The sequence below is a fragment of the Streptomyces sp. NPDC048288 genome, assembly GCF_043201555.1.
Lineage (GTDB): Bacteria > Actinomycetota > Actinomycetes > Streptomycetales > Streptomycetaceae > Streptomyces.
Genome location: NZ_JBICZD010000024.1, coordinates 1 through 56,897, shown reverse-complemented (window position 1 = coordinate 56,897; position 56,897 = coordinate 1). Strand labels below are relative to the sequence as shown.

General features: G+C 71.9%; 50 protein-coding genes and 2 pseudogenes (1 of these 52 running past the window's edge). 26 read left to right on the top strand and 26 right to left on the bottom strand.

All coding sequences use genetic code 11. The annotated features are described in order from the left end of the window. Positions 1-234: the 5' end (the start) of a TetR family transcriptional regulator gene (locus ACGFZS_RS47640; RefSeq protein WP_393539050.1), read on the bottom strand. Its footprint begins 414 nt before the window's first position; 234 of the gene's 648 nt are visible here — the first part of the coding sequence; the start codon lies at positions 232-234; its stop codon lies off the left edge, out of view. A gap of 155 nt (positions 235-389) precedes the next feature. Here ACGFZS_RS47640 and ACGFZS_RS47635 point away from each other — a divergent pair, with 155 nt between their 5' ends. Together ACGFZS_RS47635 and ACGFZS_RS47630 are read left to right on the top strand one after the other, a co-directional pair. Continuing rightward, positions 390-1,118: a VOC family protein gene (locus ACGFZS_RS47635; protein ID WP_393800473.1), complete on the top strand. Its 729-nt coding sequence runs from the start codon at positions 390-392 to the stop codon at positions 1,116-1,118. 223 nt (positions 1,119-1,341) lie between these two features. Next, positions 1,342-3,696: a serine/threonine-protein kinase gene (locus tag ACGFZS_RS47630; protein WP_365688572.1), complete on the top strand. Its 2,355-nt coding sequence runs from the start codon at positions 1,342-1,344 to the stop codon at positions 3,694-3,696. A 181-nt stretch (positions 3,697-3,877) separates the two neighbouring features. Here the strand turns inward: ACGFZS_RS47630 and ACGFZS_RS47625 are convergent, their stop codons facing one another. Genes ACGFZS_RS47625 through ACGFZS_RS47615 form a run of 3 tightly spaced genes read right to left on the bottom strand, consistent with a single transcriptional unit; the run spans position 3,878 to position 6,235 of the window. Then, entirely contained in the window at positions 3,878-4,651 is a 774-nt protein-coding gene (locus ACGFZS_RS47625; RefSeq protein ID WP_393800472.1) for an enoyl-CoA hydratase/isomerase family protein, read from the bottom strand. Then, positions 4,648-5,061, bottom strand: coding sequence for a Zn-ribbon domain-containing OB-fold protein (locus tag ACGFZS_RS47620; RefSeq protein ID WP_393663166.1), 414 nt, complete (start codon positions 5,059-5,061; stop codon positions 4,648-4,650). The genes ACGFZS_RS47625 and ACGFZS_RS47620 overlap by 4 nt, the downstream gene beginning before the upstream one ends. A 1-nt stretch (position 5,062) precedes the next feature. Beyond that, on the bottom strand, positions 5,063-6,235 hold the full coding sequence (locus ACGFZS_RS47615; RefSeq protein WP_393800471.1) for a lipid-transfer protein: 1,173 nt from the start codon (positions 6,233-6,235) through the stop codon (positions 5,063-5,065). A gap of 96 nt (positions 6,236-6,331) precedes the next feature. Here ACGFZS_RS47615 and ACGFZS_RS47610 point away from each other — a divergent pair, with 96 nt between their 5' ends. Beyond that, positions 6,332-7,924 (top strand): FadD3 family acyl-CoA ligase, encoded by a 1,593-nt coding sequence (locus ACGFZS_RS47610; protein WP_393800470.1) that lies wholly within the window; start codon positions 6,332-6,334, stop codon positions 7,922-7,924. On the opposite strand, the gene ACGFZS_RS47605 is transcribed toward ACGFZS_RS47610, so the two are convergent. From ACGFZS_RS47605 to ACGFZS_RS47585, 5 genes are all read right to left on the bottom strand, one after another. Further along, positions 7,921-9,255, bottom strand: coding sequence for an O-antigen ligase family protein (locus ACGFZS_RS47605; RefSeq protein ID WP_393800469.1), 1,335 nt, complete (start codon positions 9,253-9,255; stop codon positions 7,921-7,923). The genes ACGFZS_RS47610 and ACGFZS_RS47605 overlap by 4 nt on opposite strands. 205 nt (positions 9,256-9,460) lie before the next feature. Beyond that, positions 9,461-9,718, bottom strand: a complete 258-nt coding sequence (locus ACGFZS_RS47600) for a hypothetical protein (RefSeq protein WP_393800468.1) — start codon at positions 9,716-9,718, stop codon at positions 9,461-9,463. A gap of 182 nt (positions 9,719-9,900) precedes the next feature. Continuing rightward, positions 9,901-10,155 carry a hypothetical protein gene (locus tag ACGFZS_RS47595; protein ID WP_393800467.1) on the bottom strand — a complete coding sequence of 85 codons (255 nt, stop codon included), beginning with the start codon at positions 10,153-10,155 and terminating at the stop codon, positions 9,901-9,903. A gap of 214 nt (positions 10,156-10,369) precedes the next feature. Beyond that, a complete protein-coding gene (locus ACGFZS_RS47590; RefSeq protein ID WP_393800466.1) occupies positions 10,370-13,327 on the bottom strand; it encodes a BTAD domain-containing putative transcriptional regulator in 2,958 nt (985 codons plus the stop codon). A 113-nt stretch (positions 13,328-13,440) separates the two neighbouring features. After that, on the bottom strand, positions 13,441-14,718 hold the full coding sequence (locus tag ACGFZS_RS47585) for a wax ester/triacylglycerol synthase domain-containing protein (protein ID WP_393800465.1): 1,278 nt from the start codon (positions 14,716-14,718) through the stop codon (positions 13,441-13,443). Between the two features lie 353 nt (positions 14,719-15,071). Here ACGFZS_RS47585 and ACGFZS_RS47580 point away from each other — a divergent pair, with 353 nt between their 5' ends. The 9 genes from ACGFZS_RS47580 (at position 15,072) to ACGFZS_RS47540 (ending at position 25,005) form a co-directional block, all read left to right on the top strand. Further along, positions 15,072-16,286: a macrolide family glycosyltransferase gene (locus ACGFZS_RS47580; RefSeq protein ID WP_393800464.1), complete on the top strand. Its 1,215-nt coding sequence runs from the start codon at positions 15,072-15,074 to the stop codon at positions 16,284-16,286. Further along, the gene (locus ACGFZS_RS47575; protein ID WP_359207080.1) at positions 16,283-16,759 is read left to right on the top strand and encodes a thioesterase family protein; all 477 of its coding nucleotides are present in this window, start codon (positions 16,283-16,285) and stop codon (positions 16,757-16,759) included. The genes ACGFZS_RS47580 and ACGFZS_RS47575 overlap by 4 nt, the downstream gene beginning before the upstream one ends. A 46-nt stretch (positions 16,760-16,805) precedes the next feature. Further along, positions 16,806-18,050 carry an amidohydrolase family protein gene (locus ACGFZS_RS47570; RefSeq protein WP_393800463.1) on the top strand — a complete coding sequence of 415 codons (1,245 nt, stop codon included), beginning with the start codon at positions 16,806-16,808 and terminating at the stop codon, positions 18,048-18,050. Further along, positions 18,032-18,970, top strand: coding sequence for an LLM class F420-dependent oxidoreductase (locus ACGFZS_RS47565; RefSeq protein WP_393800462.1), 939 nt, complete (start codon positions 18,032-18,034; stop codon positions 18,968-18,970). The genes ACGFZS_RS47570 and ACGFZS_RS47565 overlap by 19 nt, the downstream gene beginning before the upstream one ends. A gap of 12 nt (positions 18,971-18,982) precedes the next feature. Further along, complete coding sequence (locus ACGFZS_RS47560) at positions 18,983-19,753, top strand: SDR family NAD(P)-dependent oxidoreductase (RefSeq protein WP_393800461.1); 771 nt, start codon at positions 18,983-18,985, stop codon at positions 19,751-19,753. 98 nt (positions 19,754-19,851) lie between these two features. After that, positions 19,852-20,970, top strand: coding sequence for an LLM class flavin-dependent oxidoreductase (locus ACGFZS_RS47555; protein ID WP_355708767.1), 1,119 nt, complete (start codon positions 19,852-19,854; stop codon positions 20,968-20,970). A 94-nt stretch (positions 20,971-21,064) separates the two neighbouring features. Next, positions 21,065-22,795: an amidohydrolase family protein gene (locus ACGFZS_RS47550; protein WP_393800460.1), complete on the top strand. Its 1,731-nt coding sequence runs from the start codon at positions 21,065-21,067 to the stop codon at positions 22,793-22,795. After that, positions 22,792-24,252 carry an aldehyde dehydrogenase family protein gene (locus ACGFZS_RS47545; protein ID WP_393800459.1) on the top strand — a complete coding sequence of 487 codons (1,461 nt, stop codon included), beginning with the start codon at positions 22,792-22,794 and terminating at the stop codon, positions 24,250-24,252. Before ACGFZS_RS47550 ends, ACGFZS_RS47545 begins: the two co-directional genes overlap by 4 nt. A gap of 198 nt (positions 24,253-24,450) precedes the next feature. Further along, the gene (locus ACGFZS_RS47540) at positions 24,451-25,005 is read left to right on the top strand and encodes a DUF3455 domain-containing protein (RefSeq protein WP_393800458.1); all 555 of its coding nucleotides are present in this window, start codon (positions 24,451-24,453) and stop codon (positions 25,003-25,005) included. Position 25,006: 1 nt separating this feature from the next. Here the strand turns inward: ACGFZS_RS47540 and ACGFZS_RS47535 are convergent, their stop codons facing one another. The 3 genes from ACGFZS_RS47535 to ACGFZS_RS47525 are packed head-to-tail and all read right to left on the bottom strand — an operon-like array spanning position 25,007 to position 26,798. Continuing rightward, positions 25,007-25,393, bottom strand: coding sequence for a nitroreductase/quinone reductase family protein (locus tag ACGFZS_RS47535; protein ID WP_393800457.1), 387 nt, complete (start codon positions 25,391-25,393; stop codon positions 25,007-25,009). Between the two features lie 40 nt (positions 25,394-25,433). Then, on the bottom strand, positions 25,434-26,015 hold the full coding sequence (locus ACGFZS_RS47530; protein WP_393800456.1) for a hypothetical protein: 582 nt from the start codon (positions 26,013-26,015) through the stop codon (positions 25,434-25,436). Between the two features lie 6 nt (positions 26,016-26,021). Next, a complete protein-coding gene (locus tag ACGFZS_RS47525) occupies positions 26,022-26,798 on the bottom strand; it encodes a hypothetical protein (protein ID WP_393663139.1) in 777 nt (258 codons plus the stop codon). A gap of 424 nt (positions 26,799-27,222) precedes the next feature. Here ACGFZS_RS47525 and ACGFZS_RS47520 point away from each other — a divergent pair, with 424 nt between their 5' ends. After that, positions 27,223-27,498, top strand: coding sequence for a hypothetical protein (locus tag ACGFZS_RS47520; protein ID WP_393800455.1), 276 nt, complete (start codon positions 27,223-27,225; stop codon positions 27,496-27,498). A gap of 239 nt (positions 27,499-27,737) precedes the next feature. Here the strand turns inward: ACGFZS_RS47520 and ACGFZS_RS47515 are convergent. The 3 genes and pseudogenes from ACGFZS_RS47515 to ACGFZS_RS47505 all read right to left on the bottom strand — a co-directional run. Continuing rightward, positions 27,738-28,115: pseudogene (locus tag ACGFZS_RS47515) on the bottom strand (DNA polymerase III); the annotation flags it as partial. After that, positions 28,088-29,716 carry an IS200/IS605 family accessory protein TnpB-related protein gene (locus tag ACGFZS_RS47510; protein ID WP_393800454.1) on the bottom strand — a complete coding sequence of 543 codons (1,629 nt, stop codon included), beginning with the start codon at positions 29,714-29,716 and terminating at the stop codon, positions 28,088-28,090. The pseudogene ACGFZS_RS47515 and the gene ACGFZS_RS47510, both read right to left, overlap by 28 nt. A 185-nt stretch (positions 29,717-29,901) precedes the next feature. Further along, positions 29,902-30,144 (bottom strand): annotated as a pseudogene (locus ACGFZS_RS47505) (exonuclease domain-containing protein); the annotation flags it as partial. A gap of 284 nt (positions 30,145-30,428) precedes the next feature. Here ACGFZS_RS47505 and thrS point away from each other — a divergent pair. Together thrS and ACGFZS_RS47495 are read left to right on the top strand one after the other, a co-directional pair. Beyond that, on the top strand, positions 30,429-31,658 hold the full coding sequence (gene thrS / locus ACGFZS_RS47500; RefSeq protein WP_393800500.1) for a threonine--tRNA ligase: 1,230 nt from the start codon (positions 30,429-30,431) through the stop codon (positions 31,656-31,658). 43 nt (positions 31,659-31,701) lie between these two features. Continuing rightward, positions 31,702-32,310 (top strand): hypothetical protein, encoded by a 609-nt coding sequence (locus ACGFZS_RS47495; RefSeq protein ID WP_393800453.1) that lies wholly within the window; start codon positions 31,702-31,704, stop codon positions 32,308-32,310. A gap of 116 nt (positions 32,311-32,426) precedes the next feature. Here the strand turns inward: ACGFZS_RS47495 and ACGFZS_RS47490 are convergent, their stop codons facing one another. Then, complete coding sequence (locus ACGFZS_RS47490) at positions 32,427-33,944, bottom strand: CehA/McbA family metallohydrolase (RefSeq protein ID WP_393800452.1); 1,518 nt, start codon at positions 33,942-33,944, stop codon at positions 32,427-32,429. Between the two features lie 154 nt (positions 33,945-34,098). Here ACGFZS_RS47490 and ACGFZS_RS47485 point away from each other — a divergent pair, with 154 nt between their 5' ends. Together ACGFZS_RS47485 and ACGFZS_RS47480 are read left to right on the top strand one after the other, a co-directional pair. Beyond that, entirely contained in the window at positions 34,099-34,944 is an 846-nt protein-coding gene (locus ACGFZS_RS47485; RefSeq protein WP_393663131.1) for an LLM class F420-dependent oxidoreductase, read from the top strand. A 305-nt stretch (positions 34,945-35,249) separates the two neighbouring features. Continuing rightward, positions 35,250-35,912: a hypothetical protein gene (locus ACGFZS_RS47480; RefSeq protein ID WP_393800451.1), complete on the top strand. Its 663-nt coding sequence runs from the start codon at positions 35,250-35,252 to the stop codon at positions 35,910-35,912. On the opposite strand, the gene ACGFZS_RS47475 is transcribed toward ACGFZS_RS47480, so the two are convergent. Then, entirely contained in the window at positions 35,913-39,152 is a 3,240-nt protein-coding gene (locus ACGFZS_RS47475; protein WP_393800450.1) for a CHAT domain-containing protein, read from the bottom strand. It lies immediately after the preceding gene. 296 nt (positions 39,153-39,448) lie between these two features. Here ACGFZS_RS47475 and ACGFZS_RS47470 point away from each other — a divergent pair, with 296 nt between their 5' ends. The 3 genes from ACGFZS_RS47470 (at position 39,449) to ACGFZS_RS47460 (ending at position 43,291) form a co-directional block, all read left to right on the top strand. Then, positions 39,449-42,052 carry a bifunctional FO biosynthesis protein CofGH gene (locus ACGFZS_RS47470; protein WP_393800449.1) on the top strand — a complete coding sequence of 868 codons (2,604 nt, stop codon included), beginning with the start codon at positions 39,449-39,451 and terminating at the stop codon, positions 42,050-42,052. 96 nt (positions 42,053-42,148) lie between these two features. Beyond that, positions 42,149-42,730, top strand: a complete 582-nt coding sequence (locus tag ACGFZS_RS47465) for a hypothetical protein (protein WP_393800448.1) — start codon at positions 42,149-42,151, stop codon at positions 42,728-42,730. A 105-nt stretch (positions 42,731-42,835) separates the two neighbouring features. Then, positions 42,836-43,291 (top strand): hypothetical protein, encoded by a 456-nt coding sequence (locus ACGFZS_RS47460; protein WP_393800447.1) that lies wholly within the window; start codon positions 42,836-42,838, stop codon positions 43,289-43,291. Between the two features lie 7 nt (positions 43,292-43,298). Here the strand turns inward: ACGFZS_RS47460 and ACGFZS_RS47455 are convergent, their stop codons facing one another. Then, positions 43,299-43,808, bottom strand: a complete 510-nt coding sequence (locus tag ACGFZS_RS47455) for a DUF2165 domain-containing protein (protein ID WP_393800446.1) — start codon at positions 43,806-43,808, stop codon at positions 43,299-43,301. 138 nt (positions 43,809-43,946) lie between these two features. On the opposite strand from ACGFZS_RS47455, the gene ACGFZS_RS47450 reads away from it, so the two are divergent. Continuing rightward, positions 43,947-45,350: an aminotransferase class V-fold PLP-dependent enzyme gene (locus tag ACGFZS_RS47450; protein WP_393800445.1), complete on the top strand. Its 1,404-nt coding sequence runs from the start codon at positions 43,947-43,949 to the stop codon at positions 45,348-45,350. 31 nt (positions 45,351-45,381) lie between these two features. Here ACGFZS_RS47450 and ACGFZS_RS47445 read toward each other — a convergent pair whose 3' ends face one another. From ACGFZS_RS47445 to ACGFZS_RS47435, 3 genes are all read right to left on the bottom strand, one after another. Further along, complete coding sequence (locus ACGFZS_RS47445) at positions 45,382-47,088, bottom strand: ATP-binding cassette domain-containing protein (RefSeq protein WP_393800444.1); 1,707 nt, start codon at positions 47,086-47,088, stop codon at positions 45,382-45,384. A gap of 93 nt (positions 47,089-47,181) precedes the next feature. Beyond that, a complete protein-coding gene (locus ACGFZS_RS47440) occupies positions 47,182-47,535 on the bottom strand; it encodes a hypothetical protein (RefSeq protein WP_393663119.1) in 354 nt (117 codons plus the stop codon). Beyond that, a complete protein-coding gene (locus ACGFZS_RS47435; protein ID WP_393663117.1) occupies positions 47,532-47,993 on the bottom strand; it encodes a prevent-host-death family protein in 462 nt (153 codons plus the stop codon). The genes ACGFZS_RS47440 and ACGFZS_RS47435 overlap by 4 nt, the downstream gene beginning before the upstream one ends. A gap of 109 nt (positions 47,994-48,102) precedes the next feature. Here ACGFZS_RS47435 and ACGFZS_RS47430 point away from each other — a divergent pair, with 109 nt between their 5' ends. Next, complete coding sequence (locus ACGFZS_RS47430) at positions 48,103-50,499, top strand: tetratricopeptide repeat protein (protein ID WP_393800443.1); 2,397 nt, start codon at positions 48,103-48,105, stop codon at positions 50,497-50,499. Between the two features lies 1 nt (position 50,500). On the opposite strand, the gene ACGFZS_RS47425 is transcribed toward ACGFZS_RS47430, so the two are convergent. The 3 genes from ACGFZS_RS47425 to ACGFZS_RS47415 form a co-directional block, all read right to left on the bottom strand. Continuing rightward, the gene (locus tag ACGFZS_RS47425) at positions 50,501-50,848 is read right to left on the bottom strand and encodes a nuclear transport factor 2 family protein (protein ID WP_393800499.1); all 348 of its coding nucleotides are present in this window, start codon (positions 50,846-50,848) and stop codon (positions 50,501-50,503) included. Between the two features lie 61 nt (positions 50,849-50,909). After that, the gene (locus ACGFZS_RS47420; protein WP_393800442.1) at positions 50,910-51,092 is read right to left on the bottom strand and encodes a DUF397 domain-containing protein; all 183 of its coding nucleotides are present in this window, start codon (positions 51,090-51,092) and stop codon (positions 50,910-50,912) included. Next, positions 51,089-51,901, bottom strand: a complete 813-nt coding sequence (locus ACGFZS_RS47415) for a helix-turn-helix transcriptional regulator (RefSeq protein WP_393800441.1) — start codon at positions 51,899-51,901, stop codon at positions 51,089-51,091. Before ACGFZS_RS47415 ends, ACGFZS_RS47420 begins: the two co-directional genes overlap by 4 nt. Positions 51,902-51,993: 92 nt before the next feature. On the opposite strand from ACGFZS_RS47415, the gene ACGFZS_RS47410 reads away from it, so the two are divergent. The 3 genes from ACGFZS_RS47410 to ACGFZS_RS47400 all read left to right on the top strand — a co-directional run bounded on the left by ACGFZS_RS47410 (position 51,994) and on the right by ACGFZS_RS47400 (position 53,868). Next, positions 51,994-52,410 carry an ATP-binding protein gene (locus ACGFZS_RS47410; protein ID WP_393800440.1) on the top strand — a complete coding sequence of 139 codons (417 nt, stop codon included), beginning with the start codon at positions 51,994-51,996 and terminating at the stop codon, positions 52,408-52,410. Between the two features lie 225 nt (positions 52,411-52,635). Next, positions 52,636-53,412, top strand: coding sequence for a helix-turn-helix domain-containing protein (locus tag ACGFZS_RS47405; protein ID WP_393800439.1), 777 nt, complete (start codon positions 52,636-52,638; stop codon positions 53,410-53,412). Between the two features lie 108 nt (positions 53,413-53,520). After that, positions 53,521-53,868, top strand: coding sequence for a DUF6247 family protein (locus tag ACGFZS_RS47400; RefSeq protein WP_393800438.1), 348 nt, complete (start codon positions 53,521-53,523; stop codon positions 53,866-53,868). Between the two features lie 93 nt (positions 53,869-53,961). On the opposite strand, the gene ACGFZS_RS47395 is transcribed toward ACGFZS_RS47400, so the two are convergent. Then, positions 53,962-54,465, bottom strand: a complete 504-nt coding sequence (locus ACGFZS_RS47395) for an NUDIX domain-containing protein (RefSeq protein ID WP_393800437.1) — start codon at positions 54,463-54,465, stop codon at positions 53,962-53,964. A 202-nt stretch (positions 54,466-54,667) separates the two neighbouring features. Here ACGFZS_RS47395 and ACGFZS_RS47390 point away from each other — a divergent pair, with 202 nt between their 5' ends. After that, positions 54,668-55,780, top strand: a complete 1,113-nt coding sequence (locus tag ACGFZS_RS47390) for an ADP-ribosylglycohydrolase family protein (protein ID WP_393800436.1) — start codon at positions 54,668-54,670, stop codon at positions 55,778-55,780. Positions 55,781-55,807: 27 nt separating this feature from the next. Here the strand turns inward: ACGFZS_RS47390 and ACGFZS_RS47385 are convergent, their stop codons facing one another. Beyond that, positions 55,808-56,599 (bottom strand): hypothetical protein, encoded by a 792-nt coding sequence (locus ACGFZS_RS47385; protein ID WP_393800435.1) that lies wholly within the window; start codon positions 56,597-56,599, stop codon positions 55,808-55,810. Positions 56,600-56,897: the final 298 nt, after the last annotated feature.

Sequence of the window (56,897 nt, the reverse complement as noted above, 5' to 3'; positions counted from 1 at the left end):
GCCCTCGGTGGCCATGTGCTCGGCGATCTCCAGGACGGCGCCCTCGACGTCCGGGAAGTACTGGTAGAAGGTCGCGGGCGAAGTACCCGCCTTCCGGGCGACATCGATGACCTTGACGTCCCGGTAAGGGGAGGAGCTGAGCATCTCGCTGAGGCAGTCGAGCAGCTTCTGCCGGGTCGCCTGCCCACGCCGGCCGGCCACGCGGCCGTCGACGGTACGCACTTGTCCTGTCATGCCGTCAGCTTACCGAGGGGTGATCGGAGCGCGATTCGGCCGACTGCAAATGGGGTGCACGGATGTGCGAGGCGCCTGCCCGGAGGGGAAAGCGCCGGTCACTCCCGGAGCGCGGACGGTCTGCGCGGTGCGGGCCGGGCGGTTACTTTGACGACATGGCCGAAAACAGGGCATCCGGATACACCGAGGGCGTCCCGTGCTGGGTGGACGTGCAGCTGCCCGACGTCGAGGCGGGCAAGCGGTTCTACGGCGGGCTCTTCGGGTGGACCTTCGAGGACGCCGGCGGCGGCCCCGGCTCCGTGTGGGCCCGGCTCGGCGGCGCGGCGGTGGCCAGGCTGGCGCGGAAGCGGGACGGCCGGATGCCCACCGTCTGGACGGTGTACTTCGCGACCCCGGACGCCCGGGAGCTCACCCGGCGCGTCCTCGCGGCCGGCGGGCAGGTGGTCAGCGAGCCCGCGCCGGTCCGCGACCTCGGCACCGCCGCGCTCGTCGCCGACCCCCAGGGCGCCGTCTTCGGCCTCTGGCAGGCCGCGGGCCACCCCGGCTTCGGCGTCCGGCACGCCCCCGGCGGCTTCGCCTGGGCGCAGCTGTACACCACGGACATCGACGCGGCCAACACCTTCTACGGGCACCTCTTCACCGAGGCCCTCTTCGGCGCGGACGCCGACCCGGACTTCGGCCGGGCCCCCGTCTCCGACGTCTTCCACCCCGGGATGCCGCCGCAGTTCGTCGTCCACTTCCGTACCGGGGACGTGACGGCCGCGGTCGGCGCCGTACAGGAGCTCGGCGGCCGGGTCCAGGCGGCGCCTTTCGAGACGTCGTACGGAAAAGTGGCCGTCGTCACCGACAATCAAGGGGCGTCCTTCGCGCTGCTGCAACGCTAGAAGCCAGGGAACAACGGCTCAGAAGCCACGAAACCACGGCTGTCGGCGAGTAAATGTCTCGCTTTGTCATAAGACACCCCGATTGATCTCCGGGTTCGCAACCTGTGCCCGGGCCAGGAAGAATCGGGGTGCGTGCCGCCACGGCGGTGCCGGTGGTGAGACGCTGCACGGGGTCGCGTACATATGTGGGTGGACGGGGCCCGTACGGGGAGGTGGCAGGCAAGTGGTGGATCAGCTGACGCAGCACGATCCGCGGCGGATCGGGCCGTTCGAGGTGCTGGGACGGCTGGGGGCCGGCGGCATGGGGCTGGTCTATCTCGCGCGCTCGGCGTCCGGCCGGCGCGTGGCGATCAAGACGGTCCGGACCGAGCTCGCCGAGGACCAGCTGTTCCGGGTCCGCTTCACGCGCGAGGTGGAGGCGGCCCGGGCGGTCTCCGGCTTCTACACGGCCGCCGTCGTCGACGCCGACCCGCGTGCCGCCGTGCCGTGGCTCGCGACCGCGTACGTGCCCGCGCCGTCCCTCGAAGAGATAGTGAACGACTGCGGGCCGATGCCGGCCCAGGCGGTGCGCTGGCTCGCGGCGGGCGTCGCCGAGGCGCTCCAGTCGATCCACGGCGCCGGACTGGTCCACCGGGACCTCAAGCCCTCCAACGTCCTCGTCGTCGAGGACGGCCCCCGGGTCATCGACTTCGGTATCGCGTCTGGCGTGTCGAACACGCGTTTGACGATGACGAACGTCGCCGTCGGTACGCCCGCCTACATGTCGCCGGAGCAGGCCAAGGACTCCCGGTCGGTGACCGGCGCGAGCGACGTGTTCTCGCTCGGCTCCATGCTCGTCTTCGCCGCCACCGGCCACCCGCCGTTCCACGGCGCCAACCCGGTCGAGACCGTCTTCATGCTGCTCCGCGAGGGACCCGACCTCGAAGGGCTCCCGGACGAACTGCGTCCGCTCATCGAGTCCTGTATGCAGATGGAGGCCACCGCCCGCCCCAACCCGGCCGACCTCCAGGCCCAGCTGGCCCCGCACCTGTTCGGTTCCGGCTCCGACGACAGCGGTACGGCCTCGGCCTGGCTGCCCGAGAAGGCGGTCGGGCTGATCGAGTCCCGCCGCGGCGGCCGGCCGGCCGTGAAACCCTCCGCGCACCCCTCCGGCGGGCGCGGCGGCGGCCGTCCCGCCGTCCCCCCGCCGCCCTCCTACGACCCCGTCGTCCCGGCCCCGGTCCCCGTCGGCGCGCCCGGCCCCGCCCCCGACACCGGCCCGGTCCGCCTGGCCGGCGCCCAGGTGCCCATCGGGCCCGGCCCGCGCGTCTCCGACACCCGCGCCGCCGCCGTCAAGGCGCCGCCGCCCGAGGCCGGCCTGGTGGCCAGCTGGTCCCGCCCGCACCCCGGCGTCAACGGCGTCGACCCCGCCGTACCGCCGGTGCCCGCCCTGCCGCCGGAGACGGCGTCCGGCTGGCGCCCCTGGCGGTTCCGGATGTCCAACGACGTCTGGGGCACCCCGTCCGTCGACGGCGACCTCGTCTACGTCACCTCCTTCGAGGTGCACGCCCTCGACGTGGCCACCGGCCGGCGCCGCTTCAAGACCCGGGACGTCGCCTGGTCCATGGCGGTCGCCGACGGCCGCATCCACGCCTCCGACGGCCCCACCCTGTTCGCCCTGGAGGCCCGTGAGGGCGGCGACCTGTGGCGGCTGTCCACCGACGCCTGGGTGTACTCCCTCAAGGCCGGCCGCGGCACGCTCGTCACCGGTACCCGGGGCGGCGGGGTCCAGGCCTGGGAGGCATCCAACGGGCAGAGACTCTGGGAGCTGTCCGGCGCCCAGACCGACTTCGAGTCCCCCGAGTCCGGGCCGTCCCTGCACGACGGCACGGTCTTCGTCTGGCAGGACGCGCGGCTGCGCGCGCTGGACGCCCGGACCGGCGACGAACGCTGGTCCTACCCCATCGGCGACGCGGCCTCCTGCGGCGGCGTCCCGGTCCGCCTCACCCACGCGGACGACGGCTTCGTGTACGCCTCCGCGGGCACCCGGGTCATCGCCCTCGACACCGCGACGGGGCGCGTGCGCTGGCACTTCGAGGCACCGGCGGTGTTCCTCTCCCCGCCGGCCTTCGTGCCGGGACCCGCGGTCACCGGCGGCGGCATCTACCTCGCCGACTACCTCGGCACGGTCTACGCCCTCGACGCCACCGACGGCCGCGACCGCTGGCGCATCGCGACCGAGGCCCGCGCGTCGATCGAGCCGGTGCTGGTGGCCGCGGGCCATGTCCACGTCGGCAGCGGCAAGGGGCTGTACACCCTCGACGCGGTCACCGGGACGCCCAAGTGGCGCTTCCAGGCGGGCGGCGACGTGGTGGGGGCGCCGGCCGTGGCCGAGGGCCGCATCCACTTCGGCTCCACCGACCATCTGCTGTACACGCTGAAGGCCGACGACGGCCGGCTGCGGTGGAAGCTGGCCACTGGCGGGGAGATCACCGGGTCACCGGTGGTACGGGACGGCGTCGTGTACGCCTGCAGCAAGGACCGCTGCGTGTACGCGCTGGACGCGGAGAAGGGAACGGGGACGGCCCGCACGACGTGAGTGCAGCGCCCCGTAAGGGGCGCGGGGAACTGCGCGACCAGCCCCCACCGGGCCGCGGACAACCGGGACGGCCGTCGTAGCACTCGCACGGAAGGGCTGTGCACGGCGGCCGTCGTTCGGGGTGGGAGTCGGCTCCCGCAGCGAACGTTACGCCCGAGTGGTGCGCGCCGCCACGCGTGGCTCAGCGGACGCGGGGGGCGGTGCGGGTGCGGTTGCCGAAGAGTTCCGCCTGGCGGTCGTCGGGCAGGTTGCCCAGGGCGATCAGGTGCGGTGCCTGTGCCCAGCCCCGCTCCCGCGTCGCCTCCTTCGCCGCCCACAGGGCCCGTACGCTGCCCTGCACCCCCTCCGCCGGATACCCGGCGATGACGGTCGCGCAGCGCACGGCGGCCTCCAACGCCCGCCCGGGCCCGGTCACTTCGGACACCAGCCCCACCTCGTACGCCCGCCGGGCGGAGACCCGCTCGGCGTTGCCCATGAGCACCATCCGGGCCACCTCGCCGTACGGCATCCGCTGGGCCAGCAGCACCGACTCGTAGGCGCTGACCATGCCGTACGAGGTGTGCGGGTCGAAGAAGGTCGCGTCCTCCTCGGCGATGACGAAGTCCGCCTCGCCGAGGAGGTAGAAGGCGCCGCCGCAGGCCATCCCGGCCACCGCGGCGATCACCGGCTTCCACAGGTCGTTCGCCTTGGGTCCCACGGCGATCAGCGGATCGTCCTGGCTGTACGGCGAGGAGGGCTGCGGCACCACGGCGTCCCGGTCCAGGCCGGTGCTGAAGGCGCGGCTGCCGGCTCCGGTGAGGACGACGGCCCGCACGGTGTCGTCGAAGCGCAACGCCCGCCAGAGGGAGGTCAGTTCGGCCGCCGTCGCCAGGTCGATCGCGTTGAGCCGCTCGGGCCGGTCGAGGGTGACGACGGCGACCCCGGTCTCCTTGTCCACGTCCAGGCGCGGACTCACGGCCGCTCCAGGACCCACTGCACAAGACCGTCCGAGAAGACGGCCTGCACCCGCGCCCCGATCCGGATCCGCTCGGGCCCGGTCGAGTCGAGCGGCGCCCCGGCCGCGGCGACGACATTGCCCACAAGCCGCACCCGGGGCGCGTCGTCGAGTTCCACGACGACGACGTTGTACGGCGCCTGGGCGGCGTAGTCGGGCAGCAGCGGCGGGTGCGGGACGACGTACGACCAGATCCGGCCGCGCCCGTTCGTCGGCCGCCACTCGCTCGCGAAGGACTGGCAGTGCGGGCAGCAGGGGCGGGGCGGGAAGCGGGGTTCACGGCAGTCGGCGCAGGCCTGGACGCGGAGTTCGCCGAGCGCCGCGTACTCCCAGAAGGGGGCGCCGTCGGTGTCGATGGCCGGTCGCAGCATCTCAGCTCCGGTTGGTGAGGAGGAGGGCGGAGGTCGGGACGCCCTCGCCGGCGGTGACCAGGCAGCTGGCGGCACCGGGAACCTGGGCGGTACTGGTGCCGCGCAGCTGCTTGACGCCCTCGGTGATGAGGTTGAAGCCGTGCACGTAGGCCTCGCTGAGCCCGCCGCCCCCGGTGTTGATCGGCAGCCGCCCACCGGTCTCCAGCGCCCCCTGCTCGGTGAACGCCCCGCCCTCGCCCCGGCCGCAGAAGCCGTACCCCTCCAGGGAGAGCGGGACCAGGGCGGTGAAGGCGTCGTAGATCTGGGCGACGTCGATGTCCTCCGGGGTGAGGTCGGCGTGCTTCCACAGGTGCCGGGCGGCGGTCCAGGCGGGGCCGGTGAGGGGGTCGTCGTTCCAGTAGTTGACCATGCCGTGGTGCTGGGCGGGCAGGCCCTGGGCGGCGGAGTGGACGTAGACGGGGGTCCGCCGGCAGTCGCGGGCGCGCTCGCTGCTGACGATCACGCAGGCCAGCGCGCCGTCCGTCTCCAGGCAGTTGTCGAAGAGGCAGAGGGGTTCGCTGATCCAGCGCGCGTTCATGTACATCTCGCGGGTGAGGGGGCGGTCGTACATGACGGCGGCCGGGTTCTGGTTGGCGCGGTTGCGGCAGGCGAGGGCGACGTTGAAGAGGTGGTCGCGGGTGGCGCCGTACTCGTGCATGTAGCGGCGGGTGAGCATGGCGATCTCGTCGGCGGGGCGGAGGAGGCCGTAGGGGCGGGTCCACTGGGCGGGGGTGGGCAGTTGGACGGCGGTGTTGGTCCAGGGGCGGGGGCCGCTGCCGCGCTTCCGGGACCGCCACGCGATGCCCACGGTCGCCTGCCCGCTCGCTATCGCGCCGGCGAGGTGCGCGACCGTGGCACAGGAGCCGCCCCCGCCGTACCCCACCTTGCTGAAGAAGGTGAGGTCCCCGAGGCCGACCGCCTTCGCCAGCTCCACCTCGTCCGTCTCCTCCATGGTGAAGGAGGCGAGCGCGTCGACCTCGCCGGGGGCGATCCCGGCGTCGTCGAGGGCGGCGAGGACGGCCCGGCAGGCCAGGGTCTTCTCGTCCTCGTCGAGCCGTTTCGCGAAGCGGGTCTGTCCGATCCCGACGATGGCGGTGGCGTCCTTGATGCCCTTGAAGCCCTTCGGACCGGCCATGCGCCCGCACCTCCACGGCTCTCGCGGCTTGCTGACAGGTCGTCAGGCTACAGCTAATCTGACGGACAGTCAGCTATGCGTGAGGGGAGGCCGGTTGTGCGCGGTGACATGGAGTGGGGGACCGTTCCGGGACTGGTGCGGTCGGCGGCGGCGCGGTACGCGGACGCCGAGGCGGTGGTGGACGGCCGTACCCGGATCACATACGCCGAACTGGGCGCCCGGGTGGAACGGGCCGCGGCCGCCTGCCTGGCCGCGGGCGTGGAGACGGGCGACCGGGTGGGGATCTGGGCGCCCAACTCCCTGGACTGGATCGTCGCGGCGCTGGGCGCGGTCTCCGCGGGCGGGGTGCTGGTCCCGCTGAACACCCGCTTCAAGGGGGCGGAGGCGGCGGACGTGCTGCGCCGGAGCGGGGCCCGGCTGCTGTTCGTCACGGGCACCTTCCTGGGGACCTCGTACGTGGCGTCGCTGCGCAGGGCGGCGGGGGAGGGGACCGGGGACGGCGACGGGGACGGCCCGGGGCCGCTGCCCGGGCTGCCCGCGCTGCGGGACGTGGTGGTGCTCTCGGAGGACGCACCGGTCGACTTCCGCACCTGGAAGGACTTCCTGGCGGCCGGGGAAGGGGTCGGGGCACGGGAGGTCGCCGCCCGCGCGGCCGGGCTGGACGGCGACTGCCTCTCCGACATCGTCTTCACCTCGGGCACCACCGGCCGCCCCAAGGGCGCGGTGATCACGCACGCCCAGACCCTGCGCGCCTACGAGGTCTGGGCCGACCTCGCGGGCCTGCGCGGCGACGACCGCTATCTGATCGTCAACCCCTTCTTCCACACCTTCGGCTACAAGGCCGGGGTGATCGCCTGCCTGATGCGGGGCGCGACGATGATCCCGCAGCCGGTGTTCAACGTGGCGACGGTGCTGGCCAACGTGGCGGCGGAGCGGGTGTCGGTGCTCCCCGGCCCCCCGACCCTCCACCAGTCCCTCCTGGACCACCCGGCGCGCGACGCCCACGACCTGTCCGCGCTGCGCCTGGTGGTGACGGGAGCCGCCGTCGTACCCCTGCGGCTCGTGGAACGCCTGCGCGGCGAACTCGGCGTCGAGACGGTCCTCACCGCCTACGGCCTCTCGGAGGCGAGCGGGATCGTGACCATGTGCCGCCGGGGCGACGACCCGACGGTGATCGCGTCGACGTCGGGGCGGGCGATACCCGGGACCGAGGTGCGCGTGGACGAGAGCGGGGAGGTGCTGGTCCGGGGCTTCAACGTGATGCGCGGCTACTACGAGGACCCGGCGGCGACGGCCGGCGCCGTGACCCCGGACGGCTGGCTGCGCACCGGCGACGTCGGCGTCCTGGACCAGGCCGGGAACCTCCGGATCACCGACCGGCTGAAGGACATGTTCATCGTCGGCGGCTTCAACGCCTACCCGGCGGAGATCGAGCAACTGCTCGGCCTGCACCCGGAGGTGGCCGACGTCGCGGTGATCGGCGTCCCGGACGCCCGGCTGGGCGAGGTCGGCAAGGCGTACGTGGTGCGCCGGCCGGCCTCGGTCCTCACGGGGGACGACCTGATCGCCTGGGCCCGCCGCGAGATGGCCAACTACAAGGTGCCGCGCACGGTGGAGTTCGTGGCGGAGCTGCCGCGCAACGCGAGCGGGAAGGTGGTGAAGGGGGAGCTGCGCGGGCGGACGGGCTAGGACAGGCCCCGGGCCGGTCCCGTGCGCGCGGCCACCGGGCGCCGGCCGGGGCGGGGCTGCCGGGGCACGGTGAGGACGATGGTGTCGTCGTCCAGGACCACGGGCGCGGCGGGACGCCGACGCCACCCCGCCGGGGCCTCGGCCATCACCACACCCAGCACCAGCCAGAACAGCATGCTGATCCGGTCCAGGTTGGCCGGGTCGTCCAGCATGCCGGCGAGGAAGAACCCGGTCAGCGAGGCCAGTCCGAACGTACCGAGCACGGACTTCTCGCGCGCGGCCCGGCCCGCGCTCGCCCAGGCGACGACGGTCACCGCGACGACGGCCAGCAGCCCGAGAGGCCCGGTCTCCACCAGCCAGTTGAGCCACAGGTTGTGCGCGTGCACGAACACCCGCTCGCCGGGCGCCGCGGCGGAGATGGCGTCACCGGACCGCCCGAGCCCCACCCCCAGCGGATTCTGCCGGGCCACCCGCAGCGCGGCCCGCCAGGCCTGCCCCCGCACCCCCAGCGAGTCCCCGGCCCGGGACACTCCCCAGATCACCCCGGCGGCGGCGAGCAGACCCAGCCCGCCCACCACCGCGAGCACCCGCCGCTGTGCCCGGTCGGCGAGCCGGGGCGCCAGCCAGTAGGCGCCGCCGAGCACGAGCAGCCCGGCGGCGGCCGCGACGTACTCGGCCCGGGAGAAGGTGGTGACCAGCGCCCCGTACCCGATGAGGACCATCACGACGATCGCCGTCCGTGCCGTGCGCTCGTCCACGGCGACCGCGGCGAGCAGCGCGAACGGCAGCAGCAGCACCAGGCAGGCGCCGAGCAGGTTGGGGTTGGCGAAGGTGCCGGTGGCGCGGATCAGCACATCGCCGCCGCCCGCGTCACAGGCGACGTCGGTGAGCAGGCCGGTCCGGCAGAACCCGGTCGAGGTGCCGTTGGTGACCTGCGAGAACGCGCTGGTGCTCGCCGCGGTGACCCCGGCGAGGGCGAGCAGCCCGACCGCGCGCCAGGACTCCGGCCGGGTGCGGCGCACGCCCACGACGAGGTAGTACGTCGCCACGACCGTCAGCAGCCCGCGCAGCGGGGCCGTTGGATGCCCGCCGCCGTACGTCGCCGCCACCGCGGCCGCGACGAGCAGCGCCACCGGCAGGTCCAGCCGCGTCCGGAAGTCCCGCAACCGGGCCCGCTCCGGCGGGACGAGCAGCGCCACCAGCCCGAGCAGCAGCGTGAGCCGGGTCGGCGTGAGGATCCCCGCGATCGGGTCGTCGGGGAAGAAGTCGGTGGCCGAGTCGAGCAGCAGCACCGCGAGCGCGGCGAGCGGCACGAACTGAACGACCTTCACTACCACAGCGGGTGCTTTCCGGTCGGAACCCATGACACCCGACCCTGGCCCCCGGCCGCGACGCCCGGGTGGCGGCGGGGCGAACGGGACGGAGCGCGTTCGCGGATGCTGCGGGATCCCGGTGGCGCGGGTGAGGGCGCCGACGCAGCGGGGCCGGGCGAGAGCCCGGCCCCGTGGAACGATTCAGTGCGGCACCCGCGTGGCCTTACACCGCGAGGGACGTCGCGTGGTTCTCCGCCGGGGTGACCACCGTCGCGTGGTTCTCCGCCGGGGTGACCACCGTGGCGTGGTTCTCCGCCGGGGTGACCACGGAGGCGTGGTTGTCGGCCGGGGTGACCACCGTGGCGTGGCTGTTCTGCGGCGTGACGGTGGCGTGGTTCTCGGCCAGGGCCGGGCTCGCGGCGGCCGCGGTGGCGCCGAGCACGAGAGCGACAGTGGCGACGATCTTCTTGGTGCGGGTCACTTCGACTCCTGTCAGGAGGGGAGATCCGAACGCTCCCGACGCTAGTTGAAAGGATCAAAAGTTCGAGTAAATCGAACAGTTCTCGCCACGCATTGACCTGAACCTCTCCTTGAACACACCTCGGCCGCGGCGGCTCCCCCTCCGCGCCGCCGCGGCCGTCCCCGTCCGGGTGTGGTCCTGGGTCAGGCCTTCTCGCCCGTCGCGTGGAAGTCGTCGGGCGTGACGAGCGGCTCCGCCGTGGCGTGGAAGTCCTTGGTGGTGATGTCACCGGTGGCCGCGTCCGCGGCCGGTTCGGCGTCGGCGGCCGCGGCGTCCGAGGCCGGCTTCTCGCCGACGATGAGAGAGGCGGCGTGCGCGGCGGCCTCCGCGTCGGCGGCGGCCGGCTCGCTCGTGGCGTGGAAGTCGTCGGGTGTGACGGTGCCGGTGGTGTCGGCCATGGGATGACTCCTTGAGAACGGGACGGAACTGTGCGGGGAATGCCCGCCCGGTGACTCCCCCGTGGGTCCCCGGGCGGGCTTCGCACGGCCGTTCACCCTAGTGGTGCGGCCATCGCACCGAGCCGTCTGCCCCCCGACGCGACGATCCGGCACCACTGAGAGTGCCGGTCGGCGATAAACGAACGATGAACGCCCCCGAGGCCCCCGGCCCGCCCTAGACCACGAGGGCGCCCGCCAGCAGCTTCCGTACGTCCGCCGCCTCCGGCGAGCCCGCCGCCTCGTACACCGACAGGGCCTCCTGCCAGCAGACCTTCGCGCGGTCGGTCTGGCCGATGCCGTGCAGGGCGCTGCCCAGCGCGGTGAGGATGTTGGCGCGCCGCCACTCCCCGCCGATGCCGTGCAGCACGGCCAGCGCCTGTTCCGCGCAGGCCGCCGCCTGGGCCGGACTGTCGTCGGCCAGGTGCAGCTCGGCGATCCGGAAGAGCGTCATGCCGTGCCACAGCTGCTGCCGGGCGTCCTGGAACATGGCCAGCGCGTCCGTGAGGGTCTCCAGGGCCAGCCGGGTCTCGCCCGCGCTGGTCAGCGCAAGACCCAGCGCGTACTTGCCGTTGGCCAGGCGCAGCGCCATCCCGTTGTCGTCGCGTTCGTAGCTGGTGACCCCTTGGCGGGCCAGGGAGACCGCGCTCTCGGTACGGCCGGTCGCGAGGTGCACCCGGGACAGGTTGCACAGGGCGCTGGCCTCACCGGGCGTGTTGCGGTCCGCCCGGAAGGCGGCCAGGGCCTGGGTGAGGTGCTGCTCGGCCTCCTCGTGGCGCCCCGCGTAAAGCGCGATGATGCCCTGCTGGTTGGGCGCCTGGGCGCACACCACGGGGTCCTCGGCGGTGAGACCGAGCCGCAGTGCCGCCCCCGCCTCCCGGTCCGACTCCGCGAACTGGCCGGAGACACCCAGCAGATGGCTGTGCATGAGGCGGGCCCGGCCCTCGGCGTAGGCGTCGCCGTGCCGCTGGGCCGCCGAGATCACCGCGGTGGCCGCCCGGACGTACTGCCGTGCGCCGATCCCGGACTCCCCGAGGTCCACGGCCGCGAAGAGGAGGTCGGCCGCCCGCCGCAGCCGGTCCGCCGTACCGGCCTGCTGCACCGCCGCCAGCAGCCCGCTCGCCTCGGTGAACAGCCAGTCCAGCGCCTTGTCCCGGTCGGAGAAGGCGAGGCCGGGGTAGGTGCTAGGGCTCAGGTGGTCCAGCGCGCGCTCCCCCGGCCGCTCGATCGCGTACACCTCCACCGCCGTCGCCAGATAGAAGTCCAGCAGGCGCGACAGCGCCGCCGCCCGCTCACTCGGCGGCTCCTCGTCCCGTTCCGCGCATGCACGCGCGTAGAGCCGTACGAGGTCGTGGAAGCGGTAGCGGCCCGGCGCCGCCGATTCCAGCAACGACGTGTCGACCAGGGCCTCCAGGAGGTCCTCCGTCTCCTCCGAGGGGAGACCGAGGACCGCCGCGGCCGCCGCCAGGGAGATGTCCGGGCCGTCCGCGAGACCCAGCAGCCGGAACGCCCGTGCCTGGGCCGGCTCCAGGGCGCCGTAGCCCAGTTCGAAGGTCGCCTTCACCGCCAGGTCCCCGGCCTGCAGCTCGTCCAGCCGGCGGCGTTCGTCGGCGAGCTTCGCCGCCAGCACCGAGACCGTCCAGGTGCGGCGGGCCGCCAGCCGGGACGCGGCGATGCGGATGGCCAGCGGCAGGAAGCCGCAGGCGGCCACCACGTCCAGGGCGGCCTCCCGCTCGGACGCCACCCGCTCCACGCCGACGATCCTGACGAAGAGCGCGAGCGCCTCGTCCGGGGACATCACGTCCAGGTCCACCAGATGGGCCCCGGCCAGGTCCACCATCCGCACCCGGGACGTGATCAGCGCCGCGCAGCCCTCGGTGCCCGGCAGCAGCGGGCGGACCTGGGCCGCGTCCCGGGCGTTGTCCAGGAGGACCAGCACCCGGCGGCCGTCCAGGAGCGAGCGGTACAGGGCCGCCCGCTCCTCCAGGGAGTCGGGGATCGCCGAGTCCGCCGTGCCCAGCGCCCGCAGGAAGGAGGCGAGGACCGTCTCCGGCTCCGCCGCCCGGGCGCCCGCGCCCTGGAGGTCGACGTACAGCTGGCCGTCGGGGAAGGCCGACCGGGCCTGGTGGGCGACATGGACCGCGAGGGTCGTCTTGCCGACGCCCCCGATGCCCGCGAGCGCCGACACGGCCATCACCCGGCCCTCCGCCGACGCCAGCACCTCGCCCAGCTCCGCGACGAAGGAGGCGCGGCCGGTGAAGTCCGGGACGGTGGCCGGGAGCTGGGCCGGGCGCACCGGGACCGCCACCGGTTCCGGCGCCGGGGCGGACGGCTCCGCCAGCGAGGGGTCCGCCTGCAGGATCCGCTGCTGGAGTTCACGGAGTTCCGGGCGCGGGTCCACGCCCAGCTCCTCCGCCAGCAGCCGGCGGGTGTCCGCGTACACCGCGAGCGCCTCCGCCTGACGGCCGCTGCGGTACAGGGCCAGCATCAGCAGCTCGCGCAGGAGTTCGCGCAGCGGGTGGGCCGCGGTCAGCGCCGTGAGTTCCGAGACGGCTTCCGCGTGGTAGCCCTGTTCCAGGTCCATGTCCAGGCGGGATTCGAGGAGTTGGAGCCGCCATTCCTCCAGGCGGACCCGCTGGGTGTCCGCGAACGGGCCCGGCACCCCGGCCAGCGGTTCGCCGTCCCACAGGGCCAGGGCCCGGTTCAGCACGTCCCGGGCCTGGCGCAGGATCCCGGCGCTCTTCGCCTTCTCCGCCTCCGCCGCCAGCTCCTGGGCCACCGCCAGGTCCAGGGCGTCCTCGCGCAGCCCCCGCACCGCGTACCCGCCGGACTCGCTGACCAGCACCCCGGAGTCCAGCACCTTGCGCAGCCGGGAGGCGTACGTCCGTACCGCCGCCAGCGCCTGCGACGGCGGCTCGGCGCCCCACAGCGCGTCGATCAGCTCGGCCGCGGTCGCCGTCCGGCCCTCGCGCAGCAACAGGGCCGCGAGCAGCGCGCGTTGCTGCGGGGAGCCGGTGTTGAGCGGCTCCTCCTCGCGCCAGGCGCGCACCGGACCGAGCACGCTGAAACGCAACGCCGCCGCGTCCGCCGAGGAGTCGGGGCGCCGCTGTTCCGGTACCCGCGCTCCACCGTCCATGCCCGTCCCCCTAGACATCCCGATTCACCCCGTCAGTCTGCCTTGTTCGCGGGGGTTGCGTCAGCCGGGCGAGACACCGATCACAGACCGACACGCGGCGGTCCACACACTCTTCACACAGGGACGGTCTCCGCGAGCAGGGCGAGTTCGTGCCGGAAGGACTCCGCGAGCAGGTCGGCGTCCTCGGCACCGGAGTTGGTGCACACGCTCACGGTGTGGCCGCGGCCGCAGCCGCCGAGGGCGAAGGTGACCGTGTCGTCCGGCGGCACCATGGGGATCAGGGTGACCCGGCGCAGCGGACGTCCGGCCAGCGTCCGGCCGGTCTCGCGGAGGTGGACGTAGGTGCAGGCGGCGGGTGCGTAGGCCGGGGCGAAGAGGCGGCCGCGGGCCAGCGCCTGGGCGGGGCCCGGCAGGGCGGTGACGGCCGCTTCGAGGAGTTTCTCCGCCCGGCCCGGGGGACGGGTGACGGTCGTCAGCAGGCCGGCGCAGGCCCGCAGCCGGGCGGCGGGGTCGGACACGTCCACCGGCGCGGGCAGCCGGACGTTGCAGAACGCGTTGCCGAGGAAGTCGCCCCGGTCGGCGGGGCGTTGGTCCACCGGAACGGACAGCCAGACCCGTCCGGCCGCGGATCCGGCGCCGGTGCCGACGCCGGTGTCGACGCCGGCACCGGCGCCCGAGGTCAGCAGGCAGGAGCGCAGTACGCCCGAGACGGCCGCCAGGAAGATCGTGTTGGTGGTCGCCCCGGAACGTTCCCGCACGGTCCGCAGGAGGTCCGGGGGCAGTCGTACCACCGCATACCCCATCCGCCGCTCGCCCTTGCCCGGCAGCGGTACGGCCAGGCCCGTCGCCAGCAGCCCCGGCTGGGTGCCGGGCACGGGCGTCCGGCGCAGCTCGCCCGGCCCGGCCGTGGAGGCCCCGGCGTCCACCGGGGCGCAGCCGTCGAGGAGGGCGCGGAGCAGGGTGGTCAGCGAGCGTCCGTCGAGCAGGCTGTGGTGCATCCGGAAGAGGAGGGTGGACTCGCCCGCCGACGGGCCGCGCAGCAGGTGCAGGTTCCAGGGCGGTTCGTCCCCGGGGAACGGGCTGTGGAACCAGTCGTCCACCGCGTCCCGGAGGGTGTCCGCGCCCGCGTCCCGGACCTGGGCGGCCGGATCGTGACCGGTCCGCGCCTCCCAGCGGTGCCGGCGCGACCAGCCGGACCGGGCCCGCCGCTCTTCTCGTACCAACTGCCTCTCCAGGCGCGGCAGATCGGCCCACCGATCCCGCACCAGCGTCCGGACCTCGCCGAGTTGCAGAGGGGACCCCGTGAAGTCCAGCGCGATCCCGGCGTTGGGCGGACCGAACGGCCAGCGGGCCATCCCCTCCTCCATGAAGGGCAGCTGCGTTCCGGACATGAGGCGGCTCCTGTGGTGGCGGGCGAAGGTTCCCCTTACGCCGCCCAACGCCCGCCCACGATCCTCGGTCACGCCCGCCCGCGATCCCCGGCCGTCCGCGTGCGCGGCCCCCGGCCGTCTCCGTACACGACCCCCACCGCCCGCGTCCGCCGGGTCAACGAAACGTTCCGCAAGTCACCACGAAGGAGTTGTTTCACCCTCCTCGGCAGTCGCGTCGGACGGACCGGTGTCGTTGTACCGATGCCCGTCTCCCCCCACGCACGGCCCCTCACCCACCCGACGACCGCACGCACGGCCCCCGCGACGACCGACGGGCGCCCCGACGCGCCGTACAGGAACAGGAACCGCTCATCGTGCCTGGCACCAGCCCCGCCGCCGCCTCCGCCCCCGTCCCGCCCCCGCTCCGGCGCCCGGCGCACATCGCCGTGGTGAACCTGCCGATGCAGGGGCACGTGAACCCGACCCTGGGTGTGGTGGAGGAACTGGTGCGCCGGGGCCACCGGGTCACGTACGCCATCACCGAGGACTTCACGCCCGCCGTGAAGGCGGCCGGCGCCGAGCCCGTCGTCTACCCGGTCGAGAGCGACGGCTCGGACGCGCCCGAGCGCCTCTCCGAGGGCTTCGCCCGCGCCGTGCACGCCTCGCTCGGCTCCCTGCCCGCGCTGACCCGGGCGTACCAGGACGACCGCCCCGACCTGGTCCTCTACGACGTCTACGGCTTCGCGGGGCTGCTGCTGGGCGCGCGGTGGGGCGTGCCGACCGTCCTGTGCTCGCCCACGCACCTCGCCTACGACGGCCTGTTCCCCGAGTTCTTCGACGGCGCCGGCGGCCTCGCCGAACTCCCCGGGTACGACGCCCTCGCCGCCGCCTTCGCCGAGCACGGCCTGGACCCCGCGCGCATCCACGAGGTGGAGCGGCCCGGGCAGGCCGTCGCCTTCCTGCCCCGCTCCTTCCAGCGCCGGGCCGACACGGTCGCCGCCGGCCGGGTCGCCTACGTCGGACCCGCCCTCGGCGACCGCTCCTACCAGGGGTCCTGGCAGCCGCCCCGCCCCGACGCGCCGGTCCTGCTCGTCTCCCTGGGCTCCCAGTTCACCCGGCGCCCGGAGTTCTACCGGGCGTGCGCCGAGGCCTTCGCCGACCTCCCGCACCACGTGGTGATGGCCGTCGGCCCGGACGTCACCCCGGACGAACTCGGCCCGCTCCCCGCCCACTTCGAGGTGCACGCGCACGTACCGCAGCTGGCCGTGCTCGCCCACGCGGACGTCTTCGTGACCCACGCCGGGATGGGCGGCACCATGGAGGCCGTCCAGCACAGGGTGCCGATGGTGGCGATCCCGCAGATGGCCGAGCAGCGCGTCAACGCCGGCCGGATCGAGGACCTGGGGCTCGGCACCCACCTTCCCCGTGCCGAGGTCACCGCCGAGTCGCTGCGCGCGGCCGTGCTGCGGGTGGCGGGGGACCCGGCGGTCCGTGCCGGGCTCACCGCCCTGCGCGCGGAGATCGAGACGTCGGGCGGGGCGGCCGCCGCCGCCGACCTGGCCGAGCACGCCCTCGGAGCCCTGCGGTGAGCCGGGCGACCCTGGCGGCCCTGGCGGCCGTCCCCGCGCAGCACCAGCACCACCACCCGCCGCACCGCCCCCACCTCTACAGCCGCCCGGTCCGGATGAGCGACCTGGACCTGATGAACCACGTGAACAACGTGCGGCTGCTGGAGATGATCCAGGACGCCCACGTGGACCTCTTCTACCTCCAGCGCGGCCACCCCGGCCAGGAGGTCCGGGTCCGGGTCATCTACGCCCGCCACGAACTCGACTACACCGAGGCGCTCGACCTCACCCCGGAACCGGCCGTCATCAGCACCACCGTCAGCGCGGTCCGCCGTACCTCCTTCCTGCTGACCAGCCGGATCACCCGCGGCGACCGGGTGTTCTGCACCTGTGTGAGCACCTGTGTCGCCTACGACCCCACCGCCCGCCGCACCCGCAGGCTGGAGGACGACGAACTGGCCGTGCTGGCCGGACACGCGGCCTGCGACTGCTGACGAACCGTCATCCCAATAGCTGACGGTTCGTCAGATCGGCGCTACCGTGAGCGCCATGGACACCACGGACGGCACCTTTCCGCTGATCATCTCCGTCGACGACCACACCGTGGAGCCGCCGGACGTCTGGCAGTCCCGGCTCCCGAAGAAGTACCTCGACACCGGGCCACGCATCGTCCGGGCCCCGCTGAGGGAGATGAGCTTCCTCGGCGGCCGCTTCAAGCCGGTCATGGGCAGGCCCGGCGAGGACGGTCCCGTCGGCGACTGGTGGATCTACGAGGACCTGCACCGCCCCCTCACCCGCCTCGACACCGCCGTGGGCTACAGCAGGGACGAGATCAAGCTCGAAGTGATCACGTACGAGCAGATGCGGCCCGGATCGTTCGACGTGCCGCAGCGGCTCGCCGACATGGACGTCAACCACGTCCAGTCCGCCCTCTGCTTCCCCACCTTCCCGCGCTTCTGCGGGCAGACCTTCACCGAGGCCAAGGACCGCGAACTGGCCCTGCTCTGCGTCCAGGCCTACAACGACTGGATGGTGGAGGAGTGGTGCGGCCCGCTCGCGCAGGGCCGCCTGATACCCCTCATCCTCATCCCCCTCTGGGACGCGGAGCTGGCCGCCGCCGAGGTCCGCCGCAACGCGGCCCGCGGGGTGCGCGCCGTCGCCTTCTCCGAGATACCCCCGCACCTGGGGCTGCCCTCCGTCCACACCGACGACTGGGACCCCTTCCTCGCCGCCTGCGACGAGACCGGCACGGTCGTCGCCATGCACATCGGCTCCAGCAGCCGGATGCCCTCCACCTCCGCCGACGCGCCACCCGCCGTCGGCTCCACCATCACCTTCGCCAACTGCTGCTTCTCGATGGTCGACTGGCTGATGAGCGGCAAGTTCGAACGCTTCCCGAACCTGAGGGTGATGTACGCGGAGGGCCAGATCGGCTGGATCCCCTACATCCTGGAACGCGCCGACGTGGTGTGGGAGGAGAACCGGGGCTGGGGCGGAGTCGCCGACAAGGTGCACCGCCCGCCGTCCGAACTCTTCGCCGAGCACGTCTACGGCTGCTTCTTCGACGACGCCTTCGGCCTGAAGAACCTCGACGCGATCGGCCTCGGCAACGTCCTCTACGAGACCGACTACCCGCACTCCGACTCCACCTGGCCGAAGTCCCGCGAGGTCGGCGAGGCCCAGATGGGCCACCTGGCCGAGGACGTGGTCGAGCGGATCGTCCGCGGCAACGCGATCGAGCTGCTGGGCCTGACCGAGGACGGCCTGTGGGGCGGTCCGCGGTGAGCCTCGCCTACGGCATCCAGCTCCCCGTCCAGTCCCAGTCCACGATCTACGCCGAGGGCTGGGAGGACGGGGCGGGCGCCGCGGACCTCGTCGAGATCGCCCGCGCCGTGGACCGGGCCGGCTTCGCCTACCTCGCCGTCTGCGACCACGTGGCGATCCCGCACCGGCTCGCCCCCGCCATGAGCACGGTCTGGTACGACCCGGTCGCCACCCTCGCCCACCTGGCCGCCGTGACCGGGCGGGTCCGGCTGCTCAGCCATGTCGCCGTCGTCGGGCTGCGCCACCCCCTCCTGACCGCCAAGCAGTACGCGACCCTCGACCACCTCTCCGGCGGCCGCCTGATCCTCGGCGTCGGCGCCGGGCACGTGCGGGAGGAGTTCGAGGTGCTCGGGGTCGACTTCGCGCAGCGGGGGCCACTGCTCGACGAGGCGATCGACGCGCTGCGGGCCGCCCTGGGGGCGGACGAGTTCCCCTCCCACCACGGGAAGTTCTACGACTTCGAGGGGCTCGGCCAGCGGCCCCGGCCGGCCCAGGACCGGGTGCCGGTGTGGGTCGGCGGATCCTCGCCCGCCGCCGTACGCCGGGCCGCCCTCAAGGGCGACGGCTGGCTGCCGCAGGGCGACCCGCGCGACCGGCTGCCCGCCCAGATCGACAAGCTGCTGCGATTGCGCGAGGACGGGGGAGTCGGGGAACCGATCACCGTCGGCGCCATCACCGAGCCGCTCTACGTCGGCACACCGGAGTGGGAGGTGGGCCGCCGCACGCTCAGCGGCGCCCCGGACGCCCTCGCCGAGTCGCTGCGCGCCTACGGCGCGATGGGCGTGCACCAGATCCAGGTGCGGTTCCGCAGCCGGAGCCGGGCCGAACTCATCGACCAGATCACCGCGTTCGGGGCGTCCGTCGCGCCCCTTCTGAACTGAGGAGCGATCGGCATGGGCAAGCTGGACGGGCGCGTCGTCATCATCACCGGGGCGGCGCGCGGACAGGGTGAGCAGGAGGCGCGGCTCTTCGTGGCGGAGGGCGCGCGCGTGGTCGTGGCGGACGTGCTGGACGACCAGGGCGAGGCGCTCGCCAAGGAGATCGGGGCGAAGTACGTCCACCTGGACGTGGGCGTGGAGGAGGAGTGGCGGGCCGCCGTCGCCGCCGCGAAGGAGGCGTACGGGCGGCTCGACGGGCTGGTGAACAACGCGGGCATCCTGCGGTTCAACGCGCTCGTGGACACCCCCCTCGACGAGTTCATGCAGGTCGTGCAGGTCAACCAGGTCGGCTGCTTCCTGGGGATGAAGACGGCCGCGCCGGAGCTGGCCGACGGCGGGACCATCGTGAACACGGCCTCCTACACGGCCCTGACCGGGATGGCGGCCGTGGGGACCTACGCCGCCACCAAGCACGCGGTGCTCGGGCTCACCCGGGTCGCCGCGCTGGAGCTGGCCGACCGGGGGATACGCGTCAACGCGATCTGCCCGGGCGCCATCGACACCGCGATGTCCAACCCGGCGCGGCTCGACCCCACCGTCGACCCGGAGGAGATGACCCGGGCCCTGGACGAGCTGTACCGCAAGCTCGTGCCGCTGGGCCGGATCGGGCGGGCGGAGGAGGTGGCCCGGCTGGCGCTCTTCCTGACCTCGGACGACTCGTCGTACATCACCGGGCAGCCGTTCGTGATCGACGGCGGGTGGCTGGCGGGGGTCAGTGTCATCTGACGGTTCGTCAGCTATTGATTTTTCTGACGCTACGTCAGAAAGTCGTAGGACTCAGCAGGACTCATAGGGACCACCTGGACTTGGGACGGTGAACCGCCTTGGAATTCGGGCTCTTTGTACAGGGATACGTGGGCAAGCGAGCCGAGACCGACCCGCTGGCCGAGCACAAGGCACTGATGGAGGAGACCGAGTACGTCATCCAGGCGGACCAGTCCGGCTTCAAGTACGCCTGGGCCTCCGAGCACCACTTCCTCGACGAGTACTCGCACCTGTCCGCCAACGACGTCTACCTGGGCTACCTGGCCCACGCGACGGAGCGGATCCACCTGGGCTCCGGGATCTTCAACCCCCTCGCCCAGGTCAACCACCCCGTGAAGGTCGCCGAGAAGGTCGCCATGCTCGACCACCTCACCGGCAACCGCTTCGAGTTCGGCAGCGGGCGCGGGGCCGGCTCGCACGAGATCCTCGGGTTCATCCCCGGGGTGACCGACATGAACTACACCAAGGAGATCTGGGAGGAGACGATCGCCGAGTTCCCCAAGATGTGGCTCCAGGACGAGTACGTCGGCTTCCAGGGCAAGCACTGGCAGCTGCCGCCGCGCAAGGTGCTGCCGAAGCCGTACGGCAAGTCGCACCCCGCGATGTGGTACGCGGCCGGGTCGCCGCCGTCGTACGCCATGGCGGCCAAGAAGGGGCTCGGGGTGCTCGGGTTCAGCATCCAGAAGGTCTCCGACATGGAGTGGGTCCTTGAGCAGTACAAGACCGCGATCGTGAACGCCGAGCCGGTCGGGGACTTCGTCAACGACAACGTCATGGTGACGACGACGGCGATCTGCGCGCCGACCCACGACGAGGCGATCCGCATCGCGGCGAGCGGCGGGCTGCACTATCTGCCCTCGCTGGTGTTCCGGTACCACGACACGTTCCCGCGGCCCGAGGGCTTCCCGGAGTGGCCGGAGACGCTGCCGGAGTACACGCCGGAGTTCGTGGAGCTGCTGGTCGAGGAGGAGCTGCTGATCTGCGGGGACCCGGACGAGGTGCTGCGGCAGTGCAAGCGGTGGGAGCAGGCGGGGGCGGACCAGTTGAGCTTCGGGCTGCCGGTGGGGGTGCCGAAGGAGGAGACGCTGCAGACGATCCGGTTGATCGGGGAGCACGTGATTCCGAAGATCGATACGGATCCCGTGCACCGGACGACCCGATTCCGGGGTGCCGCGTAGTCGCCGTTGCGGGGTGCGGGTGCGTTGTGGCTGGTCGCGCAGTTCCCCGCGCCCCTTCAGGTAGGGCAGGTGCCCGCCTTGGAAAGGGAGCCCCATGCTTGATCATGTCATCAAGGGTGCGACCGTCGTGGACGGCACCGGCGCACCCGCCTTCACCGCCGACGTCGGCATCCGCGACGGTCGTATCGCCGTCGTCGGCGCGGTCACCGAGGAATCGCGTACGGCCGAGGACGCGGCCGGGCTCGTCCTCGCCCCCGGGTTCGTCGATCCGCACACGCACTACGACGCGCAGCTCTTCTGGGACCCGTACGCGGTTCCCTCGTTGAACCACGGGGTCACGACCGTGGCCGCCGGGAACTGCGGGTTCACGCTCGCGCCCCTCAACCCGTCCCGCCCCGGCGACGCCGACTACACGCGGCGCATGATGTCCAAGGTCGAGGGGATGTCGCTGGTCGCCCTGGAGGAGGGGGCGCCGTGGAGCTGGAGCTCGTTCGGGGAGTATCTGGACGCGCTCGAAGGGCGGATCGCCGTCAACGCCGGTTTCATGGTGGGGCATTGCGCGCTGCGCCGGTACGTGATGGGGGCGGACGCGGTGGGCGGGCAGCCGAGCGAGGAGCAACTCGGCGAGATCGTAAGGCTGTTGCACGAGGCGATGGACGCGGGTGCGTGGGGGTTCTCCACCACCCAGTCCAGTACGCACTCGGACGGGGACGGGCAGCCGGTCGCCTCCCGGCATGCGCGGCCGGCCGAGCTGCTGGCCATGTCCCGGGCCGTCGGCGAGCACGAGGGGACGCAGATCGAGGCGATCGTCGCCGGGTGCCTCGACCAGTTCAGCGACGCCGAGATCGAGCTGTTCGCCGAGATGAGCGCGGCGGCCGGGCGGCCCCTGAACTGGAACGTGCTGACGGTGGACGCGGCCGTGCCGGAGCGGGTGCCGAGACAGCTGCAGGCCAGTGAGCGGGCGCGGAAGGCGGGCGGCCGGGTGGTGGCGCTGACCATGCCGATCCTCACGCCGATGAACATGTCGCTGGGGACCTTCTGCGCGCTGAACCTGATACCGGGGTGGGGGCCGGTCCTCGGGCTGCCCGTGCCCGAGCGGATCGCCCGGCTCCGGGACCCGGAGGTACGGGCGGAGCTGCTGGAGCGCGCCCAGTCCAAGGAGGCCGGGGTGTTCCGGCGGCTGGCGAACTTCGGGCGGTATGTCATCGGGGACACGTACAGCGAGGCGAACGCCGGGCTGTCGGGGCGAGTGGTGCGTGACATAGCACAGGAGCGCGGCCAGGACCCCTTCCACTGCCTGGTCGAGATCTGCGCCGCCGATGGACTCCGTACCGTCCTGTGGCCGATGCCCACCGACAATGACCCCGCCTCCTGGGCGCTGCGCGCCGAGACCTGGCAGCACGAGGACGTGCTGCTCGGCGGGTCGGACGCGGGCGCGCATCTGGACCGGATGTGCGGGGCGCCGTACACCACCCGGTTCCTCGGGGACTGCCTGCGCGGCCGGAAGCTGCTCGGCCTCGAACAGGCCGTGAAGATGCTGACCGACGATCCCGCCCGGCTCTTCGGGCTGCGGGAGCGGGGGCGGATCGCGGAGGGCTGGCACGCGGACCTCGTGCTCTTCGACCCGGAGCGGATCGCCGCCGGCCAGGCCACCCTGGTGCACGACCTGCCGGGAGACAGTCCCCGGCTGGACTCGAAGGCGATCGGGGTGCGGGCGGTCTGGGTGAACGGCGTCGAGGCCATCCGGGACGACGTGGTGAGCGGGGCCGTACCGGGGAAGGTGCTGCGGTCCGGGCGGGACACCAGGACGGTGAGCACCCGGTGAGCGACGTGCCGGACGCGCAGCGGCTGTTCGTGGGCGGTGCCTGGGTGGAGCCCGACGGCGGGCACTACGCGGTCGTCGACCCGGCGACCGAGGAGACCGTCGGCTGGGCTCCGGAGGCCTCCGAAGCCCAGGTGCTGGCCGCGTGCGCCGCCGCCCGGGAGGCGTTCGAGGCGTGGTCGCGGACCCCTGCGGGGGAGCGGGCCGCGGTCCTCGGGCGGGCCGCCGACCTCATCCGGGGGCGGCTGCCCGAGTACGCGGACCTCGCCCGCGCCGAGACGGGCGCGACCACGGCCACCGCCCGGGCGATGCAGGTGGGGGTGGCGGCGGCCCGGTTCCGCCGGTACGCCACCGTCGAACCGGCCGAGTGGGCGATCCCGCCGCAGATCAACGAGGCCGGGCCGATGGGCAGGGCCGGTGTGATGGGCGCGCTGGCGGTACGCCACCCGGTCGGGGTCGTCAGCTGCATCACGTCGTACAACAACCCGTGGGCCAACCCGGCGGGCAAGGTCGCGCCCGCGCTGGCGATGGGCAACACGGTGGTCGTGAAGCCCGCCCCGCAGGATCCGCTGTCCGTGTACCGGATGGCACAGGCGCTGGAGGAGGCGGGTGCCCCGCCGGGGGTGGTGAACGTCGTCTCCGGCCGGTCGACCGGGGTCGGCGAGGCGGCCGTGGCCTCGGCCGACGTCGACATGGTGAGCTTCACCGGCTCCACCGCCGTCGGGCAGCGCATCGCCGAGGCCTGCGGGCGGGACATGAAACGCCAGTTGATGGAGCTGGGCGGCAAGGGCGCGGCGGTCGTCCTCGCGGACGCGGACGTCGGGTCGGCGGTGGCCGGGATCGGCACCACCTTCTCCTTCTACAGCGGGCAGATCTGCACGGCGCCGACCCGGGTGCTGGTGCAGCGCGCGCTGTACGACCGGCTGGTGACGGAACTGGCCGCGTACGCGGGCCGGTTGAAGGTCGGCGCCCCGGCGGAACCCGGCACGGTGGTGGGACCCGTGATCACCGCCGAGCACCGGGCGCGCGTCGAGTCGTACGTCGAACTCGGCCGCAAGGAAGGGGCGACGGTGGTCGCGGGAGGCGAACGCCCGCCGCTGGAACGGGGTTTCTACGTGACCCCCACCCTCCTCGCCGACTGCACGAACGACATGCGCGCGGCCCGGGAGGAGATCTTCGGCCCGGTCGTCTCCGTGGTCCCCTTCGACGACGAGGAGGAGGGCATCGCCCTCGCCAACGACTCCGACTTCGGCCTCATCGACTACGTCTGGTCGGGCGATGTCGCCCGCGCCTTCCGGGTGGCGCGGCGGCTGCGGGCCGGCGGGGTCGGGATCAACACGGTGGGGCGGAACATGGAGGCGCCGTTCGGCGGGTTCAAGAAGAGCGGGGTGGGCCGGGACGTGGGCTCGTACGCGCTGCACGCCTACAGCGAGGTGCAGGCGATCGTCTGGCCGGGGTGAGAGGCCAACGGGGGCTCCTTGCCTGCCCTTTGGGGATCGGTGAGGAGTCCCGTGCGGGCAGAGATCGTGAAACCGGTTCCGGAAGCGGTGGCGGATCCGTAACGTCCGGACTCGACAAGGGGGACGGCCGGTTTCCGAATCGTCGATGTCCGGCCGCTCCCTTCCCGGAACACGCACGACATCCTTGGAGCCCACTCCATGAAGCTCGCCAAGAGAATCGCCCTGACCACCACGGCCGTCGCCGCCGCGGGCGCCGCCACCCTGCTGGGTACGACCGCCGTCCAGGCCTACTCCGCGCAGCCCGCCCGCCTCCCGGCCGTGCACGCCCCCGCCGCGCTCGCCGTGCCCGACGGCAACAAGCTGACCGGCGTCTACTCCGCGCACGGTGTGCAGACCTACACCTGCGCCGACGGCGCCTGGAAGCTCCTGGAGCCCGCCGCCACCCTCTCCGACAAGCGGGACCGCGCCCACCGCCCGGTCGCCCTGCACTCCCGTGGCCCGGTCTGGGTCTCCACGGTCGACGGCAGCGCGGTCAACGCCTCGGCGGTCGCCAACTCCGCCAAGGACGGCGCCGTCCCCGAGCTGCTCCTGAAGGCCACGGCCACCCGCGGCGCCGGGACGTTCGAGGGCGTCACCTACATCCAGCGCCTGGACACCGAGGGCGGCGTGGCCCCCGCGGCGGCCTGCACCGGCACCGACCAGATCTCGGTGCCGTACTCGGCGACGTACGCGTTCTACAAGGCCGCCAGCTGAACTAGTCGGTGAGATCGACCCGGATCGTCAGCAGCCGCGTCCCCAGCATCTTCACGGCCGCGCTGTTGCCCTTGGGCAGGGTGCGCAGGCGGGCGACCGGGTCGTCGTCGGGCAGCAGGTGGGCGGTGCCGTGATGCCACCGCCCGCCGATCCGCACCCGCACCCGCGGATCGGCCTGGATGTTCCGCACGTACTGCGACCTCGTCCCGAACTCCGACACCAGCCAGAACGAGTCCCCGACCCGCTTCCCGCCCAACGGCGTCCGCCGCGGCCGCCCGGAGACCCGCCCGGTGGTCTCCAGCAGCGTCTGGAAGGGCAGCAGCCGGGTCAGGGGGTTGGCGACGTGCCGCTGGAAGGCGGTGGTGATCCGGAATCTGCGATCCGACATGGTGCTCCTCGGCCGTTCTACTGTTCTCTGCGGGTGGTGCCTACGCCCCGCACCAGCCCGGCGGGTTGACGTATGCGCCGCAGAAGGGCTCAGCGGGGCCGTAGTAGTCGCCGATGCCGTCCACGACGATTGCATCATGCGCTTTGTCGTACCGCATCGAGACGGGTCCCACCGGGATTCGCCTTGGCTTGTTCGTATGTGTGATGCGCCCTGTCGCGGTGCTGCCGGAGATCCGGGTGAGCATGCCGGTCACGGTCGTGTCCGGCGTTTTCGCTGGGCATGCTGTGGACTCCGACGAGCAGTCGTTGTAGTCCTCCGTCTCGATGGTGAAGCTGTGGTCGGGTTTGATGTCGAGCGAGGCGGTATGTCTCTCCCAGGTCCCGACGAAGCTGAAATGTCTCCGTAGGGCCGGAGCGGTCGTCGTGGGGGCCGTCGACGCCGGAGCCGTCGGCATGGGAGCGGCCGACGTCGGAGCGGGTGACGTCGGAGCGGGTGACGACGAGGCCGGCGGATTCGGTGGGGACAACAGCACACGCACGCCGACGAACACGGCTGTGGCCACCGACAGGCAGAACAGGACGAGGAGCCATGGGCGGGGGCCGCGGCGGGCGGTGGTCGGCACCGACGCTCACCTCGACGCCGAGGGAACGGTGGAGATCTCGGGGCTGCTGGTCGGGTCCGGCCACCTTACGCTGGTCAGTCCTGCCGTCGACGTCGTACGGAAGTACCTGCCGTGGTCTTTGATCAGGGTGCGACCGACGTGCGTCCCGTCCACCCAGTCCAGTTCCGCGTACCAGGTGCAGTCGCAGCCGCTGGTGCGCACGGTGATCATGAGGATTTCCGGGTCGTTCGCCGTCACCTTGTAGGGAAACTCGATCGCGCTGGCCCGGACGTCCTTCGGCAACCCGGCGCCGGGGACCCAGTACGGTGCCGCCGAACCGAGGTCGACATCCCCGTAGCGGTAGGTGCCTCCGCCCCCACACCCTGAGCCGTAGTTCTGGACCACACCCCTGAGCGGCGGTCTTCGGCTCGTCACATGGAACTTCAGAGCTGTCAGCAGCACCGCGTGGTCGAGTTTCCCCGTCGCCGAGATGTTGAGAACCACCGGATCCGCCGTGACCGCGCCGAACGCGGCCGGATCCTCGTCCCAGGTGTGCCCGCCGTGGCGCGTTCCCTGCTGCGGCTGCACGGTGGCCCGAGCGGCGGGAAACGGGAACACCCAGCCCGCTTCGTCACACCCCATGCCCTGGTCGTATCCCAGCGCGAGCTCGGGACCGTTCTGCTGCGCCGAGTCACCGCTGTTCCCGTACACACTCCGGTAGATGGCATCGGTGGCTCCGTGCTCGACCGTGGTCGCCAGGTCGCTGACGACCGCGCCCACGGCGCCCGCCAGAGCCGACACCACGGTGGCGGTCCCCCAGATCCGTAACCGCCTCCCCGTGGTGCCCGTGGTGCCCGTGGTGCCCGTGCTGTCCCGCGTGCGCCGAGCCGCCGACCGCCGCATACGCGCGAAGCGGCTGGTCGCGCTGTTCCCGGGTCTCGGTCTCTCCGACATCACGTCGCACGGCTCCCCACACTGCCCTCACGCACACCCGACCGGGGTGAACCATCGTGCGCCCGTACGATTCCCTCTCCTCGGTGGTCCGACACTTCGAGGCGTCACCGCTTTGAGCCATCGACCGAGCCTGCCCCGCCCCGCCGCCTCCGCCCGACGCCGAGCATGGCCGCGGACTGCCCCTGGTGCGGGCCGGCGCGGACGCGGGGCGGCGGCGTGGTGACCAGGTCCCATACTGGCAAATGGAGCGATGTCCGTTCATCAGGAGCCGATCATGAGCGCACAGCCCGAGCACGGCCGGGGAGCGATGCCCCTCCCGGAGATCCGGACCGTGGACGACCTGCGCAGCGCGCTCAGCCGCTATGGCTTCCCGGGCGACCGCGAGCGCTTCGAGGAGGAGCTGGCGGCCGCCATGGGAGCCTCCCCGACCGACGACTTCGCCGGCGCCGCAGCAGTCGTCCGGACCTACCTGCACCGTGTCCTGATCAGGAACTCGCCCGAGATCATGACTGCGCTGGAGGACGCGCGAGCCGGAGTCGGCGGTATGTGAACGACATCCTGCCGGCTCGGAGGGCGGCGTCGCCGCCCTCCTTGTAGCGGGAGAGCACGTCCCGCAGTGCCGCCTCGGCCTCCGGCCGGACCCCCGCCTCGTCGGGCGGATGCGGGCCCTACCGCGTCTTTCGCACTCAGTCGGGGCCGGTGAGATCCACCGGCCTCCTCGCGATGCGCTCGACGCACGCGTCGATCGGCTCGACCCACTCTGCAGGCACCGCGAGTTCGCCCAAGGCGTCAGACGAGGTCTGCTGTCGGTGCCGGCCAAAGGCCCCGCTCGGAGAGGTGCAGCACGAGACCCGCGATGTTCCAGGCGTCGTCCTCGCCGCGATGGTGGCGGCCTTCGAGCCGTAGCCCGGCGAGCTGCAGGGCCTGGGCCATGCCGGGGCGCTTGCGCAGGCCGTACGCGTCGGTGAATGCGGCCTTGGCGTTGGTGTGGCGGCGGTTGAAGGGGTAGGCGGTCCGGGTCGCCCGGCACTGCCGGGTGAACTGGTGGCGGTCGTAGTCGCCCCAGCTGATCCAGGGCCGGGCGCCCGCGTGGTGCTCGGCGGCCAGCAGCCGGCACGCCTCGGTGAAGGTGACCGTTCCTAAATACTGAGCGGGAGTGAGTCCTGTTGCCAGGCCTCATGCTCAGCCGAACGCCCCGAACGGTGTTGGGCGTTCTGGTCCACCGCTTTCACTCCGCAACCGGGCGGCACGGATCGTGTCCGTGGTCCGGGGATGCGGGGGCGGTTTCCCTCACGCCCCGGGCTGCCCGGTTCGGCCTGGACGGTCCGATGCCCCGCACGATCGCTCCGGTCGTGTGGGGGCGGTGCCGTCCGTCGCCGGATCGGGTGTCCCAGGGCGCGCCTTCCGATCGCCACCGCTGCCGCGTCGTGGCGAGTGGTCTTCCTGTTCTCGCCGGTGAGAGGCTTCTGCCAGTGCTGGGCGCCCCACCTGCTGGTGTAGGCGGGGTCGACGGCGATGACGGGGATGCCGAGTTCGGCCGCCATACTCACCAGCCGGGCCCGCAGCCGGGAGGTGGGCATGCCGGAGATGAGTTTGCGGAAGCGTTTGCGGCGGCCGTGCTTCTCGCGGGTGGTCTCTGCGGTGAAGTCGAGGTCTTCGACCGCGATGGCGAGGCCGTGGCGCCTGGCCCAGTGCAGCAGGCGGATCAGGGCATGCCGGACCTGCGCGTCACGATGCGAAGCGGTGCCGGTGAGGTCGTAGCCGAACCGGAGTGGTTCGCCGACGGGGTTGCCGTGCCGGTCAAGGCGCCAGGCGGCGAGGTGGTCGGCGTTGGTGTCGACACCCACCAGGCCGTTCGTACGGGCCGTCTCCAGCGGCACGCTCTGGACCAGCGGAATCGTCCAGGACGCGGTCAGGTACCAGCGGCCCCGGCCCACGTCCTCGTGGATGCGGTAGGCCACGGCCCGGTTGGCGCTGACGCGGTCGGCCCACTGCTCGCCCCGGTGCGCGAAGCTCGCGCGGGCGGCGAGGACGTACCGGCCGTGCGGAGCGTTGGCCAGGTGTGCCAGCGGCGCGGGGAGCTTGAGGGAGACCTCGCCGTCGGGGGTGACGCGGATGGTCTCGTTGCCGTAGCGCTTGCCGGACTCGCCATCGGCCTGCAGGAACCGGCGCTCGGCCTGCCACCGGGCGCGCCACTCGGTCTCGGTGAGCTGGGCCGTCTGGAGGTGGTGGCGGGTGTTGAGCAGTCGCTTGCCGCCGCGCACCACGCGCACGACCCCGGCCTCCCGGTGCGCCCGGACCTCCTGAAGCCGGTCTTCGAGCACCTGCAGGCGGCGGGACTTGGCGAACCACTCCTTGCTGCTGCGGTAGCCGCCCGGCGCCCGCTTGGTGCCCTTCTCGCCCACGGGCACGGACAGCCGGCGCGTGATCGTCTCGATCCCGGCCTGAAGAGTCTGGATGTGCGCGAGCTGGCCGCGCCGGGCGAGCGCCCACTGATCGTGGGTGGCCTTCGTGACCGCCCCGGCCCAGCGCGAGGAGGACACCTCGGTCAGCCCGCGCTTGCGCTCGGCCCACTGCTCACTGTCGTGCGACAGTCCGGCCGCACACCGCACCTTCAGATCACGGGAAGCCAGCATGCCGAGCAGGTCGCCGACCAGACACAGCACCTTCTCGTCCCCGCCGGTCAGTCCCTTGAGCCGGGCACGGACCGCGACCCCCGAGGGGCCGGGCGCCACGAACGACGCCGCCACCTCCCGCAGTCCACCCACCCCATTCACCCCCGATCCGGCGCCGCAGAAATCCGTCACCAACCCAACGACCACCACCGCCGAAGGTCACGCATTCGACGCAAGAACTCCCGTTCCCCACCGGGGAGAGTGCGCCCGGCACTGCCGGGAGGCTCACTCATCCATGCCAGAACACACTCAAGTCCCGTCGATCACCACCTGCTCACAACCCCCTGGTCGACCTCGGACCGGGTGAGGCCGGTCAGCTCCGTGCAGAACCCGCTGACCGTGGACCGGGCGGGCCGCACCAGGATCCGGTGCCGGGCCAGGCGCTCACCGGCCGCCAGGTCGACGACGGTCAGCCCGATCTCGATGATCTCGCTGACCTCGCCGGGCGGCGGGGACCCGGCCCAGCAGGTCGCTTCGACGTCCACGACGTTGACGAGACCTGCGGTCCAGGTGCTGTCCATGACGGAAGCGTAGGGAGGCGCGCCCGGCCGCGGCACGTTGTTTTTCGCGGCAGCGCGCCGCGTGCCCTGGGCGGCCGGCGCGGGCACCGAAAACGACGGGCGGACGGCCGGCGCCCTTGCTACCGTGACCGGTATGAAGCGCGCTGCCATGACGACGACGCCGGAGAGTGTCCCGGCGCGCTGACAGACGATCTGACGCGAAGCCCCGGGGCAGGTGCCCCGGGGCTTCGTCGTAGGCCCGGTCCCCTGCTCCGCAACCAGCGAGGGAGACCGTGATGACCACCGTGCACGACCACCGCAGACTCGGCCGCGAACTGAACCTGTTCGACACCGACCCGCTGATCGGCGCGGGCCTGCCGTACTGGCTGCCCGACGGCGCCGTCGTGCGGCACACCCTGGAGGAGTACATCCGCGCCGCCGAGCGCCGGGCGGGCTACCGGCACGTGTACTCGCCGGTGCTCGGCAAACGGGAGCTGTACGAGATCTCGGGGCACTGGGCGCACTACAGCGACGACATGTTCCCGCCGATGGAACTCGGCGGTGAGCAGGTCGTCCTGCGGCCGAGCCTGTGTCCGCACCATGCGGTGATCTACCGTTCCCGTTCCCACAGCTACCGCGAACTGCCCCTGCGGATGGCCGAACTCGGCGGTATGTACCGCTCCGAACTCTCCGGTGTGCTCGGCGGGCTGACCCGGGTACGGGCCATCCAGCTCAACGACGCGCACATCTTCTGCACCCTGGACCAGGTCGCCGGGGAGGCGCGGGCGGCGCTGGAGATGATCCGCCGGGCCTACGAGGCGCTCGGCATCCCCGCGACCCGCTACCGGCTCTCTCTGCCGGGCCCCGGCGGCAAGTACGTGGCCGCACCCGAGAAGTGGCGACGGTCCACCGCCCTGCTGACCGACGTCCTCGACCGTTCCGGCCTGCCCTACGAGGCGGCCGAGGGAGAGGCCGCGTTCTACGGCCCCAAGATCGACGTCCAGGTCACCGACGGGGCAGGCCGGGAGTCCACCCTGTCCACCGTCCAGGTCGACTTCCACCAGCCCGAGCGGTTCGACCTGCACTACATCGGCGCGGACGGCGCCAGACACCGCCCGGTCATGGTCCACCGCAGCATCATCGGCAGTGTGGAGCGAGCCGTCGCCCATCTCGTCGAACAACACGGCGGGGCCTTCCCCGCCTGGCTCGCCCCCACCCAGCTGGTGATCCTCCCGGTCTCCGGCACCGAACTGCCGGGCGCCGAGGCGCTCGCCCGCCGCTGCGCCGACCTCGGGCTGCGGGCCGAGATCTCCGGCCCGGAACACGGCAGTCTGGGCGCACGCGTCCGGGCGGCCCGCCTGGTTCCCTACCAGGCCGTCATCGGCGCCAGGGAAGCCGCTGACGGCCTCGTCGCACTGCGGCTGCGCGACGGACGCCGACTCGACCCGCAGCCGGCCGGCGACGTCCTGACCCGCATCGGCACCCTCGTCGACGCGCACAGCACCGACCTGTGGCACGGCGGGGCGGGTCCGTGAGGGACGGCGACGACCAGGACAGCGCGGATGGCACGATGCCCCGGTGAGCTACTTCTCGTACGAGCGCATCGGTCCTGGTCATGACCGGCAGCCTGTCCCGGAGCCGCGGCCGGTCGAGCCCGGTGAGTGGCCGAAGCTGGAGGCCGCGCTCGCCGTGGTCAACCGGGACCTGACGGCCACCCTGCCGGGTCAGGACGCGCTGGTACTGATGGTCGACCCTCGACCGTCCCTGCCCCCGGGCGGAATCGACCGGGGGCAGGTCTACGTGGCGATGCCCGACGGCCGTTGGCACGGCAACCAGGTCAACGCGTGGGACCCCGAGGAGGGCGACCCGCTGGAGCCGGACGACGAGATGACGGTGCTGAGGGTGGTCGCGGACGCGGCGCAGGAGACCGTCACGGAGCTGCTCTGGCAGGTCTGGCCGGTCTGCGGGGAGCACAAGCTCGGCATGCACGCCCGTCCCGCGGGCACCGCCGGCGACTGGTACGCGGACGGGACGGACGCGGGCGGCCCGCCGGTGTGGTGGTGCCGGGGCGGCCGCGACGGCGCGAGCCATGACGTCGCCCCGGTCGGCGAGCTGGCCGCCACCCTGCCGGGAAAACAGCGCCGAGCCCTGCGGCGCACGGAGCGCAAGCGAGACGGCGGCAGGTAGCCGCAGGTGCCTACGGGCCTGGTTTGGGAGCCCGTTCGGCACCGGACGTGACAGGACCGGACGTGACAGGGCCGGTTCGGGAGGTTCGCCCAGGCGAACCTCCCGGTGGTTCGCCCTCAGCCGCGGTCGGCGGCCCGGCCCAGGAAGATCGGGTTGGTCAGGGCCGCCAGGGCGCCGGGGAGGGGGCCCGCCGCGGTCTCGTGGCGGAGTTCGGCGCGTACGTAGGCGGCGTACGACGGGGTCGTGCGCCACTCCACCGCGCCCGAGCCGGTCACCGGGAGCGGGTCGCTGGTCAGCAGGACGCCCTCGTCGGTGACGAGCCGGATCGTGCAGCGCGGTACGCCCGAGGCCTCCAGGCGCAGGGTCACCGTGCTGTCGGCCGCCACCTCCAGCCGCTCGCCGATCCCGGCCCGCTCGCCGCGGCTGCCGGTGGCCGTGAAGCTCAGCGTCACGTTCTTCGACTCGGCGATGTAGGAGCGGCCCGCGCGCAGCCCGTCCTGGATGGCCCCGCGGCTCAGGTCGTCGGCGAGGACGACGGTCTGGGGCAGGCCCACCGCGTCCGGGTCGCGGTGCGCGTCGCTGTTGCCCATGGCCGGCAGCCACTGCCTGTTGTCGCGCACCGAGGCGACCAGGGTGGCGTCCCAGGCGTTGAGGGCCACCTCGTCGTCGGGGGTGTACGGCCCGTTCCAGACCTCGACCGCGTCCGCGTCCCCGAAGCCGAACTTCCAGGCGCAGCCCACGCAGGTCGCGTGCGGATGCGCCGGTACGACCAGACCGCCGGCCCGGTGGATCTGGTGGGCGAAACGGCCGAAGCGGTTGTCGCGGGCCCGGTAGCGCCAGTCGACGAAGGTCCCGGGTTCGGTGCCGAGGGCCACGACATGGCCGTTGCGGGTGGTGATCTCCTCGCCCAGCATGATCAGCAGGTCGTCGCCGGCCTGGTCCGCCCAGTGCGCGTGCGCGGCGTGCGTGTTGTGCTCGGAGGAGTTGATGAAGTCCAGGCCGGCCGCGCGGGCGAGGGCCGCGATCTCGGCGGGGGTGCGGCGGCCGTCGGAGTACCAGGAGTGCAGGTGGCAGTCGCCGCGGTACCAGTCCCGGCCCCGGCCGCGCGCCCGCTCCGGGGGGTAGACGGGCGGGACGACGGCGCCCGGCTCGCCGTACGTCAGCGTGACCGTCAGCTGGTACGTCAGGCCCTGCGGGGCGACCGTGTAGGGGCCCAGCGCGATGTGCCAGGTGCCGGCGCCGACCGGGCCGGGCAGGTAGCCGGGGGTCGCGTCGTCGGCGCGGACGAAGAACTCGGTGCGGGCGCCGCCGGACCAGCCCCGGAAGCCCTTGCCGCCCAGTTGGGTGCCGTGCTGGTCGAAGAGGCCGATGTCGAGCGCGTTGCCGGTGGTGCCGGCCGGTACGCTCGGTCTGTCGTAGGTGTAGGAGACCTTGATCTCCCGTACACCGGTGGGGACTTCGACCGGTACGTACACGAAGTCCGGGCAGCCGGGCGGCAGTGTGCCGCTCAGCGTGCGGGTCTCCTGGCCCTGGCCGTCCGCCGCCGCGAAGCTCACGGTTCCCCACGTAAGTGCTGTGGCGGCGCCCGTCACGATCAGCGCGCGTCTGCCGATGCCGTGCGTGTCCTCACACATGCCGCTCACTCTCCTCTCTGGACGTGAACTCCCCCGGAAGGACAGGGAATCCACAGGCGTCCGTATGTCATGTGCATAGCGGTGTGAAAGGCGGGGCGCGTGATGCCGACCAGTCGGTATGGACATATCGCGCCACCCCCGGTACAGATGGGTCATGCGTATCGCCGTCACGATCTTCCTCACCGACGAGACCATCGCCCCCGTCCGACTCGCCCGTGAGCTGGAGGCGCGCGGTTTCGCCGGCCTGTACCTGCCCGAGCACACCCACATCCCCGTCGAGCGGACCACCCCGTATCCGGCGGGCGGCGACCTGCCGCGCGAGTACGGCCGTACCCTCGACCCCTTCGTCGCCCTCGGCCAGGCCGCCGCCGTCACCGAGCGCCTCGGCCTCGGCACCGGCATCACCCTGGTCGCCCAGCACGACCCGATCGACCTCGCCAAGCAGATCGCCACCCTCGACCACCTCTCCGACGGCCGCTTCACCCTCGGCGTCGGCTTCGGCTGGAACGTCGAGGAGGCCGCCGACCACGGGGTGCGGTGGCGGACCCGGCGCGAGCTGGGCCGGGACCGGATGGCCCTGATGCGGGCGCTGTGGGCCGAGGAACCGACCGCCTACGAAGGGGAGTTCGGGAGCGTCCGCGCCTCCTCCGCCTTCCCCAAGCCCGTCCAGAAGCCGCGCGGTCCGGTCACCGGCCCCCGCACGCTGGTCGGCGGGGCGGCGGGGCCGAAGCTGTTCAGCCACATCGCCGAGTACGCGGACGGGTGGATGCCGATCGGGGGGCGTGGGCTGACCGAGTCGTTGCCCGTGCTGCGGGGCGTGTGGGCCGACGCGGGCCGGGACGCGGAGGCGCTCCAGGTGGTGCCGTACGCGGTCTTCCCGAGCGCCGGAAAGCTCGCGCACTATGCCGATTTGGGCATCGAGGAGGTCGTGGTGCAGTTGCCTCCGGCGGGGGAGGCGGAGGTGCTGGGGGTGCTGGACGGGTACGGGGAGTATCTGTGAGTGGGTGTCGACTTGGCTGGGCGGGCTGGGGCGCGTGGGCAGCCGGCCGGTGCGTTGACGCCGATATCTGAATCGCCCGCCTTTTTTGATCGGGTGGCCTCAGGGTTGCTTGGCTTGGCTTCCCGGTTCGACTCGGGCTGCCCTGCGGACAGGTGTCTCCGGGAGGAGCTGCCCCATGGCCGGCCAGTGTCGGGGCCCTCACTCGGTGAACGGCCGGCCGTGTCCAGAGGAGCGCAGGCAAGCCAACTCCGCTCAGTACGGAAGTCGTTACCATAGGTGGCAATTCTGTTGGCGTAGGGGGAGCGATGGCGGAGTCGAATCGTGATCTGGCGGCTGTTGACCTGGTTCCCCGGCCGGTGCTTCACGGTGTTCAGGACGATGAGCCTGAACGAGGGGTGTTCTTCTTCGGTAAGCCCATCACGTGTCCGCTGGACATGGAAAGCGCACCCTCACACATCCGCGCCTACGCGGCAGAGCGTCAAGGGCAGGTAGAGTTCCGCCAGCTCGTGATGAACTTGTCGTTGTCCCCGAAATCCGGGGAGCCCATCCACAACGCACGTATGACCGTGCTGACCGTTCCTCCCGACGACCGCGAAGAGTTGTTGCTACGGGACGCTTCCCCGCTACTGCTCACCCGGGCCGTCACCCGCACAGCCACACTGACTATCAAGGGCGGAGCAGGCGGAGTGGCGGGGCCGGAAGCCCAGGTTGGAACCCAGCGTGAGGACGAGGACGCCTTTCTCGTCGCCCGTGGTCTCGACACGACGTGTGTGCAATGGGAGTTCCGGCACACGAGCGGTCAGGAACTGGACGGCTCCCACTTGTTGAAGGCTACGGTGGAGCTTCCGGTCGGTGTGACGGGCAGTTTCCACCTGTCGGCGGCGGTGAGCATTCGCCGCAAGCGGCTCGGGATCATCCCATACAGGGCCCTGCTCCCTAGAGACCGCTCCGTCGTTCCGTGCCGTTGATCATTGCCAGTCGCCGATCAGTGTGAAGGCCCCCCAATCCCGGTACTGCGGGAAAGCGGCACGAGTGGCCTGCTGGGCCTGGCGGAAGGCGTCCCTCTTTGTGCTGTCAGCTAGCAGGCTCAGGTAGAGCTCCTCGTAGAACAGTGTGGCGACTGGGGCGGTCACCGGCCACAGCACACCAATGACCGTCGATGCGCCCGCCAGGATGAAAGCTGCCGGCAGCCCGCGCAGATTGTCGTTGAGGTCATACCGGCCCAGGGCCGATTCGCAGGCGCTGAGCGTCACCAGGTCCACGCCCCGGAGGTCAAGACTCAGAATCTGGTGAGCGAACAGACGCCCTTCCCCGCTGTCGTCCGGATCGAGGTAGAGGCACTGGTACCAGGGAGCCTCGGCGTCGTGTGAGCCGTGGGCTGCGACGTGCAGATAATCCACCTCCGTGACAGCCTCCATGAGGGCGTGCGGCGTCGTCGCTCCTGATTTCAACTTCCGCGCGTGGGGGATCTGTACGGTCAGATCATTCACATGTGTCTCGATCTCCGGCTGCTTGCGCAGTCCGTACCGGGAGCCGCCTGCGGCGGAACCGGCGATCAGCAGGCGGTGCCGTCGGTCTGCGGCGCCTGTCCGCCGGGGCAGGTACTGCACGCTGTTCGCGACGGTGGTGACGATCCAGTCGTCGGCGAGAGGACGTCCGTCCGCATGAAGCAGGTGGAGAGGCAGATAGTGCAGGGGGCCGTGCGGCCAGAAGCAGAGGTGGCGCTTGCCCGCAGCTCGCCATCGGTCAAGTTGCTCGACGGTCAGACCGCTCAGCCCGAAGTGCCGCTCCAGCAGGTCCGCGCCGTACAGCGTCACCGGACTGGCCCCTGGGTCGGCGTTCACCTCCTCGCGTATCCGCGCGATGGGGAACACCGCAAAGGAAAATGAATGGATGATGTTCCGTTCGTGGTCGATGGCCCTCAGGAGACCGGTGGGCACTTTCAGAGAGGCCGCGACGATCTCCTGGGTCTCGCTTGTCACGTGGCAGGAAAGCAGTTGTGCAGCGTCAACGCTCTCGCCTCGTGAGTCCCGCAGGCGCTCGGCGAGGTAGAGGGAAATGACGACTGTCTCGTCATCGAGGGCGTTGCGCATGAGCGCAGTGGCCTGCAGCGGATCCGGCCTGTCCATTTCTTCGTATTTGGGCTGGTGGGGGCCGTGGATCAAGTCCGTGCTGATCGACAGGTCGGCAACCTGACGGAGGTGTCCGGGCGACTCTTCTGCCCCCGGCTCCGCCGTAAATTCCGCAGAGTTGAGGAACATCAGACCCAGAGGCGCAGCCGTGTTGTCCTTGCCCCGGTCCGGCGCGTAGGGGCCGGCCTCGCTCTCCGCCATCGCTATCAGCTGGTTGAGTAGCTGGACCCACTCCGTCGGTGGGCGGGGCCCCGGTTGCTCCATCAGCAGCCGGAATGCGTAGCCCTTGAACAGCAAGTGATGCGCGGTGTACAGCTCTGGCACCCTCGAGTCGTGAACAAGGCGGGCGACTTCCTGCCCCAGTTCGCGAACGACACTGCTGTGGTCGTCCCCAGGGCTGATGAGAGCCGATACGACCGGATCGACGATCTTGATGAGCATCAGAGCGTCGACGTCCTCACATTCCGACTGCTTCGCGGCGGTCAGTGCATCGTTGGCCAGTTGGGTGAGGAGCCCTGGTGCGTGGTGACGTGCTGCGAACGGGACGAGTCCTTCTGCCACATTCACGTATTCCAAGAGCGCCTCCTGGTGGCGTCCTTGCCCACGCAGCCAGACCGCGTACTGCTGCCGGTGAAAGCCCGCCAGCCGGCTGAGCATCCATGCATGCGCGTCGCGGAACGGCTCATTGACTTCGTAGATCGAATGGAGGAGGTTCACCGCGTCGGCCAGGTCCTCATTGAGGACGTGCATCGTCGCGTGCACCAACGTGGCGGCACGTTCTGTGGAGGGCGGACGTTTCCGGCGGCACAACTTCTCGACCGAGGCCGTGAGGTCGCTGAGGGGAACCGGATGAGGTGGGCATCGCAGCTGATTCCCGGGGAGATGATGGGCGAGGTCGCGCCACACCCACGTGGGGACGCCGGGCAGTCCGGCGTTCTCCTTGAGGATCGTGAGAATAACTGTCCAGATGTCCCGGAGATCGCGAGCATCTTCAACGAACACCAAGACATTCGCCAGTAGTCTGAGAAGGGCAGGACCGGGCATCTGGCGGCTCAGCTGTGACAGCGGGATTCGCAGCAGGGTCTTGAGCCGCGTCGGCTTGCCTATGCCCAGGCGGTGAGCCACGGGTGCGACGGCCTGGAAGAAGTCTGCCAGTGGCAGCGACTGATCCGACGTCCACCAGACCTCGTGGACGACAGCACGTGCAGCCTCCCAGTATTCGCCCTCCCGTTCGGGATCGAGTCGGGCAAGTAAGGGCAGGATGCAGGCGCGCTTGACTTGACAGAGTCCCCGCAGGGCTGGCGGCGCGTCATGCAGAGCCAGATCCAACCGGGCGAGTGCCTGTTCGAGCAGGTACTGCGGAGGCGGCAGGGCCTCGTTCGGGTTGAAGCTCCACCGCTCAGTGTCGGCCTGCACCTCCTCGATCTCCTCTGTCTCCTCGGCAGGGAAGACCCCAAACGTCATGCCGATATCCAAGTGAAATGGATTCGACCATCGTTGGAATGAGCCCCTGATGTCGTCAGGGTCCAGTGCGCTGCAGTATGGCCCGGCCAGTACCCATGCCGCCGCCACGCGGGCCTCAGTGAGCTCTTTGCGTGCCGTCGCGGTAGCGGCAGCACGGCCGCCCGCTAGACTGGAATACCTGGTCAACTCGGTGATCCGACGCTCAAGTACCTCTGCCTGGAGGTCGGCCACCCGCAGCGCCTCAAGCAGCCTGCCGCCCCACGGCTTTGCGTAGAGAGATCTGCGAGTGATCTCTACGAACCCGGCTGCCGCGACCCACCACTCGGACCGGCGACCGGGCTCGCACACGATCTCACTCAAAGCCAGAATCAACCGGCTCCAGTAGTAGGCGAGTTCCGGCGCACTGTGCACGAGTGCGAGAGCCTCCTCCATGCACTCGTCCAGAGCACCCGGCGGCCAAATCGGGAGGGAACCTTCTTGCACCAACCTGACAGCGGCGCTCTCGGACATGGTCCGGTTCTCAATCCGCGCAGCCAAGACGTAGAGATCGCCAAATGGCTGCCCGATACCGATGCCGCCACGTGCTTTCCCCCGGAACCCCTGCGATGCCATGCCCTGACTGTTCCCGGCTTCCAAGTGCCAGGAATCCAGGTGTCCGACTTATGTCGCTCTCCGGCCGATGACCGCCAGTCGACGAACCAAAATGCTGCCAGCTGATTACCCGGCGTTACCGGACTGATCAATCTCATGTCACGTCGTGGCAGGCAGGACCCTGCGCAGCGAAGAGAGAGGGTCGCGGGGAACTGCGCGACCAACCCCCGCTCACCCGCACCCGGCAACGCACCGGCAGTCCCCAAGGCCACCCCCGCCCCGGCTGAACAGGCGGAGTCCCTCCGTATGCTCAAAGAATGACGACTTCCGCGACTTCTGGAACGTCCGGGACCTCCGGAACCGGCCCCACCGAGAACTCCATGCGTCGCGCCCTCAAACGCGCCCGGGACGGCGTCGCCCTCGACGTCGCCGAGGCCGCCGTCCTGCTTCAGGCGCGCGGTGAGGCGCTGACCGATCTCGCCGCCTCCGCCGCCCGGGTCCGGGACGCGGGCCTCGCGGAGGCGGGCCGCCCCGGTGTCATCACGTACTCGAAGAGCGTCTTCATCCCCCTCACCCGCCTGTGCCGTGACAAGTGCCACTACTGCACGTTCGTCACCGTGCCCGGCAAGCTGCGCCGGGCCGGGCACGGGATGTTCATGTCCCCCGACGAGGTGCTCGACGTCGCCCGCAAGGGTGCGGCCCTCGGCTGCAAGGAAGCCCTGATCACCCTCGGCGACAAGCCGGAGGACCGCTGGCCGGAGGCGCGCGAGTGGCTCGACGCGCACGGTTACGACGACACGATCGCCTACGTCCGGGCCATCTCCGTCCGCATCCTGGAGGAGACGGGGCTGCTGCCCCACCTCAACCCCGGCGTGATGTCCTGGACGGACTTCCAGCGCCTGAAGTCCGTCGCGCCGAGCATGGGGATGATGCTGGAGACGACGGCCACCCGGCTGTGGTCCGAGCCCGGCGGCCCGCACCACGGCTCCCCGGACAAGGAGCCCGCCGTCCGGCTGCGGGTCCTCGAGGACGCGGGCCGGTCGTCCGTGCCCTTCACCTCCGGGATCCTGATCGGCATCGGCGAGACGTACGAGGAGCGCGCCGAGTCGCTCTTCGCGCTGCGGCGCGTGGCCCGGTCGTACCACGGCGTCCAGGAACTGATCATCCAGAACTTCCGCGCCAAGCCGGACACGGCGATGCGCGGCATGCCGGACGCCGAGCTGGACGAACTGGTGGCCGCCGTGGCGGTGGCGCGGCTGGTCATGGGCCCGGCCGGCAACATCCAGGCGCCGCCGAACCTGGTCGCCGGCGAGTACGAGCGGCTGATCGCGGCCGGGATCGACGACTGGGGCGGGGTCTCCCCGCTCACCATCGACCACGTGAATCCCGAGCGCCCCTGGCCGCAGATCGAGGAACTCGCCCAGAGGTCGGCCGCGGCGGGCTTCGAGCTGCGGGAACGGCTCTGCGTGTACCCGGAGTTCGTCCGCAGGGGCGAGCCCTGGCTGGACCCCCGGCTGCGCCCGCACGTGGCCGCGCTGGCCGACCCGGAGACGGGCCTCGCGGTCGCGGACGCGGTCGTCGAGGGGCGTCCGTGGCAGGAGCCGGAGGAGGTCTTCGTCGCGAGCGGCCGTACCGATCTGCACACCGCCATCGACACCGAGGGCCGTACGACCGACCGGCGCGACGACTTCGACGAGGTGTACGGCGACTGGGGCGCCCTGCGGGAGGCGGCGGCCCCCGGCATGGCGCCGGAGCGCATCGACACGGACGTACGCCAGGCCCTGGCGACCGCCGCCGACGACCCGACGAAGCTGACGGACGCCGAGGCCCTCGCGCTCTTCCACGCGGACGGCCCGGCGCTGGACGCGCTGACCCGGATCGCCGACGACGTGCGGAAGTCGGCGGTCGGCGACGACGTCACCTACATCGTCACCCGCAACATCAACTTCACCAACGTCTGCTACACCGGCTGCCGTTTCTGCGCCTTCGCGCAGCGCCGCACCGACGCGGACGCCTACACCCTCTCCCTGGACCAGGTCGCCGACCGCGCCCAGCAGGCCTGGGACGTCGGCGCGGTCGAGGTCTGCATGCAGGGCGGCATCCACCCGGACCTGCCCGGCACGGCGTACTTCGACATCGCGAAGGCGGTGAAGGAACGCGTCCCCGGCATGCACGTGCACGCCTTCTCGCCGATGGAGGTCGTCAACGGCGCGACCCGCACCGGCCTGTCGATCCGGGAGTGGCTGAGCGCGGCGAAGGAGGCGGGCCTGGACACCATCCCGGGGACGGCGGCCGAGATCCTCGACGACGAGGTCCGCTGGATCCTCACCAAGGGCAAGCTGCCCGCCGCCACCTGGATCGAGGTGGTCACCACCGCCCACGAGCTGGGCATCCGGTCCTCCTCCACCATGATGTACGGCCATGTCGACCAGCCCCGCCACTGGCTGGGCCACCTGCGCACCCTGGCCGGCATCCAGCAGCGCACCGGCGGCTTCACGGAGTTCGTGACGCTGCCCTTCATCCACACCAACGCGCCCGTCTACCTGGCCGGCATCTCCCGCCCGGGCCCGACCATGCGGGACAACCGGGCGGTGACGGCGATGGCCCGTCTCCTCCTCCACCCCTACATCCCGAACATCCAGACAAGCTGGGTGAAACTGGGCTCGGAGGGTGCGGCGGAGATGCTCCGCTCGGGGGCGAACGACCTGGGCGGGACGCTGATGGAGGAGACGATCTCGCGGATGGCGGGCTCGTCGTACGGCTCGTACAAGTCGGTCCGGGACCTGGTCGCCGTGGCCGAGGCGGCGGGGCGTCCGGCACGGCCGCGTACGACGCTGTACGGGCCGGTCTCCGAGGAGCGGCAGCGCGCGGCGGAGGCCTCCGACGGGCACCTTCCGGAGCTGCTGCCGGTGCTGGACTAGCCGCTCGGAGCGGGAGGGCGGCGGGGCGCGGCCCGGTACGATGATCCGACCTCTGTCATCTGTACAGGGGGCCCATAGCGGAGGAGATGCGAACCCGTGGCTGCCCGACTGCTGCCCTCCTGGGTCTGGGTCACCGGTCTGACGGCGGGGGCGACGGTGGCCGTCGTCCTCCTCGCCCTCCAGGCCGACAAGGGGCCGCACCCCACGGCCGCGGCGGTCCGCCCGTCGGCGAGCGCGTCGGCGGGCGCGTCGGCGGGCGCCCACGCCTCCGCGTCGCCGTCCCCGGCGAAGGCCCCCGCCGTACCCGCGGCCTCCGGCACCGGCCGCCGGGTCGTCTACGCGCTCGGCGACAAGCGGGTGTGGCTGGTCGACGCGACCGGCAAGGCGACCCGCACGTTCACGGTGTGGCCGGGGACGGTGAGCCCCGACCCCGGCACCTACGTGATCTCCCAGACCCGCGCGTCCACGACGGGCTCGGACGGCGTCCAGATCGAGCACGTCCTGTACTTCGCCTCGAAGTCGGGCCTGTCGGTCGCCTTCTCCAACGCGGTCGACGGCTCCTCCCCGCCGCCCGCCGCCGGCAAGCAGACCAGCGGCATCCGCATGCCCAAGGCGGACGGGGCGGCCCTGTGGACGTTCGGCACGGAGCCGGACACCAAGGTGACCGTCGTCAAGTAGCCGTGGCCCGCCGTCGTCGGGCATCGCAACGGAAACCCCAAGCCCCTCCACGGCGTCTTCCCTCCCGTGCGGCGTGCGGTGCCGTTCACGTACCGGGAGGTCTTCATGGTTCCACTCGTGCGCCCGCGCCGGTCGGTGGCGACGGTGGCCGCCGCCGTGCTCGGGGGGCTTGCCACGCTGGCCGCGTGCTCCGTGGGCAACGGCGATCCCGATCCCGAAGCGGTGAGCGAGATCGCCGTCTGCACGGATGTGCCGGTCCATGCGTGGGTCACCATGAACATCGGAACCGAGAGCAGACCCGACAACCGGAAGGTCGACTACGAGGTCGACGCCAGCGGCCACGACCGGGACCCGTTCGGCCGCACCAAGGCCCTGGGGTGCGATCGCGCCGCCGGGGCGTTCGGGTCCCGCGTGGTCTTCAAGGCGCCGGGGCTGAACGGGGGCCGGGCGTACGCGGTGACCGCGCCCGCCGACACCGGCCATCTCCTGGTGGTCCGGCTGACCGAGCACGCCGACGACACGGTGACCGGGAGCCAGGAACTGGTCGAGGCGCACGAATGAACAGGCTTCAGCCGTCGGCGTGTTGATCGTCCGAGTGGGTCAACTGGACGACCACCAGGGCGATCCCGGTCAGCACCAGCACCCGGGTCGCGGCGTCCAGCCCGTTCCAGGTCTTGGACTGCCACATGGAGAACCACTCGCCGCCGATCCCGATGAACCCGGCGCCGAAGAGCAGCACGAGCATCAGCAGACCGTAGGTGGAGAGCCGACGCGCCCGCGCGTCGTCGCGCCGGAACCACAGCACGGTCCCGGCGATCAGCACGAGCGCGGCCAGCGTCTCCCACGCGATGATGAGGACGTAGGCGGTGTTCTCCAGTCCCTTGTTCGTGACGGCCCGCCACATCAGGTCGTCGTCCTTGAACGTCGTGTCCATGGCCAGCACGTGCTGGACGAAGGCCTGGTTGGTGCCGAAGTCGGTGATGTTCCCGAAAGCGACGAGGGCGATGTAGAGAGCGACCGTTCCGGTCAGAACGGCAGCGGCAAGCGAGAGCGCACGAGGCGCGTGGGAGGTGGACATGCCACCGTCCTTCCCCAACTCGGCCGTCTACACCCCCTGTTCACGGGTCGCCGCGCGGCCTGCCGCCGTGGCCGACCGCTCGTACACGGGTACCTTGGTCGATGTCTCGTGCGAAGTGTGCGGTGCGAAGGGGGCCTCGTGGACGACGACTTCGCGGAGTTGCGGACGCGCGAGTTCGGCTATCTCGACGAGGGCGGGCACACCTACCTGGACCACACCGGTGCCGGACTTCCGCCGCGCTCCCTCGTCATGGGCAGCGCCCGGCGGATCACCGGCGGACTGTTCGGCAACCCGCACTCCGAGAGCCCGGCCTCCCGCGCCTCCGGACTCCTGCTGGCCGAGGCCCGGCAGGCGGTGCTCCGCCACTTCAACGCCGACCCCGGCGAATACGCCGTGATCTTCACGTCCAACGCCACCGGCGCCCTGCGCCTGGTCGGCGAGGCGTACCCGTTCAGCCCGGGCAGCAGGCTCGTGATGTCGCTCGACAACCACAACTCGGTCAACGGGCTGCGGGAGTACGCGCGGGCACGGGGAGCCGCGACCGTGTACGTACCCGGTCTGCGCATCGACGAGAGGCGGCTGTTCGCCGCCCTGTCCGAGGCCGGCCCCAGCGGGGGCACCGGCGGCCTGTTCGCGTATCCCGCGCAGAGCAACTTCACGGGTGTCCGGCACTCGCTGGACTGGATCGCCGCCGCCCAGGCGCGCGGCTACGACGTGCTGCTGGACGCGGCGGCCTTCGCGCCGGCCAACGTCCTGGACCTGAGCCGCCACCACCCGGACTTCACCGCCGTCAGCTGGTACAAGGTCTTCGGGCACCCCACCGGCGTCGGCAGCCTGATCGCCCGCCGGCCGGCCCTCGCCAGGCTGCGCCGCCCGTGGTTCTCGGGCGGCACCGTCCACGCCGTCAGCGCCCAGGCCGAGTGGCACGTCCTCGCCGCCGACGAGGCCGCCTTCGAGGACGGCACCGTCAACTTCCTCTCCCTGCCCGACGTGACCGCCGGACTCGCCTGGATCGACGGCATCGGCATGGACCGCGTACACGCCCACGTCACCGCGCTCACCGCCCGACTGCTCACCGGCCTGGATGCGTTGCGGCACAGCGACGGCTCCCCGCTGGTGCGCGTGTACGGCACCGACCGCGCCGCGGCCGCCGCCGTGGAGGGTACCGACGCGGACCGTGGCGGCACAGTCGCGCTGAACGTGCTCGGGGCGGACGGCCGGATCGTCGACGAACGTGTCGTCACGCGCGACAGCGCCGCCCACGGCATATCCCTGCGCACGGGCTGCTTCTGCAATCCGGGCGCCGGAGAGGAGGCGTTCGACCTGCCGCTGACCCGGCTGCGCTCGGCGGCCGGCGCCCAAGTCGCTTCACTGGAGGAGTACTTGGAGCTGCTTGAGCTGCCGTCGGCGGGTGCCGTCCGGGTCTCCCTGGGCGTGGCGTCCCAGCCCCGGGACATCGAGACGTTCCTCGCGTTCCTGACGGAGACCTACCGGGACCGGGTGCCGACGGCGGCCGGGCTGGCCGCGCGGGAGAGCTGCTGAGCCGGTGCCGTCCCGCTCGTCCCGCCGGGGTTCACCGCCCCGCCCGGCTCCGCTCCGCGCCGTCCCGGCACTTGCGCAGCAGGACCACCCAGGTCCAGGCCAGGAACACCAGCGTGAAGCCCGCCAGGATCACCCAGCCGCGCCGCGCCGGATGCCCGAACGAATCCCCGTACGACGCCAGCAGCGGCGGGCCGAGCGGTGAGCGGCCCGCCCGCCACAGCGGCTCAAGACCGACCCCGCTGCCCAGCGCCTCGAACGCCCAGCGGTTGGTCATCGCCCAGCTGATCGCCTTCCCGGCCACCGTCATCCGGGGCACCGGCACGAAGGCGCCCGAGAACAGCACCTGGGGGAAGCAGAGCAACGGCAGCATCAGCGTCGCCTGCCCCGGCTCCGACACGGCCGCCGACGCGAGCAGCCCGAGCGCGAGGGCGGCCGCCGAGGCCAGCACACTCGACACGAACAGCGATCCGTACGTGTCCCAGCCCGCCGCGGGCAGCCGGTCGAGGGCGCGCAGCACCACCAGCAACAGCGCGTCCGCGACCGCGAGCACCGGCAGCATGGTCGTCAGCTTCGAGGCGACGTAGGGGCCGATCCGCAGCCCCGCGAGCCACTCCCGGCGCAGGACCGGCAGCTCGGTGCAGACCTGCAGCAGGCCGTAGGTCAGCCCGAAGAAGAACGCGCCGAACGCGATCCAGAACATGATCATCGCCGAGGAGCCCGGATCCGGTGCCGCCGGATCGAACGCGCCGGCCCGGAACAGCACCGCGAACATCGCGACGATCATCACCGGCGAGCCCGCGAGGACGGCCACCGAGAGCCGGTTGTGCAGCAGCAGCGCCGTACCGCGCCGGGTCAGCAGCGCCCACTGGCGGACGGCGCCGACCCGCGCCGGACGCGGTGACGGTGACGCTCCGCCGGACCGGGATACGGCCTCGGGCACGCCCCGCTCGGCGCGCGCACCGCCCGCCACCGCCTCGTACACCTCCTCCACCGTGCCGACCCCGAACGCCTCGCACAGCGTGCCCGGTTCACCCGCGTACGCGACCTCGCCGCCCGTGGACAGGAACACGACCTGATCGGCGCGGAGCAGATCGGCGAGCACATGCGTGGTCAGTACGACCGTGGTGCCGTCCTCGGCCAGCGTCCGCAGGGTGCGCAGCAGGGCCGCGCCGGTGACCGGGTCCAGCCCGGACGTCGGCTCGTCGAGGAAGAGCACCCGGGGCCGGGTGAGCAACTCGACCGCGATACTGGCCCGTTTGCGCTCCCCGCCGCTCAGCGCCCGCACCGGGGTCCGGGCCCGGTCCGCCAGCCCGAGCGTCTCCAGCACCCGGTCGACGGCGTCGCCCACGTCCCCGGCGGACGTCCCCGGCGCCATCCGCAGCCCCGCCGCGTACACCAGCGTGCGGCGCAGCGGCAGCTCGCGGTGGATGATGTCCTCCTGCGGCACGAACCCGAACTCCGGCCCCGGCGGCCCGGGTCGCGCCCCATCGTGCAGCACCTCGCCCCCGGTCGGCGCGACCAGCCCCGCCAGCGTCTGCAACAGCACGGTCTTGCCCGCCCCGCTGCTGCCCGCGATCGCCGTCACCCGCCCCGGAACGACCTCCACCGACACATCGCTCAGCACCCGCCCCGCCCCCCGAACCTCCCGGCTCACCCGACGCGCCCGCAGCCGCAGGCCGTTGACGGGCGAACGGGGCGCCTCGGCGGACACGTTGGGGTGCAGGGGCGGTATCGGCATGGGGGCAGCATGTCAGGTGGGGGCCACCCAGGGCCCCGGCCGGGCGGTGGTCCGAAACCGAAGGGGAAGCGGGGGAGTTCCGGAATCGCGGGACTACTCGGTGTCCTTGGGGTGGCGGGTGGACGCGTACACGAGATGGACGGTGCGGCGGGCTTCGTCGACGAGGTAGCGCACGCGACCGCCTGCCGTCACCTCGTACTCCCATTGCGGGTACTCGCGACCGCCGAGGTTGCCCGAGGCCAGCCGGCCCCGCAGCCGGTGCTGCCGGTCGGGGTCCGCCCGGGACTCGGGGTTGCTCCGCAGGGCCTCGAAGCAGCGTCGCGTGTTCCCCGGTGCCTCCGCGCCCAGCTCACCCCAGCCTTTCGCCGCTTCGTTCGTCGCGAAGCGCAGGCGCCATTCGTCGCCCACCGGCGGTGGGGCGGTGTCGTCACCGCGCTTGGGAGTCACGGGGAGGTCACCTCGCCATGGTCCTCGTCCGGCAGCCGACGGGTGAGCTGGGCGGTGAGCTCGGGGTCGGCGAGGACGCGGGCCGTCGCATGCCATTCGACGACGGCCCGGTGCAGGTTGGTGTGGACGTCGAGCTGGGCCGCGTCGTAGGTGGCGTCGATGAGTTCCGCCACGAACTGCTTCAGCTCGTCCACCGACAGGTGGCGGACCCACGGGAAGACGGACGGGAGCGCGCGCTGTATGGCTCGCTCGCCGGTGTCGCTGCGTACCAGCGCGGCAAGAAGGCGGGCCGTGATGTCCGCGGTCTCCTCGCGCTGCTGGTCGTGACGGGCCGTCGTCAGATAGAGATCCTCGCCGTCCCTGCGGGTGATGTGCACTCGCTGGGCCCGGTCGAGGGTCTCCGCGACCCGCTTCGAGTTCTTCGAGAGTTCGGAGAAGGCGACCGTGGGAGTGGACATGACCCAACGGTACTTCGGAACGTATTCCGAAGTCAATCACAGGGGTGACGGGCCGGATGCCGGGGCCTCTGCCAGACTTGGCACGGACCGGCTACGGAGGGTGCGGCTGATGGGGTCGACACGGCCGTCGATGCAGGAGCTGATCGCGCGGCGGCGGAGGGCCGGATTCGTCGGCCGGGCCGAGGAGCGGGCGGCGTTCCGGCGCAACCTGGACCTGGCGCCCGAGGACGAGCGGCACCGGTTCCTCTTCCACGTGCACGGTGACGCCGGTGTCGGGAAGACCCGTCTGGTAGGGGAGTTGGAGCAGATCGCCCGGGAGGCCGGGGCGCTGACCGGTTACGTCGACGAGGGCGTGGCCGGTGTGCCCGAGGCGCTGGCGGTGCTGGCCCGGCAGTTCGCCGCGCAGGGACGGCGGTTCAAGGAGCTGGAGCGGCTGCTGGCCGCGCACCGGGAGCGGCGGCACGAGGCGGAGGCCGCCCTGGCGACGGTCGGACCGGCGGACCGGGAGGGGCCGTCGGCGGGGAGCCTGGCCGTGGCACGGGCCGCGCAGGTGGGGCTGGGGATGGTGCCGGTGGCCGGTGCCTTCGCGGTCGCCCTGGACCCGGACCGCCTCGCCCAGGGCACCGACCGGCTCCGGGCCCGCTTCCGCAGCCAGGAGGACGCCCAACTGGTGCTGTCCCCGGAGCGGGTACTGACGCCGGTACTGCTGAACGAGCTGGCCGGCGCGGCCGACACCGCCCCCTGGATCGTCGTCCTCCTCGACACCTACGAGCGCACCGGCCCGTTCCTCGCCCCCTGGCTGCACGACGTGATGACCACCGACCGCTACGGCGCCCTCCCCGCCAACGTCGTCGTGGTCACCTCCGGCCAGCACCCCTTCGACACGGCCCGCTGGGGCAGCTTCGCCGACTTCAGGACCGACCTGCCGCTCGGCCCGTTCACCGAGGCGGAGGCCCGGGGCCTGCTCGCGGACAAGGGAGTACGGGACGAACCGGTGGTCGCCGAGGTGCTGCGCCTGACGGGCGGGCTTCCGGTGCTCGTCTCCACCCTGGCCGAGTCCGGGCCCGTCGGCCCCGAGGACGTGGGGGATCCGAGCGCCACGGCCGTCGACCGTTTCCTGAAATGGGAGCGGGACCCGGTGCGAAGAGATGCCGCGCTGGCGGCCGCGCTGCCCCGACAACTCGACGAGGACGCGTTCCGGGCGGTCGTGGACGGTCCCGAGGACCGCGCGGGCACGCTCTTCGCCTGGCTGAGGAGCATGCCGTTCGTCAGCGAGCGCGGCGGCCGGTTGCAGTACCACGACGTCGTACGGGCGCCGATGCTCCGCCTCCAGCGACTGCGCTCACCCCAGGGCTGGACCGACCGGCACACCCGGCTCGCGGAGGCCTACGGCAGACGGCGCACGGAGACCGAAGCCGGGTTGCCGCCCGACGAGTCGTGGGCCGACGAGGGGTGGCGGGAGCTGCGGCTCGGCGAGTCGTACCACCTGCTGTGCGCGAGACCCCGCGCCGCGCTCCCGGCCGTCCTCGCAGACGTCGTCACGGCCTGTGCCCACGGCGACGACGTCGTACGGCGCTGGGTGCGGCTGCTGGCCGAGGCGGGCCAGGACGCGGACGCCGAGGCCGTACGGACCCGGGGCGGCGAACTCTCGCAGGCGCTCGCCGGGGGCGGCCTCGCCGAACTGATCCGGCTGCTGCTCGGCGGCGCCCGTGGCGACGAGCCGTGGCGGGCGACGGCCTGGGCGCTGCGGGCCGACGCGCTCGCGCGGGACGGCGCCCACGAACGGGCCCTGGCGGACTACGACCGCGCCCTCGCCCTGGACCCGGTGCTGGTGCGGGCCCACCGGGGCCGCGCCGTAACCCGGGGCGCGGCGGGCGACTACGAAGGTGCGCTCGCCGGCCTCGACCGCGTGGTCGAACTGGAGCCGCACAACCCGTGGAACGTCATCCTGCGCGGCGAGCACCACCGGCTGGCCCGCCACCACGACGCGGCGGTCGCCGACCTGAGCGAGGGCCTCGTCCGCGACCCCACCAGCGAGTTCGCCTGGGCCTCCCGCGGCGCCGCCCACGAACGCAACGGCGACCTCGACGCTGCCCTCGCCGACTTCGACCACGCCCTGGAACTCAAGCCCGACTACGCCTGGGCCCTCGCCCGCCGCGCCCGCGTCTGGCGCGGCCTCGGCGACCAGCCCCGCCGCCTCGCCGACCTCGACCGTGCCCTCGCCCTGCAACCCGACTGGGCCTGGGGCCGCTGCGAACGCGGAGACGCCCTGCGCGTCGCCGGCCGCGACGCGCAGGCCCTGGCCGACTACGACCGCGCCCTCGAACTCGACCCCGGCTACGCGTCGGCATACGCGAGCCGGGGCGTCTCCCTGTCCCACTTGGGCCGCCACGAGGAGGCCCTCACCGACCTGGACCGCGCCCTCGCGCTCAACCCCGAATACCCGTGGGCCCGGGAACAGCGGACCGCGGTCCGGCAGCGCAGGGCCGACGCCGCAGAGGGGTGACTCAGGAGGCGGACTTGATCTCCCCGGCGAAGACGATGACCTGGTCGATGAGGCTGCGTCGCAGGTGGACGACGGCCGTGCCGGCCAGGCGGGGGCCGCCGTCCGGGGTGGTGAACACCCACCGGTACCGGGCCCACTCGTCGGGCATGTCCACCGCCGAGCAGCGCACCATCGTGCCGGTCCCCGCCGGATGGCGCCGGATGTCCAGCACGAACCGCTCGACCGCCTCGATCCCCTCACTACGGCCCAGCGGCCCCCAGAAGATCACGTCCGATGTCAGGGCCTGGGAGAGCAGCGCGGTCACGTAGGCGTCGTCCGAGACGTTGAACGCGGAGTTGAACGTGTCGATCGCGGACTGTGCGGTCTTTTCCTACATGCACCAGTCATACCAGCCGTTTCGCGCGCCGCGCTCAGCGCCCGGCGAACGCCACGAAGTCGGCCCACGAGGCGTCGGCGAAGGTGAGCGTCGCCCTGTCCTTGTCCTTGGAGTCGCGGACGTGGACGGTGGCGGGGGCTACCGCGATCTCGACGCAATCAGGACCGTCATTGCTGCTGTAGGTGCTCTTGAACCAGTTCAGCGCGTTGGGGGTCATGCTTCTTCTCCCAGCACTTTCTCGATGAAGGCCAGTGACTCCCGTGGCGGGAGAGCTTGCGCCCGGATCATTCCATAGCGCATATCCAGGATCTGGACTTCCCGGGGATCACTGATCACACGACTGTGCAACTGGGCTTCTGAGTGCCCGAGGGTCTTGCCGTCCTGGAGCTTGAGCAGCCGAATCGGTCCGGCCATGCCGGCGTGGTCCTCACGGTCCGTGGGCATCACCTGGATTTCCACGTTCCTCGACTTACCCAGCTCCAGCAGATGTTCGAGCTGGCGGCGAAGCACCATTCTCCCCCCGATCGGCCGACGTAGCGTCACCTCTTCCTGGACAAAGGTGAGGAGCGGCGGGGGCACTCGCTCGAAGACGCTCTGCCGTGCCATGCGCGCGGAAACCTGACGTTCGATCTCATCCTCGGGGTACGCGGGCCGCCGCATGGCGAACAACGCCCTCGCGTACTCCTCCGTCTGGAGCAGGCCGTGCATGTTGTGGTTGGCGTACGCCCCGAGTTCGACCGCCTCGTCTTCCAGCTTGGCCAGATCCCGAACCTTCTTCGGATACCGGGCCCGTTCCACGTCCTCCTTCATGAACGCGAGCTTTCCGCCGGCCTCCAGCACCTCGTCGGCCTTCTCCAGGAAGTCCGGCTTGGGGATCCGCCGTCCCCGCTCCACGGCCGACACCATCTCCTCGCTGTACCCGATGGCGGCGCCGAGCTCCGCCTGCCGCATCCCGGCCGCCTCCCGCCACACCTTGATCTGCCGCCCGACCGCCCTGAGTACGGCCTCGGCCTCCTCGTCCTCCACACCCGCTCCCTCCGACGCACCACCCGGACAGTCACGCTCTGTGCGGGATTCATCACTGTTCAGGGTAGGGAGAGTTGACCACGCTGGGTGACATGACCCAGAAATCCCTCACGCGCCACTTCACGGTCCAGCTGTCCGCGACCCGCAGAGGCGCCCGGCTCGCGCGACTGCTCACGGAACGCCAACTGGACGACTGGGGACTGTCGCACGAGGCAGCGACGCGGGTCGTGGCCGAGCTGGCGTCCAACGCCGTGCTGCACGGACGTGTCGCGGGCCGGGACTTCCGGCTGGGGCTGCGGCTGTACCTCGGCGGAGCCCTCCGTATCGAGGTGACCGACGCCCGGGGCGACCGCGTCCCGTGCGTCCACGACCCGGTGGCCGCCGACGCGGAATCGGGGCGCGGTCTGCTGATCGTCGAGGCGTACGCGGAGCGTTGGGGCGTGGAGGAGGCTCCGGCCGGGGGGAAGGTCGTATGGGCCGAGCTGGCACCGGAACGTGACGGCCCATGACCCGGCGGCTCCCGACGCCAAAGACCAAAGAACCGGGGAAAGAACCCAACCCGCCCCTACCGTCCCCGGCGATCACTCCCCGGAGTGAATATGCCGAACTCAACTGGCGCGGAGGGGCAGTTGTGCGGCAGCGTCTGCGGCGACAAGTCCAGACATACTTCGGCCCTCGCCGGGACTGCCATCCCACTGCGAGGGCCTGATCATCAAGGAAGCAGTACCTTCCCCATGACTGCTCAGCAGCCTAGCGCGCCCAAGTCCGGCAAGGCCCGGCAATCCCACTCCGGTGTCATCCATGTGAATGAACCCCACACCGAGAACTTCACCGTGGTCGGCAATCACCTCCTCCAGCATCCGGAGTTGTCCCTGCTGGCGATCGGTCTCGCGGTGCACATCCAGTCGCTGCGCGCCGGATCGCCGATCGGCATCAAGACGCTGGCCGCGAGGTTCCCGGAGGGCGAGATCCGGATCGCCGCCGCGCTGCGGGAGCTGGAGGAACACGGATACCTCACGCGTGCCAGGGAGCGTCTTCAATCGGGGCAGGTGAGGACCCGGACGACCTCGTACAACAAGCCGAGCAGGCCACTGCCCGTGCCATCGGCTCCGGTTGTCGAACCGAAGCCCCCTGCCCCGGCGAAGACCCCGGCTGCCGGCCTCCTCACCCGGCTGCGCACCTACGACTCCCGTCTCCTCCTCTCCGAACGTGACGTACGGCGGCTGATGCCGGAGGTCTCCGTGTGGCTGGAGCGGGGCGTGCCCGCCACCGTCGTGGAGCGGGCACTGACGACCGGGCTGCCCCAGGACCCGATCAAGCACCCGGCGGCCTTCCTCGCGCACCGCCTCACCACCCTCCTGCCCCCGCGGCTGCCGATCCCGGCCGCACCCGGTGCCTCCTCGCCGGCCCGCCCTGATCCGCTCCAGACCTGCGACGGCTGCGAGCGTGCGTTCCGCGCACCTGGGCCGGGGCGGTGCCGGGACTGCCGGGTCGTCGGTACGGCGGCCTAGGAAGGCGGGACGCCAGAAATGAACTCCGTGACAAACACCGCCAAAGCGCAGCGCCGCCGCCCGCCCGGGTACCGTACGAGGACCGAGTCACCGGCACCGGAGGCCACAGTGAGCGCTCAGACCGACGGTCCGTTCGAACCGCTGATCCCCATGCCCGAGCTCACCCCGGACGGTCTGCGGGCGGCGGTCGCACGGATCGCCCCGAGTCGGGTTGCGGCCCTCACCCAGCACCTCTTCGAAGCCACGACCAACGCGCAGCAGACGCAGAGTCTTGCGCCGCTACGGGCCTTCGTGCACTCGTGGGCCGTATTCGTGGCGATCGAGCGCCGCCCGGAGCGCGCCGCGCGCCTGCACCAGCTGGAGCGGCTTGTGGACGAGGGGGAGCAGGATCCGACAGATGCCATTGTCGAGATCCGGGTGATCTGGGAGACAGCCGAAGCGGAGGCTGGGCTGTGACGGACTGGGCCTGGGACTACAACCCAAGCGCGGAGTACGTAACGGACGGCCTGCCGCCAGGCGTGGTGGCCGAGATTGAGCGCCTCTGCAACATCACGTGGCACGGCTGACTCGACAAGCGAGATACCGATCGAAAACCTCCTGGCTGTCAGGAGTGAAGGTCCACTGGTGCCGAGTCCGCTGCAGTTCGGACTCGGTCAGCCACCCGTGCCAGGCCACCTCCCCCGGATCGGGGGCGACGATCTCCGGAAGCACGGCGTCGCACACCCCGAGCCAGTGAGGGCTGAGCCCGCCCCGGTTGAGGAACTTGAACCGAAGGCCCACGGTCGCCGACGTTCCCAGCTCCTCACGGAGCTCGCGAGCAGCTGCCGCCTCGTAGGACTCGCCGACTCCGGCCGCGCCCCCGACCCCGATTTCGTAGTGCCCTGGGAAACGGGACAGCTGCTCGGCACGCCGATGGACGAGAAAGCGGTCTTGCCCATCACGGCACACCACTACGGCAACTCGGTGCAGCCAGCCCTCCCGGACGGCCTCCCGCCGACTGACCACCCCCAACACGTGGTCCCGGGCGTCGACGCGTTCCACGAGCTCATCCACGAGGCACACGATCGCAGAAGCCACTGACACCTAGGAGTAGTCGACGGCAGCACCAACCTCCCGACCTGGCCGAAAGCCGCCCACTCGGGGCCACACAACCCACACTTCGCATACCTAACTGCCCCCTGAACGGACCGTTCCCGGTCGATTACAGTGCTGAGCGCTCGTATGTACGGACGGTGCCCGTGAGGAGGTCATGGTGGTGAGTACGACGTCGGGTGCCGTCTGGGGCCGGGCCGAGCAGCAGGACTTCCGGAGCAGGGTGCGGGGGACTCTGCTCGGTGGGGCCGTGGGGGACGCGCTGGGCGGGCCGGTGGACGGGATGACGCTGGAGGAGATCCGGGCGGCGTACGGACCGGAGGGGCTGGTCGATCTCGGGTTCGGGTACGGGCGGCGCGGGACGGTGACGCACCACACGCAGCTGACCCTCTTCACCGTGGACGGGCTGATAAGAGCCCAGGTGAGGAGGGACACGGGGGCCTGGCATCCGCCCACCGACCTGCACCGGGCGTATCTGCGGTGGGCGGCCACCCAGCGGGACTGGGGGCCCGACGAGCGGCGCAAGGACGACGGATGGCTGGCCCGGGAGGAGTGGCTGTACGCGCGGCGGGATCCGACGCGCTCGCTGCTGCTCGGGCTCGGGGACGAGAACATGGGGACGCTGGAGTCGCCGAAGAACCCCGATGACATGGGGGCGGAGGCCGTGGCCCGGTCCGCGCCGTTCGGGCTGCTGGTGGGGTGGGAGCCGCAGCTCGTCGTACAGCTGGCGATCGAGTGCGCGGCGCAGACGCACGGGCATCCGACCGCCTGTCTGTCGGCGGGCGCGTACGCGGTGATCGTGCACGCGCTGGCCCGCGGGGACTCGCTGGACGGGGCGGTGCAGCGGGCGCTGGCGCTGCTCGCCGCGCGGCCCGGGCACCAGCCGGTGTCGGACGCGTTGCAGCACGCGCTCGGTGCCGTACGGCAGGGGATGCCCTCGCCGGGGCGGGTGGAGGAACTCACCGGGGACGGGGCGGCGGACGGGATGCTGGCGGCGGCCGTGTACTGCGCGCTGGTCGGCGAGGACGTACGGCACGGGCTGTGCCTGGCCGTGAACCAGGCCGGGCCCTCGGCCGTAGCCGGGGCCCTCACCGGCGGCCTGCTCGGCGCCCTGCACGGCGAGACGGCCCTCCCGCCGGCCTGGGTGGCCGAACTGGAGGGCCGCCAGACGATCCTGGAACTGGCCGACGACTTCGCGATGGAGATGACCCAGGGGCCGGCCCTGCACAGTCCGGTGGGCGCGTCACCGGGGTGGCTGGCGCGCTACCCGAGGTAGCCCGGCCCGGGGCCGCGTCCCCTGTCCTCAGCGGGCGCGGCTGACTCGGACGCCGTCGGGTTCGAAGTCGTAGACGCGACGGTTGATCCGCAGGCCGTCGACGGCCCCGGCCCACAGATAGTCGCGGCCCTTGCTCACCCCGGCGGTGTAGATGACCGGCCCCGCGCCGCCGTCGTTGAGCGCGGTGAGCAGGGCCGGGAAGGAGCACTGGGTGGTCAGGTTGCAGCCGGTGACGGTGCCGGCGGCGCCGGTGAGGAACCACGTGCCGGTCGTGGTGGCGTCCAGGTAGGGACTCCACTGGTTCACGGCGGTCACAGCGGGCGGGTTCCACACCATCGAGGAGTAGGTGGTGGGGTTCGCGGTGAGGTTCGGGTTGATCTCGAACTTGATGTTCGGCAGGTTCCCGGGTCCGCCGTAGGAGACGTTCTCGCCGGTCTGGAAGACGTGGAAGCCGACCTCGTGCAGTCCCAGCACCGGGGCGCCGAAGAAGTCGACCTCGTTGCCGAAGTGGACGGCCTCGCTGGGTGTGGCGAGAGAGGTGGAGTGGTCCGCCACCTCGATGCCGAGGCTGCCGCGTCCGTAGGGCGGATGCGCCGCCTCGGGCGGGACGGTGGCGGAGGGGGTGACGAACGGGCCGCTCCGCAGCGCGGCGACGGGGGAGCCGATCGTGTTGCGGGCGATGACGCCCCAGTGGTCCGAGCGTCCCCAGCCGCCGTCTGGGCCGGTCGAGGCCGACGCCGGGACGGCCGCGGCGGCGACCGCGGCCAGCGCCGTGGCCCCGAGCGCCAGCTTTCTCTTCACCCCGTGGCAAGTCTTCACGCTCACTCCTTCTGTGGTCCGTACGAGGGCAACGCACGCCACCGTAAGGAGGCGCACCGGCCGACACCGTCACGACGCACCAGTGATATGAGCGGATTAGTCAGGATGGTGCAGCTGTGCGCCCGGTTCCACGGACGGCGTGGAACCGGGCGCACTGGTCGGGCGGGGCCCTCGTCGGCCGGGGGGGGGGGGGGGGGGGGGGGGGGGGGGGGCCGCCCGCCCCCCCCCCCCCCCCCCCCCCCCCCACGCCACTTACGCGGGCCGCTCCACCGCGACCGGGTGTGGGTCACCTCCTGGG

What these genes read in the sequence shown, in the direction of transcription:
- ACGFZS_RS47635 (WP_393800473.1), top strand. Translation starts at nt 390, where the DNA reads ATGGCCGAAAACAGGGCATCCGGATACACCGAGGGCGTCCCGTGCTGG.
- ACGFZS_RS47620 (WP_393663166.1), bottom strand. Translation starts at nt 5,061, where the DNA reads ATGCTGCGACCGGCCATCGACACCGACGGCGCCCCCTTCTGGGAGTAC.
- ACGFZS_RS47615 (WP_393800471.1), bottom strand. Translation starts at nt 6,235, where the DNA reads ATGGCCGGTCCGAAGGGCTTCAAGGGCATCAAGGACGCCACCGCCATC.
- ACGFZS_RS47595 (WP_393800467.1), bottom strand. Translation starts at nt 10,155, where the DNA reads ATGGCCGACACCACCGGCACCGTCACACCCGACGACTTCCACGCCACG.
- ACGFZS_RS47590 (WP_393800466.1), bottom strand. Translation starts at nt 13,327, where the DNA reads ATGGACGGTGGAGCGCGGGTACCGGAACAGCGGCGCCCCGACTCCTCG.
- ACGFZS_RS47585 (WP_393800465.1), bottom strand. Translation starts at nt 14,718, where the DNA reads ATGTCCGGAACGCAGCTGCCCTTCATGGAGGAGGGGATGGCCCGCTGG.
- ACGFZS_RS47560 (WP_393800461.1), top strand. Translation starts at nt 18,983, where the DNA reads ATGGGCAAGCTGGACGGGCGCGTCGTCATCATCACCGGGGCGGCGCGC.
- ACGFZS_RS47550 (WP_393800460.1), top strand. Translation starts at nt 21,065, where the DNA reads ATGCTTGATCATGTCATCAAGGGTGCGACCGTCGTGGACGGCACCGGC.
- ACGFZS_RS47540 (WP_393800458.1), top strand. Translation starts at nt 24,451, where the DNA reads ATGAAGCTCGCCAAGAGAATCGCCCTGACCACCACGGCCGTCGCCGCC.
- ACGFZS_RS47535 (WP_393800457.1), bottom strand. Translation starts at nt 25,393, where the DNA reads ATGTCGGATCGCAGATTCCGGATCACCACCGCCTTCCAGCGGCACGTC.
- ACGFZS_RS47520 (WP_393800455.1), top strand. Translation starts at nt 27,223, where the DNA reads ATGAGCGCACAGCCCGAGCACGGCCGGGGAGCGATGCCCCTCCCGGAG.
- ACGFZS_RS47490 (WP_393800452.1), bottom strand. Translation starts at nt 33,944, where the DNA reads ATGTGTGAGGACACGCACGGCATCGGCAGACGCGCGCTGATCGTGACG.
- ACGFZS_RS47485 (WP_393663131.1), top strand. Translation starts at nt 34,099, where the DNA reads ATGCGTATCGCCGTCACGATCTTCCTCACCGACGAGACCATCGCCCCC.
- ACGFZS_RS47480 (WP_393800451.1), top strand. Translation starts at nt 35,250, where the DNA reads ATGGCGGAGTCGAATCGTGATCTGGCGGCTGTTGACCTGGTTCCCCGG.
- ACGFZS_RS47475 (WP_393800450.1), bottom strand. Translation starts at nt 39,152, where the DNA reads ATGGCATCGCAGGGGTTCCGGGGGAAAGCACGTGGCGGCATCGGTATC.
- ACGFZS_RS47470 (WP_393800449.1), top strand. Translation starts at nt 39,449, where the DNA reads ATGACGACTTCCGCGACTTCTGGAACGTCCGGGACCTCCGGAACCGGC.
- ACGFZS_RS47460 (WP_393800447.1), top strand. Translation starts at nt 42,836, where the DNA reads ATGGTTCCACTCGTGCGCCCGCGCCGGTCGGTGGCGACGGTGGCCGCC.
- ACGFZS_RS47455 (WP_393800446.1), bottom strand. Translation starts at nt 43,808, where the DNA reads ATGTCCACCTCCCACGCGCCTCGTGCGCTCTCGCTTGCCGCTGCCGTT.
- ACGFZS_RS47445 (WP_393800444.1), bottom strand. Translation starts at nt 47,088, where the DNA reads ATGCCGATACCGCCCCTGCACCCCAACGTGTCCGCCGAGGCGCCCCGT.
- ACGFZS_RS47435 (WP_393663117.1), bottom strand. Translation starts at nt 47,993, where the DNA reads ATGTCCACTCCCACGGTCGCCTTCTCCGAACTCTCGAAGAACTCGAAG.
- ACGFZS_RS47430 (WP_393800443.1), top strand. Translation starts at nt 48,103, where the DNA reads ATGGGGTCGACACGGCCGTCGATGCAGGAGCTGATCGCGCGGCGGCGG.
- ACGFZS_RS47420 (WP_393800442.1), bottom strand. Translation starts at nt 51,092, where the DNA reads ATGACCCCCAACGCGCTGAACTGGTTCAAGAGCACCTACAGCAGCAAT.
- ACGFZS_RS47410 (WP_393800440.1), top strand. Translation starts at nt 51,994, where the DNA reads ATGACCCAGAAATCCCTCACGCGCCACTTCACGGTCCAGCTGTCCGCG.
- ACGFZS_RS47405 (WP_393800439.1), top strand. Translation starts at nt 52,636, where the DNA reads ATGACTGCTCAGCAGCCTAGCGCGCCCAAGTCCGGCAAGGCCCGGCAA.